This window comes from Mucilaginibacter paludis DSM 18603 (assembly GCF_000166195.2).
GTDB classification, from domain to species: Bacteria; Bacteroidota; Bacteroidia; order Sphingobacteriales; family Sphingobacteriaceae; genus Mucilaginibacter; species Mucilaginibacter paludis.
In genome coordinates this window covers 4761270-4818940 of sequence record NZ_CM001403.1, presented here as the reverse complement: position 1 = coordinate 4818940, position 57671 = coordinate 4761270, and the positions used below count along the sequence as shown (strand labels likewise).

43 protein-coding genes, 2 tRNA genes and 3 rRNA genes (2 of these 48 cut by a window edge) are annotated in these 57671 nt (G+C 43.0%); 24 read left to right on the top strand and 24 right to left on the bottom strand.

What is annotated here, in order from left to right; genetic code table 11:
- From MUCPA_RS20350 to MUCPA_RS20335, 4 genes are all read left to right on the top strand, one after another.
- Positions 1-63, top strand: partial view of an oligosaccharide flippase family protein gene (locus tag MUCPA_RS20350; RefSeq protein WP_008508972.1) — the end only. The gene continues 1293 nt to the left of window position 1, outside the view; only the last 63 of its 1356 coding nucleotides appear in the window; its start codon lies off the left edge, out of view; it ends in the stop codon at positions 61-63.
- 69 nt (positions 64-132) lie between these two features.
- Entirely contained in the window at positions 133-801 is a 669-nt protein-coding gene (locus tag MUCPA_RS20345; protein WP_008508971.1) for an HAD family hydrolase, read from the top strand.
- A gap of 66 nt (positions 802-867) precedes the next feature.
- The gene (locus MUCPA_RS20340) at positions 868-1113 is read left to right on the top strand and encodes a hypothetical protein (protein ID WP_008508970.1); all 246 of its coding nucleotides are present in this window, start codon (positions 868-870) and stop codon (positions 1111-1113) included.
- Positions 1114-1635: 522 nt separating this feature from the next.
- Positions 1636-2955 carry an IS110 family RNA-guided transposase gene (locus MUCPA_RS20335; RefSeq protein WP_008508969.1) on the top strand — a complete coding sequence of 440 codons (1320 nt, stop codon included), beginning with the start codon at positions 1636-1638 and terminating at the stop codon, positions 2953-2955.
- 698 nt (positions 2956-3653) lie between these two features.
- Here the strand turns inward: MUCPA_RS20335 and araA are convergent.
- The 5 genes from araA to MUCPA_RS20310 form a co-directional block, all read right to left on the bottom strand.
- Entirely contained in the window at positions 3654-5159 is a 1506-nt protein-coding gene (gene araA, locus MUCPA_RS20330) for an L-arabinose isomerase (protein ID WP_008508968.1), read from the bottom strand.
- Positions 5160-5198: 39 nt separating this feature from the next.
- Positions 5199-6635, bottom strand: coding sequence for a glycoside hydrolase family 27 protein (locus MUCPA_RS20325; RefSeq protein WP_157543951.1), 1437 nt, complete (start codon positions 6633-6635; stop codon positions 5199-5201).
- 22 nt (positions 6636-6657) lie between these two features.
- Positions 6658-7356, bottom strand: a complete 699-nt coding sequence (locus MUCPA_RS20320) for an L-ribulose-5-phosphate 4-epimerase (protein ID WP_008508966.1) — start codon at positions 7354-7356, stop codon at positions 6658-6660.
- A gap of 13 nt (positions 7357-7369) precedes the next feature.
- A complete protein-coding gene (locus tag MUCPA_RS20315; protein ID WP_008508965.1) occupies positions 7370-9049 on the bottom strand; it encodes a ribulokinase in 1680 nt (559 codons plus the stop codon).
- A 369-nt stretch (positions 9050-9418) separates the two neighbouring features.
- Positions 9419-10126 (bottom strand): NUDIX hydrolase, encoded by a 708-nt coding sequence (locus MUCPA_RS20310; protein ID WP_008508964.1) that lies wholly within the window; start codon positions 10124-10126, stop codon positions 9419-9421.
- Positions 10127-10330: 204 nt separating this feature from the next.
- Here MUCPA_RS20310 and MUCPA_RS20305 point away from each other — a divergent pair, with 204 nt between their 5' ends.
- The 7 genes from MUCPA_RS20305 (at position 10331) to MUCPA_RS20275 (ending at position 19024) form a co-directional block, all read left to right on the top strand.
- Complete coding sequence (locus MUCPA_RS20305) at positions 10331-11869, top strand: alpha-N-arabinofuranosidase (RefSeq protein WP_008508963.1); 1539 nt, start codon at positions 10331-10333, stop codon at positions 11867-11869.
- A gap of 42 nt (positions 11870-11911) precedes the next feature.
- The gene (locus MUCPA_RS20300) at positions 11912-13063 is read left to right on the top strand and encodes an aldose epimerase family protein (RefSeq protein ID WP_008508962.1); all 1152 of its coding nucleotides are present in this window, start codon (positions 11912-11914) and stop codon (positions 13061-13063) included.
- A 443-nt stretch (positions 13064-13506) separates the two neighbouring features.
- Positions 13507-14262 (top strand): DUF6348 family protein, encoded by a 756-nt coding sequence (locus tag MUCPA_RS20295; protein ID WP_008508961.1) that lies wholly within the window; start codon positions 13507-13509, stop codon positions 14260-14262.
- Positions 14263-14361: 99 nt separating this feature from the next.
- Positions 14362-15702: an amino acid permease gene (locus MUCPA_RS20290; protein WP_008508960.1), complete on the top strand. Its 1341-nt coding sequence runs from the start codon at positions 14362-14364 to the stop codon at positions 15700-15702.
- Positions 15703-15796: 94 nt separating this feature from the next.
- Entirely contained in the window at positions 15797-16408 is a 612-nt protein-coding gene (locus MUCPA_RS20285) for a hypothetical protein (RefSeq protein ID WP_157543950.1), read from the top strand.
- A gap of 82 nt (positions 16409-16490) precedes the next feature.
- Entirely contained in the window at positions 16491-18386 is a 1896-nt protein-coding gene (locus tag MUCPA_RS20280; RefSeq protein WP_008508958.1) for a DNA topoisomerase IV subunit B, read from the top strand.
- A 152-nt stretch (positions 18387-18538) separates the two neighbouring features.
- The gene (locus tag MUCPA_RS20275) at positions 18539-19024 is read left to right on the top strand and encodes a cytidine deaminase (protein WP_008508957.1); all 486 of its coding nucleotides are present in this window, start codon (positions 18539-18541) and stop codon (positions 19022-19024) included.
- A 59-nt stretch (positions 19025-19083) separates the two neighbouring features.
- On the opposite strand, the gene MUCPA_RS20270 is transcribed toward MUCPA_RS20275, so the two are convergent.
- On the bottom strand, positions 19084-19515 hold the full coding sequence (locus tag MUCPA_RS20270; protein WP_008508954.1) for a nuclear transport factor 2 family protein: 432 nt from the start codon (positions 19513-19515) through the stop codon (positions 19084-19086).
- 213 nt (positions 19516-19728) lie between these two features.
- On the opposite strand from MUCPA_RS20270, the gene MUCPA_RS20265 reads away from it, so the two are divergent.
- A complete protein-coding gene (locus MUCPA_RS20265) occupies positions 19729-20244 on the top strand; it encodes a YdeI/OmpD-associated family protein (protein ID WP_217220288.1) in 516 nt (171 codons plus the stop codon).
- Here the strand turns inward: MUCPA_RS20265 and MUCPA_RS20260 are convergent.
- Positions 20241-20948, bottom strand: coding sequence for a hypothetical protein (locus tag MUCPA_RS20260; RefSeq protein ID WP_157543949.1), 708 nt, complete (start codon positions 20946-20948; stop codon positions 20241-20243). The two genes, MUCPA_RS20265 and MUCPA_RS20260, sit on opposite strands and share 4 nt — an antisense overlap.
- Positions 20949-21283: 335 nt before the next feature.
- Between MUCPA_RS20260 and MUCPA_RS20255 the strand changes: the two genes are divergently transcribed.
- Positions 21284-22363, top strand: coding sequence for a pepsin/retropepsin-like aspartic protease family protein (locus MUCPA_RS20255; protein ID WP_040626191.1), 1080 nt, complete (start codon positions 21284-21286; stop codon positions 22361-22363).
- Positions 22364-22630: 267 nt separating this feature from the next.
- On the opposite strand, the gene MUCPA_RS20250 is transcribed toward MUCPA_RS20255, so the two are convergent.
- The 6 genes from MUCPA_RS20250 to MUCPA_RS20225 all read right to left on the bottom strand — a co-directional run bounded on the left by MUCPA_RS20250 (position 22631) and on the right by MUCPA_RS20225 (position 32654).
- On the bottom strand, positions 22631-23029 hold the full coding sequence (locus MUCPA_RS20250; protein WP_040626190.1) for a hypothetical protein: 399 nt from the start codon (positions 23027-23029) through the stop codon (positions 22631-22633).
- Between the two features lie 252 nt (positions 23030-23281).
- Positions 23282-23908, bottom strand: coding sequence for a hypothetical protein (locus MUCPA_RS20245; protein WP_040626188.1), 627 nt, complete (start codon positions 23906-23908; stop codon positions 23282-23284).
- A 647-nt stretch (positions 23909-24555) separates the two neighbouring features.
- Complete coding sequence (locus MUCPA_RS20240; protein ID WP_008508946.1) at positions 24556-25404, bottom strand: hypothetical protein; 849 nt, start codon at positions 25402-25404, stop codon at positions 24556-24558.
- 442 nt (positions 25405-25846) lie between these two features.
- Positions 25847-28021, bottom strand: a complete 2175-nt coding sequence (locus tag MUCPA_RS20235; RefSeq protein ID WP_008508945.1) for an OmpA family protein — start codon at positions 28019-28021, stop codon at positions 25847-25849.
- 8 nt (positions 28022-28029) lie between these two features.
- Positions 28030-28962, bottom strand: coding sequence for a PorP/SprF family type IX secretion system membrane protein (locus tag MUCPA_RS20230; RefSeq protein ID WP_008508944.1), 933 nt, complete (start codon positions 28960-28962; stop codon positions 28030-28032).
- 2 nt (positions 28963-28964) lie between these two features.
- Positions 28965-32654, bottom strand: a complete 3690-nt coding sequence (locus tag MUCPA_RS20225; RefSeq protein ID WP_008508943.1) for a CshA/CshB family fibrillar adhesin-related protein — start codon at positions 32652-32654, stop codon at positions 28965-28967.
- A gap of 443 nt (positions 32655-33097) precedes the next feature.
- Here MUCPA_RS20225 and MUCPA_RS20220 point away from each other — a divergent pair, with 443 nt between their 5' ends.
- Positions 33098-33730 (top strand): response regulator, encoded by a 633-nt coding sequence (locus tag MUCPA_RS20220; protein ID WP_008508942.1) that lies wholly within the window; start codon positions 33098-33100, stop codon positions 33728-33730.
- A 127-nt stretch (positions 33731-33857) separates the two neighbouring features.
- Here MUCPA_RS20220 and MUCPA_RS20215 read toward each other — a convergent pair whose 3' ends face one another.
- The 4 genes from MUCPA_RS20215 to MUCPA_RS20200 all read right to left on the bottom strand — a co-directional run bounded on the left by MUCPA_RS20215 (position 33858) and on the right by MUCPA_RS20200 (position 40571).
- On the bottom strand, positions 33858-35270 hold the full coding sequence (locus MUCPA_RS20215; protein WP_008508941.1) for an efflux transporter outer membrane subunit: 1413 nt from the start codon (positions 35268-35270) through the stop codon (positions 33858-33860).
- A gap of 68 nt (positions 35271-35338) precedes the next feature.
- A complete protein-coding gene (locus MUCPA_RS20210; protein ID WP_008508940.1) occupies positions 35339-38554 on the bottom strand; it encodes an efflux RND transporter permease subunit in 3216 nt (1071 codons plus the stop codon).
- Positions 38555-38578: 24 nt separating this feature from the next.
- Positions 38579-39721 (bottom strand): efflux RND transporter periplasmic adaptor subunit, encoded by a 1143-nt coding sequence (locus MUCPA_RS20205; protein WP_008508939.1) that lies wholly within the window; start codon positions 39719-39721, stop codon positions 38579-38581.
- Positions 39722-39968: 247 nt separating this feature from the next.
- A complete protein-coding gene (locus MUCPA_RS20200; protein ID WP_008508938.1) occupies positions 39969-40571 on the bottom strand; it encodes a TetR/AcrR family transcriptional regulator in 603 nt (200 codons plus the stop codon).
- A gap of 314 nt (positions 40572-40885) precedes the next feature.
- Here MUCPA_RS20200 and MUCPA_RS20195 point away from each other — a divergent pair, with 314 nt between their 5' ends.
- The 3 genes from MUCPA_RS20195 to MUCPA_RS20185 all read left to right on the top strand — a co-directional run bounded on the left by MUCPA_RS20195 (position 40886) and on the right by MUCPA_RS20185 (position 44874).
- On the top strand, positions 40886-41353 hold the full coding sequence (locus MUCPA_RS20195; RefSeq protein ID WP_008508937.1) for a (2Fe-2S)-binding protein: 468 nt from the start codon (positions 40886-40888) through the stop codon (positions 41351-41353).
- Positions 41350-43467, top strand: coding sequence for a xanthine dehydrogenase family protein molybdopterin-binding subunit (locus MUCPA_RS20190; protein WP_008508936.1), 2118 nt, complete (start codon positions 41350-41352; stop codon positions 43465-43467). The genes MUCPA_RS20195 and MUCPA_RS20190 overlap by 4 nt, the downstream gene beginning before the upstream one ends.
- 168 nt (positions 43468-43635) lie before the next feature.
- Positions 43636-44874, top strand: a complete 1239-nt coding sequence (locus MUCPA_RS20185; protein ID WP_008503844.1) for an IS4 family transposase — start codon at positions 43636-43638, stop codon at positions 44872-44874.
- Positions 44875-45139: 265 nt separating this feature from the next.
- On the opposite strand, the gene MUCPA_RS20180 is transcribed toward MUCPA_RS20185, so the two are convergent.
- Together MUCPA_RS20180 and MUCPA_RS20175 are read right to left on the bottom strand one after the other, a co-directional pair.
- Positions 45140-45523, bottom strand: a complete 384-nt coding sequence (locus MUCPA_RS20180) for a DUF3037 domain-containing protein (RefSeq protein WP_008508935.1) — start codon at positions 45521-45523, stop codon at positions 45140-45142.
- Positions 45501-46298 carry a HipA family kinase gene (locus tag MUCPA_RS20175; RefSeq protein WP_008508934.1) on the bottom strand — a complete coding sequence of 266 codons (798 nt, stop codon included), beginning with the start codon at positions 46296-46298 and terminating at the stop codon, positions 45501-45503. Before MUCPA_RS20175 ends, MUCPA_RS20180 begins: the two co-directional genes overlap by 23 nt.
- 163 nt (positions 46299-46461) lie before the next feature.
- Here MUCPA_RS20175 and MUCPA_RS20170 point away from each other — a divergent pair, with 163 nt between their 5' ends.
- From MUCPA_RS20170 to MUCPA_RS20160, 3 genes are all read left to right on the top strand, one after another.
- Positions 46462-46968, top strand: a complete 507-nt coding sequence (locus MUCPA_RS20170; RefSeq protein ID WP_008508933.1) for a GbsR/MarR family transcriptional regulator — start codon at positions 46462-46464, stop codon at positions 46966-46968.
- A 74-nt stretch (positions 46969-47042) separates the two neighbouring features.
- Positions 47043-47960, top strand: a complete 918-nt coding sequence (locus MUCPA_RS20165; RefSeq protein ID WP_008508932.1) for an SRPBCC family protein — start codon at positions 47043-47045, stop codon at positions 47958-47960.
- A gap of 37 nt (positions 47961-47997) precedes the next feature.
- Positions 47998-48384: a luciferase domain-containing protein gene (locus MUCPA_RS20160; RefSeq protein WP_008508931.1), complete on the top strand. Its 387-nt coding sequence runs from the start codon at positions 47998-48000 to the stop codon at positions 48382-48384.
- A gap of 111 nt (positions 48385-48495) precedes the next feature.
- On the opposite strand, the gene rrf is transcribed toward MUCPA_RS20160, so the two are convergent.
- From rrf to MUCPA_RS20135, 5 genes are all read right to left on the bottom strand, one after another.
- Positions 48496-48607, bottom strand: a 5S ribosomal RNA gene (rrf, locus tag MUCPA_RS20155).
- Positions 48608-48922: 315 nt separating this feature from the next.
- A 23S ribosomal RNA gene (locus tag MUCPA_RS20150) occupies positions 48923-51800 on the bottom strand.
- A gap of 266 nt (positions 51801-52066) precedes the next feature.
- Positions 52067-52140, bottom strand: a tRNA-Ala gene (locus MUCPA_RS20145).
- An 89-nt stretch (positions 52141-52229) separates the two neighbouring features.
- A tRNA-Ile gene (locus MUCPA_RS20140) sits at positions 52230-52304 on the bottom strand.
- Between the two features lie 250 nt (positions 52305-52554).
- Positions 52555-54077, bottom strand: a 16S ribosomal RNA gene (locus MUCPA_RS20135).
- The 16S, 23S and 5S rRNA genes sit together here with 2 tRNA genes alongside, the layout of an rRNA operon.
- A gap of 1344 nt (positions 54078-55421) precedes the next feature.
- On the opposite strand from MUCPA_RS20135, the gene MUCPA_RS20125 reads away from it, so the two are divergent.
- The 4 genes from MUCPA_RS20125 to purN form a co-directional block, all read left to right on the top strand.
- Entirely contained in the window at positions 55422-56342 is a 921-nt protein-coding gene (locus MUCPA_RS20125; RefSeq protein WP_008508930.1) for an outer membrane protein assembly factor BamD, read from the top strand.
- 12 nt (positions 56343-56354) lie between these two features.
- The gene (locus tag MUCPA_RS20120) at positions 56355-56687 is read left to right on the top strand and encodes a DNA-directed RNA polymerase subunit omega (protein ID WP_008508929.1); all 333 of its coding nucleotides are present in this window, start codon (positions 56355-56357) and stop codon (positions 56685-56687) included.
- Between the two features lie 195 nt (positions 56688-56882).
- Positions 56883-57401, top strand: coding sequence for a DUF5004 domain-containing protein (locus MUCPA_RS20115; RefSeq protein ID WP_008508928.1), 519 nt, complete (start codon positions 56883-56885; stop codon positions 57399-57401).
- Positions 57402-57473: 72 nt separating this feature from the next.
- Positions 57474-57671 carry the start of a phosphoribosylglycinamide formyltransferase gene (gene purN / locus MUCPA_RS20110; RefSeq protein ID WP_008508927.1) on the top strand. It continues 381 nt past the right edge of the window, so the window shows 198 of its 579 coding nt (coding positions 1-198); the start codon lies at positions 57474-57476; its stop codon lies beyond the right edge, outside the window.

Sequence of the window (57671 nt, the reverse complement as noted above, 5' to 3'; positions counted from 1 at the left end):
GAGTTACAATTGTTTGCCCGGCAAATGATGTTAAAATTTGGCCCTGCCGACAAGCGCGCTTAAACCCATTTTGCACAAATTACCCGGTGTTATAAAAAATTGGAATACTTTTGCAGCATATAAAAACGTGTTATGACATCTACTTACAAAGCATTTATTTTCGACTTAAATGGTACCATGATTAACGATATGGAGTACCATACCCGGGCGTGGCGATACCTTTTAAATAACGATTTGGGCGGAAATTTTTCCTGGGACGAAGTAAAACAACAGATGTATGGCAAAAACCCGGAAGTACTTGTTAGGATGTTTGGTGCTGAAAGATTTACGATGGATGAAATGGTTAAGCTATCGTACGAAAAAGAAAAACGTTATCAGCAAGAGTACCTGGATCAGTTGGCTCTTTTACCTGGTTTGCACGATTTTTTGGAAGCAGCCTATCAAAAAGGAATACCGATGGCTATCGGATCGGCAGCTATCCCTTTCAATATCGATTTTGTGTTGGACAATCTTAACATCAGGCATTATTTTAAAGCCATCGTAAGCGCGGATGATGTGGTGTTGAGCAAACCTCATCCCGAAACTTATCTGAAAGTGGCCGAGGCCCTGAATGTACCCGCCAAAGACTGTTTAGTGTTTGAAGATGTACCTAAGGGTGCAGAAGCCGCGCTGAATGCAGGGATGGATTCTGTGATCCTGACTACCACGCACCAACCGCAAGAATTTAAGGATATACCGAATGTACTACATACCGCCAATGACTTTACGGACGAGTTTATAAAGAAATTGGTTGAGGATTAGACGATCCACTTCAAAGCAACTTGTGCCCCTCCTTTAACCGGAATTTATTTTTAGTTATATTTGATAATGCAAACAACGTACCGGATAAAGGCGCAAGACATCAGCATGACTTTTCTTAAGTCGTTAAAGACGCTTTTTGCAGGCCAAGAAATCGAAATCATAGTAAAATCGTTAGAACCTGTAGAAAAAGACATACCTAACAGACAAAAGGGTATGCTTGAACTGATAAAAAGAAACCGTGAAAATGCACCCATCATATCCGCCGATGTAGACATGCGTAAATTGATTGATGAATCTCAATATCCAAGTTAAATTCATGATGGATTACGTTGATACAGATGTATTGATCCATTCTTTATTACGAGCGCCTCTATAAACACTCCAAGCCATAATTTGTAATGAAATAAAAGCCCACTTGCTTTGCTGATGAAAAACAAACCCGTAAATTACAGTTTACAATAACGTCTTTAAGTTATTGATTATCAATGTGGGTGTCATGCTGAGTATCCCACCGGGCGTCGCTCCGGAAAAAACAGGGATGACGTTTTTTCAATAAAGATAGTTATGCTGAAAAAGTTGCATTTTGCAAAAAAACAAGGCAAGCTACATAACCCGTTCACGCTTTGGCGCCGTTAAGAGCCCGCTGTTGAGTTTGGGACTGTCACTCTTTGAAAAAAACATTATCGGGAACTATTCTGACCGGAAGAGTTTACCATGCTTTTAAGCTTAAATATTCTTTAGAGTGACCGAGCTTGCCTAGTTTTTATAATTATAAGAACATGAGCAAAAATAGCAAAAAAAGAAGCGTGCCACCGCTGGGCAGACCGCAAAAAAATGGAACGGTTTGAATTGTTAAATCCTCATTCAGCAGGCATAGATATCGGCAGCATGCTGATGGTAGTATCTTATACCGACCGTGAAGGGATGATCAATTTGCGTGAATTTGACAGCTTTACAAGCAGTTTGTATGAGTTAGCGGAATTGCTGCAAAAAGAAGGCATTGAAAAGGTAGTCATGGAGGCAACCGGTCCTTATTGGGAATCACTTTACAACATTTTGGAAAAGCATGGCATGGAGATGTTCCTTGTCAATCCAAGTCATTACCGGAATGTATCGGCTCAGAAAACGGATATCAACGATGCACAGTGGCTGCATCAGTTGCTGGCCCATGGCCTGATACGCAATTCTCACATAGCGCCTGAACTTTACCGGGAGTTAAGGCAATATCTTCATGAAAGAGAAATATACCAAAACTATAAGAGCGATAGCCTTAACCGAATGCAGAAAACACTGACGTTGATGAATATTAAGTTTCAGCATTTAATCAGCGATGTGGAGGGAGTAGCAGGTATGAAGCTTTTACGGGCGATCAGTTCAGGAATATGCGATGGGCAAACCTTGCTGGCTCGCATTGATGTAACAAAATTAAAGGCCAGCCCGGAGGATCTGCTTAGCTCGCTACAGGGAGAATATAAGCAACATTATATTCATATTCTATCCATCACGCTTAAAAGCTATGATTTTTTTAAGGAGCAAATGCAGGTTTATGAAAGTCATATTGAACATACCCTAAAGGAGCTTCTTGCTTGTAAGGGCGAAGCGCCAACAGTTATCCAACAGAAAACAAAAAAGGTAAGAAAGAACCAGTACAGCTTTAATCTGAAAGATTATTTATTGGGAATTTTGGGAGTAGACCTTACCGAGGTAGAGGGTCTGGATGAAATAGGGCTTTTAACTATTCTTGCAGTAACGGGAACGAATATGAAAAAATGGCCTACGGCAGAACATTTTGTGAGTTGGTTAAATCTATCACCGAGGCCCAAAATATCGGGAGGCAAAATAATAGGGTATGAAAGACGTAACAACAATAATCCTGCAACACAAGCATTCCGGTTGGCGGCGCATTGTTTATGGCAAAGCAAAGGTCCGATGGGGCAGCAGTACAGAAGATTAGCATCGACAAAAGGGAGCAAAAAAGCGATCAAAGCTATCGCCCGCAAGCTGGCAGTGATTTTTTATCACATGGTACTTAATAAACAAGCATTTGATGCCACCCGGATACAGCCAGACATAGAACAGCAAAAGGCAAGAAAAATAGCACGTCTGCAAAAAGATGCAGCTAAACTCGGTATGATCGTTCAAAAAGAAGCCTGATGGTCAATAACTTACATAGACGTCATTATAAGCTTGTCGAAGCACGGTGCGGTGGCCTCTGCGAGCGCATGCCGTTATTATTTTGTCTTCATAGGCCAAATCTTATAATAACGTCTTTTTAAGCTATTGATTATCAATACCAATCCTCTCTCAATCATGTCATCCCGACGGGAGGAGGGATCTTTTAAAAGCGGCAAGTATGCATTATATGAGGTGCACTGATTATCAATGTGCAATCTTTGCTCCAATAATCAGTATTCTTTAATTTACAACATCGGCCCGCTCAGACGCCGCGGGAAGGGCTTTGTTCTTTTTGTCTTGACACAAAAAGAACCAAAAAAGTCAAGACTGCCCGATCCTTCCGCCCACGGGCCAGCTCCCGGCCCGGCGTGCAGTCAGGCTTTTGCGCACTTTTCTTTCTGCACCTAATAGTCTGCGAGGTCCAAAACGCCATCGCAATTTTTTGGCCGACCGAAATCGTTAAGATATTAAAATAGTAGTGAAATTTCTGCGAAAAATATCATCAGCAAAATCTTGGTTTAGCATATCAGTTACAAATCGAATTTTCAACAACCGTACAAAACGTTAGAGCCAGATAAGTTTTTAAGCTTCCTTTATAATTTTTGTCGATATGCCATACTTCATAAAAAAAGCCCTCTCTTTTCAGAAAGGGCTTTCTTGTGATAAGGTTTGGTTTTTTAAAACTGTTTATTGATTTGGTAATAAGCTTCGCTCCAGCGTAGCTCGTTTTTAAATTGGTGCAGGTTAGTATCCTTGCCAATTAAAACATATTCCATGTTAGCCATTTCGGCAAAATCCTGTAATTGCTCCGAGCTTAAATTCTGGCTGTATGAGGTATGGTGTGCTCCACCGGCCAATATCCATGCTGCGCAACCGGTTTTCATATCAGGCAGTGGTTTCCATAATACACGGGCTACCGGTAATTTAGGCAGCTCGTGCTCCGGCGCAACGGCTTCAACCTCGTTCACCAATAAACGGAAACGGTTACCCATGTCGATCAATGATGCATTGAGTGCCGGGCCGCCTGCTACGTTGAACACCAAACGTACCGGATCGGCTTTACCGCCAATACCTAATGGATGGATTTCGCAGTTAGGTTTGCCGGAAGCGATTGATTCGCAGATCTCAAGCATGTGCGATCCTAATACCATGGGGTTTGATGGATTGAAGTGGTAGGTATAATCTTCCATAAAGGAGTTACCACCTTCCAGGCCTGTTCCCATAACCTTCATGGCACGTACCAGGGCAGCAGTTTTCCAGTCGCCCTCGCCACCGAAACCATAACCCTGGCCCATTAAACGCTGTGATGCAATGCCCGGTAGTTGAACCATGCCGTGCAGATCCTCAAAGGTATCAGTGTAGCCTTTGTAGTTACCATCAACCAAAAAGGCTTTTAAACCCAGTTCAATTTTTGCAGCCTCACGGAGTGAAGTATATTGATCACCACCTTTGCGTAAGGAAGGCACTACGGCATATAATTCTTCGTATTCTTTAGTCAGCTGATCAATTTCAGCGTCTGATATGGCGTTGATCACTTTAACCAGGTCGCCTACGCCATAAGTATTTACCGAGTAGCCAAAGCGTAATTCAGCTTCAACTTTATCGCCATCGGTAACTGCAACATAACGCATGTTATCGCCAAAGCGTACAAACTTGGCACCTTGCCAGTCGTTCCAACCCGCCGCAACACGTGTCCAACCACCAATTTGGCTCAATACGCTTTCATCCTGCCAGTGGCCAACAACAACCTTGCGATTTAAACGCATGCGCGACATGATAAAACCGAACTCGCGGTCGCCATGGGCGCTTTGATTCAAGTTCATAAAATCCATATCGATAGAGCTCCAAGGAATATCGCTGTTGAACTGGGTATGCAGGTGCAATAACGGTTTTTGTAATATCTTTAAACCCCTGATCCACATTTTGGCAGGAGAAAAAGTATGCATCCAGGCCACTATACCAATACAGGCTTTAGTGGTGTTGGCTTCCTGGCAAATGCTGTAAATTTCTTCGGTTGATTTTACCGTCGGTTTAAAAACAACTCTAACCGGAATTTGCGACGCCCCGTCCAACGACTTAGCTATTTGCTGCGAATGCTCGGCAACTTGCCTTAATGTTGCTTCGCCATACAAATCCTGGCTACCGGTTACAAACCAAACTTCTAATTCTTTTAAGTTGATCATTTTAGTATTAATTATTTTTCACGATTATTTTCAGGGCGCTTATTTGGCAGATATACGGTACAGGCCCGTCCCATGTTTATTGATAGCCGGTGCAAATTCGCCGGTAAATTTTCCTAAATCCTTGTTACTCCATAAGTCGCGCACTTTACAGGCGGAGTTGAAGCCGAGTTCTTTTAACTGCACGGCAATTTTAACAGGCTCATCCCCATCGGCCGGGTTAAACAGGGCCACATATTTATCGCCTGTTTTGGCATCGTCGGCTACCCAGGCAATGCCGCTTGCGTTTCTAAACAGCTCTTTGTTGTTCGAGCTGTATTTTAACACGGCTAATACTTCCTTATTGTTTAATAATGACAGAGTAAAGGCATCATTATCGGGCAGGTTACCGCCAAACATCAAAGGCGAACGAAAGATAGTCCATAGGGTCATCAAAGTATATTGCTCGTCGTGCGTAAAGGCCGTCATCCTTGGGTTACCCCTTTCTGCCCTGATGCCAATTTTACCGATAGGCAACATATCGCCATCCGGCCAGGCACCGGGTGCCCGGTACGCGTTCCATCTTGCAAAAACATCAAAATGTTCTTGCAGCATTTTCCAGTTATCCCAAAAATCATCAACGGTACGCCACATATTGGCATGTTGCTGTACATGGGGGGCGCTGGCTAAGGGAGTTTCGCCGGGTGATGTACTGAGAACGATCTTGCGTCCGGTCAGGTCAATGGCCTTGCGGATCATCTCTACTTCTGCGGTATGGTAAGGCCTTGACAGATCATCAACCTTTACAAAATCCAGCCCCCAGGAGGCATAAAGCTTAAAAAGAGAGTTATAGTATTCTTGCGCACCATCCCTGCCGGCCACAACGGTATACATATCCTTTAGCCATTTACATTGTTTATCGGTACTGTAAATATCTTTGGCGGTTGCCTTACTCCCTAAAATAGGCAGGTTGCGCTTAACAGCCTCAACAGGGATACCGCGCATAATATGAATACCAAATTTTAAGCCCTTTGAATGGATATAATCTGCCAGCGGCTTAAAACCTTTACCACCCGCAGCGGATGGAAAACGGTTTACGGCAGGCTGAAAGCGGCCATATTGGTCGAGCACATAATCCGGATCGGTTTCATTATAGCCATGCGCCTTATCGTTACCTACATACCAGCGGATATCAACAATAATATACTCCCAGCCAGAGGCTTTAAGGTTTTTGGCCATATAATCGGCATTGGCTTTAACTTCGGCCTCAACTACGGTTGGCCCAAAGCAGTCCCAGCTGTTCCAGCCCATAGGCGGGGTAGCCGCCCATGAGTGAAAATCCTTCTGCTGGGCGTTGGTTGTAGCAAAAAGCAAAAACGACAACAAGAATGTCAGCCCAACTGCATAGCGTTTTTTGCGCGCCTTGCTCGCTTTTTTAACTTTAGGCAGGCAAGAATTATTTATCCGCACACCCCGGTCAACATACCTTTCATTTTTCATTTTGGTCATTATAGGGTGAAGTTTATTGCCCGTAGTAGCTGTCAATGCCGTGTTTACGGTCGTAATGTTTATTGATCAGTGCCTGTTTAAGTCTTGGAGCTTCCGGGTTAATCTGTTCGGTCAACAGCGCCATTTGGGCTATTGCCTCTAAAACAGCGCTGTTGTGCACTGCCTTGGCTGCAGTTTTACCCCAGGTAAAAGGTGCGTGGTTACCTACCAAAACCATTTCAACTTCTTTATAATCCATGCCTTTTTCGCGCAGACACTCGATGATCTGGTGTCCGGTTTGATACTCGTAATCGCCCTGTATCATCAGGTCGCTCATGGGTGGCGCGCAAGGGATATCAACGGTATTATAATCGGCATGTGTGGTGCCAAAAATCGGAATATCGCGCTGCGATTGCGCCCATGCTGTCGCATAAGTCGAATGTGTATGTACAATGCCACCAATACTATCCCAATGCTTGTATAAAACAGCATGGGTTTTGGTATCTGATGATGGCCTCAGGCTACCTTCAACAGTAACGCCGTTAAAATCAACAATCACCATTTTTTCGGGTGACAGATCTTCGTAAGGCACGCCACTTGGTTTAATAGCAAAAACGCCTAAATCACGGTCTACCGCGCTCACGTTGCCAAAGGTAAAAATCACCAGGTTAAGCTTTGGCAATTCCATATTAGCCTTGTAGGCCTCTTCCTGTATGTGCTGATATTTGCTCATCTTATAATTGTTTTTATTTAGCCAGAGTTTGTTGTTCTATAAAGCCACCCAGTTTATTATATTGCTGATAGCGCAAATTATAAACAGCTTCTAATTGTTTTTGCGGGAAGTATTCCATATCAAAGCCACCCCCCATGGCAGCCATCGCTTCTTCCACATTAGGGTAAATACCGGCTGCTGTAGCAGCAAACATGGCGGCACCCAAAGCGCAGGTATGCTCAAACTGATGGATGCGGATAGGCATGTTTAAAATATCGGCCATCATTTGCATAATGTATGGAGACTTTTTGGCTACGCCACCGATGCCTATCAATCCTTTTACCGGCACACCTTCGCTGTTAAAGCGGTCAACTATTTTTTTGGCTCCAAAGCAAGTTGCTTCGGCTAATGCTTTAAAAACGCGTGGCGCATCGCTGCCTAAGCCCAATCCGGTTATAGCGCCTTTCAGCTCCTGGTTGGCATCGGGTGTGCGGCGGCCGTTAAACCAGTCGATAGCCAGTTCGCTGTATTCTTCAATGGGCAATAAGGCGGCCTGGCGGCTTAGCTCGGGGATAATTTTACCAGCCATTTCATCCTTCAAGGCAGCAGCCGTTTGCGCGTCAATTAATGTTGATGTAGCCAGCAAGTTTTGCAATGGCCACTCCAGCAGGTTGCGGAACCAGGCGTAAGTATCGCCAAAGGCCGATTGGCCGGCTTCTAAACCCAGCATGCCGGGGATAACCGATCCATCCACCTGTCCGCAAATCCCTTTTACCAATTTGCCCTGGATATCGGCATTAGGTACAACCAAAATATCACAGGTTGAAGTTCCCATTACCTTACTTAGGTGGTAAGGTTCTATCTGCCCGCCTACTGCACCCATGTGGGCATCAAACGCGCCAACACCTATTACTACGTCGGTTGAAAGGCCTAAACGGTCAGCCCACTCTTTGCTTAAAGTGCCGGCAACCTCGTCCGAAGTATAGGTGTTTTTAAATAATCGTGAAGTGATCCCTTTTAACAAAGGATCTAAAGAGCTAAAAAACTCATCGGGTGGCAAACCGCCAAAATCGGCCGACCAAAGCGCTTTATGCCCGGCAGAACAACGGCCGCGTTTCATATCGGCAACCTTTGTACCGCCGGTTAATAAAAACGGTATCCAATCACAATGCTCAACCCAGCTATAGCAGGCTTTTCTTACTTGTTCATCTGTACGCAAAGTACGGAGCAACTTGGCCCAAAACCATTCGGACGAATAAATTCCGCCTACATATTGCAGGTAGTTAACATCGAATTTGGTAGCGTGCTCGTTAATTTCGGCAGCTTCTTTTATACCGGTATGGTCTTTCCACAACACAAACATGGCGTGTGGGTTATTTTCAAAACCGGGTAACAAAGCCAGGGGCGTACCGCTCTCATCAACCGCAACAGGCGTTGAGCCGGTAGTATCAACCGAGATGGCTTTGATATTGGCAGCTACAGATGTGCCTGCTTTTTTTATACAATCTTTAATGGTTTGCTCTAATCCTTCAACGTAATCCAACGGATGTTGCCTGAACTGGTTTTGCGGCGCATCGCAATACATTCCTTTTTGCCAGCGCGGGTAATAAAAAACAGACGCGGCCAGTTCGCGACCATTAGCTGCATCAACTATAACAGAACGTACGGAGTCGCTACCGTAATCAACACCGATAACAAATTGGTCATTATTCATACTTGTAAAACTGGTAAAATTGGTTTTCGTGTCTAATTAACACTTAATTTTTGAGAAACTAAAATTTTTATGGAATAATTTATTTTTGTGAACTCGAATTACTGAAGAAAGTTTAGTTTACATTAATCAAAATCGACAAACAAGATCCTTAACAGATAGATAAATAAGTATTTACAAAAGATTGATTTATTAAAATCAATCAGGTTAAGTAAAGACCTTAAGAACAGTATAACCAAGAGAGGAATGGCGGCAAAGTGTAAGGCGCAATGTACCAAACAACGGTTAGCAGAAGTTGGTCAGCAGCTTGCCGAACTTGGTATAGCTGGTAACGAATTCATGGGGAAAATAACTCTAAAGCAAAATCACAACCTACACAAACTGCAAATGGTCTGGGTTGGGTATCAGGTTTAAAAACGCGTGGAAATTGGCGTTATATTTCCTCTTATCCAACACATAATAAAACGCACCTTTTTTTGAGCTTAATTTATCTTTATCGGCCTGCTTAATCAATAATCCGGTTGAGAGTATCTTGCGACTAAAGTTTCGCTTATCAAATACGCTATCGTAAATACCTTCGTATAAACTTTGCAGTTGGGGTATGGTAAATTTTTCGGGCAGCAATTCAAATAATATGGGGTGCAGGGCGGCCTTATACCTCAATCTCTTCTTCGCCATTTCAACCATCTCGTTATGGTCAAATATCAGCTCAGGTATTTTGTTCATTTCAAACCATTCGGCATGATACTCCTGGCTCAATTGCTTCTCGTATTTGTGAATATCGATGAGGGCAAAATAGGTAATACTTACTGTCCGTTCAATAGGGTCGCGGTTAACCTCGCCAAAGGCCTGTAGTTGCTCCAGGTAAACACCCTCTAAACCGGTTAGTTTTTTTAATATGTTGTTGGCCGCTAAACTCAGGCTTTCGCCAGGTTCAACAAAGCCGCCCATCAGGCTCCATTTATTTTTTTCGGGTTCTATACCACGCTGTATCAGCAGCAATTTTAATTTTTCGCCGTCAAAGCCAAAAATGATACAATCAACAGCTACCAGGATACGTGTTTGGTGAGAATATTTCATTAATTTAATTGGTGTGTAACAGCGAAATTAACAATTATTAAAAGAATAATAAACAAACCAACTTGCTAAGTTAGCCTTACAGGATATGCCTTATTAAAATTAAGAAAAAAATAAATGTAAAACAGACGTTTATTAAAATTCTTCATACCTTAGATTGATTGAAAGCGATCTGTGCAATTCAATTATAAACCAATTTACACTTATATGAAGAAAATTATCCTGCTTTTTTTTCTGCTCGCTGTGCTTATTGACCAGGGATACAGCCAAGCAACACTTGCCATTACGGCCGATGATTCTAAGTTAACCATCAGCCGCCACATTTACGGTCAGTTTGCCGAACATCTCGGGCATTGTATTTACGGTGGTTTTTGGGTTGATCCTAATTTGCCTGTGGCTAAGCAAGACAGGATCAGGCTGGACATTGTAGAAGCGCTCAAGAAAATCAAAATTCCCAATTTAAGATGGCCCGGAGGTTGCTTTGCCGACGAATATCATTGGCGCGACGGTATTGGCGTAGCCAGCCAGCGCCCTAAAATGGTTAATACCAACTGGGGCGGCGTTACAGAAGATAACAGCTTTGGCACACACGAATTTTTAGAATTGTGCGGCCTGCTAAAATGCGAGCCCTATATTACCGGCAATGTAGGCAGCGGTACGGTGGATGAAATGTCGAAATGGGTGGAATATCTTAATTTTGATGGCGAAAGCCCAACTACCTCTTTACGAAAAACAAACGGCCATCCCGCTCCCTTTAAGGTGAACTTTTGGGGCGTAGGCAACGAGAGCTGGGGTTGTGGAGGCAACATGACCGCCGAATTTTACAGCGACCAGTTTAGAAGGTATGCCTCGTTTGCTAAAGACTATCCTGGTGCGCCGCTCAAAAAAATTGCAACCGGCCCAAGCGACGGCGATTACCACTGGATGGAAACCTGCATGAAGAATATTGGTACCCGCATGTGGGGTATCTCGTTACATAATTATACCATCCCGACAGGCAGTTGGTCGAAAAAAGGCTCGGCAACGAGCTTTAGTGATGATGAGTATTTTAAAACCTTGAAAAACTGCCTCCGGATGGAAGAGTTTGTAACCAAACATTCGGCCATTATGGATAAGTACGATGCCGCCAAAAAGGTAGCCTTGGTAGTTGACGAATGGGGAATATGGACCGATCCGGAACCAGGAACCAACCCCGGATTTTTATATCAGCAAAACAGCTTGCGCGATGCCTTGATAGCGGCCACCACCTTAAACATTTTTAACAACCACTGCGACCGTGTGAAAATGGCCAACCTGGCGCAAACCGTTAATGTTTTGCAGGCCCTGATATTAACCGACAAAGAAAAAATGTTACTCACACCAACCTACCATGTATTTGATTTATACAAGGTGCATCAGGATGCTAAATACCTCCATATCCAATTAAACTCGCCAGATTTTGAAAGCAATGGAGATAAAATACCGGCTATCAATGTGTCGGCTTCCATTGATTCCAACAAAGTAATTCATATTTCGTTGGTGAACCTGGATGCTCATAAAAACATCAGCATCCGTACCGGCCTTAAGGGTTTAAACTGGAAGACGGTTACCGGGCAGATTTTAAATTCAGAAAAAATAACCGACATCAATACTTTTCAGAACCCTGATAAGTTAAAACTGGCAAGCTTTACCGGCGCTAAAAAAGCTGGCGATGACCTGCTTGCAGAACTTCCGGCGCACTCGGTTGTTGTGTTAACATTAAAATAAATTGTATCATCGTATCAGCATTAATTAAAAACCTATATCTGTATGAAAAAAAGAATAATTTTGAATCGCTTATTAGTAGGTTCACTCATCGTAAGCACAATTTTCACATCCTGTATGCAAAAAACAAAAAATGAAAGCGAAAGCCCAAAGGCGGGGATCACCAAACAAGCCTGGGATAAAGTAGACAGCCAGGCCGTTGACCTTTATACACTGACCAACAAAAATGGTGTAGAAGTAAAAATCTCAAATTATGGCGGCAAAGTAACGTCGTGGATTACGCCTGATAAAAACGGCAAAAAATCTAACATCGTTTTAGGCTTTAACCATGCCAGCAGCTACACCAAGGATGTGCCGTTTTTTGGCGCGCTAATTGGCCGCTATGGAAACCGTATTGCCAAAGGTAAATTTAAATTAAACGGAACCGAATATACTTTAGCTACTAACGATGGACCTAACCATTTGCATGGCGGCAACAAAGGTTTTGATAAAGTAATTTGGACTGCTGAACCCATTACCGATACCATTCCGGCATTAACCTTAACTTACTTAAGCAAGGATGGCGAAGAAGGTTATCCCGGTAATTTAAAGGTAACCGTTAAATATACTTTAACCGATGCCGACGAGTTGAAGATAGACTACACAGCTACGACAGATAAGGCAACTCCTTTAAATTTAACCAACCACAGCTATTTTAATTTAAGCGACGATCATACTAAAACCATATTGGATGAAACCATCCAGATCAATGCCGACCATTACACCCCCGTTGACGCTACGCTGATCCCGACAGGTAAATTAGAGCCGGTAAAAGGTACTCCGTTTGATTTTACCAAGCCTGAGAAAATAGGAGCGCGCATTAATGAAGTTCCGGGCAAACCGGTTGGCTACGACCATAACTTTGTACTAAACAACAGCGACACCACGTTACACCAGGCTGCCGTAGTTTATGATGCAAGCAGTGGCCGCCAGTTGGAAGTATTAACTACACAACCAGCCATTCAATTTTATACCGGTAACTTTTTAGATGGTAAACTAAAAACCGACGATGGCAAGCCGATCAATCAACATACTGCTTTCTGTTTAGAAACTCAGCATTACCCTGATTCACCAAACCAGCCTGCTTTCCCGAACACGATTTTAAAACCGGGCGAAACTTTTAAAAGCACCACGATTTATAAGGTGTCTGTGAAATAAGTTTGTACACGAATTTTCACGAATTAAGGCGAATTTCACGAATGGCGTATCTATATATTAGGCACGCCATTTTTTATTTGACACGAATGGGATATGTTTATTTCACATGCCATTTTTTGATTATAAATGATAGATTCGATTATCTGTAAAAAGCAGCAATGGCGTTTGAAACTTGGTGATCTTCTCTGATGCACAGGCAAAAGCGGGCAAAGGCCAGACTGCACGCCGGGCCGGGCTTGGCCTGTGGGCAGAAGGATCGGGCAGTCTTGACTTTTTTGGTTCTTTTTGTGTCAAGACAAAAAGAACAAAGCCTTTCCCGCGGCGATTGAGCGGGCCGATGTTCTAAATTAATGGCTACTGATTGTTAACGCAAAAACAAGGTTGATAATCATTACCCGTAGGCATCATTATGGTAGTGCCTGTCTGAGTACAAACAAAATAAAATGAGTTTATTTAACTTCTTCAAAAAGAGCAAAATAATTATCAATCAGCCTGAAAAGCAAAACGCCACAACCTCAAGTGACAGAAATTTGAATGTGCTTGAAAGCTTTAAATCCAAGCTTACTGAAATAGGCTACCAAGTTGAATGGCACTCTCAATATTTAGCCCTTATGGTGAATTCAGATTTAGAAATTGGCGCAACGATTGTCGACGTTCCGGGCGCACATCCCAGTTTAATACAATTGATAATATCAGCATCGCATTATAAATATTTTCCAAATGGCATTATAGAATATGTTGTAGGAATAGCTACTTCGCTTCAAGACCGCATCAATGCAGCATTAGACAACTATATCAATTCAATATTTCTGACGATAATTGATGGCTTTTCTGATAGCCACAATCCGGAGTTGGATTTTATGACGATCGGCAATGGCAATGAAATATTATGGCATCCCAAATTAGGAAATTTAATGACTCAAGGACAATGGGGTGAACTTCCGTTGAACGAAATCTTTTTTAATCTTTTAAATGATAAGATCACACACCAACTAACTCTAAATAAAATAAACTGGTTAAAAATTTATATTTCCCAAAAAGCTAATGGAGAAATTATTGGGGAATGCCTTTTTAACAATGAGCCATGGGAAGCCGCTTTAAATACCATTACCAATTATGCCAGTGGCTGGGATATGATTGGAGAATTTAAGGGCCTTAAACAATTTATCGTGTTTAGGCGATGTGATGCTTATGATTAAAATTTGATTCTAACTGTCACTTGGATAAAACATACCTATTTACAACCTCTGCCAAATCAAATGAGAATTTCTTTCTATCTTATCACCTTATAAACAAAAATGACATCCTCAAAAAACAAATTAGGTTTATGGACCAGCACCTCCCTGGTTGTTGGCAATATGATAGGCGCGGGGGTATTTTTAATGCCGGCTGCCCTGGCCTCGTTCGGTAGTGTTAGTTTATTGGGTTGGGTATTTTCGGCAATCGGTTCGTTTTTTCTGGCCAGGGTTTTCGGTAACCTCAGTGTGTTACTGCCACAAAGCACCGGCGGACCTTATGCTTACACGCAACACGGGCTGGGTAATTTTGCAGGCTTTTTAGTAGCCTGGGGATATTGGATCGCTGTGGCCTGCGCCAATGCGGCTATCACCATTTCTTTTGTAAGCGCCTTGAGCACCTTCTTCCCATTATTGGCACATAGCGCTGTAGCGGCTGTACTTACTGGCCTATGCACCATCTGGTTTTTAACGTGGATCAATACGCTCGGGGTAGTTGCTTCGGGCAATGTGCAACTCGTTATCACCATTTTAAAACTGCTTCCCTTGCTAATTATTTCTTTAGGTGGTTTGTTTTTTATCCGGGTCAAAAACTTTCATCCTTTTAACAGCAGCGGCACCACGGTATTCGGCGCTATCACTGCTACCGCCACCATGACCATGTTTTCCTTCGTGGGTATTGAGAGTGCTACCATTCCGGCCGGCAGTGTAAACAATCCGGGCAAAACCATATCCCGGGCTACCATGCTGGGCCTGCTCATCGCTACGCTTGTATACGTTTTGGGGAGCATCAGCATTATGGGCATCATTCCGGCAAAAACATTACAGCATTCGCTCACGCCCTATGCCGATGCTGCAGTCATTATGTTTGGTGCCGACGCACGCTATTGGGTAAGCGCCGGGATAGCGATAGCTGCCTTTGGCGCTTTAAACGGCTGGACGTTGATACAGGGACAAGTGCCTTTCGCTATCGCGAAGGATCAATTATTCCCTGTCTTATTTACCCGCCAGAACAAAAAGGGTGTTCCGTATGCGGGGATGCTGATCAGTAGCACCATGGTATCCGTCTTCATGACAATGAATTATACCAAAGGCCTTGTGGAGCAATTCAAGTTTCTGTTGCTCCTATCTACGCTTTCGGTTCTCATTCCTTATTTATTTTCGTCTGCATCATATATTATCATCCGTATCGAGAAAAAGCATCACAGCACTGGCGGCTGGCTATCTGCCATTACATTAGGCACTTTAGCTTTTGCCTATTCGTTATGGGCCATAGCTGGCTCGGGCCAAAATGCTGTATATTGGGGTTTTATATTATTGATGGCTGGCATTCCTTTTTATGTTTGGGTATTGTATCAGAATAAAAAGCCGGGTAAAACATCAATAGGAACAATACAAGAGTAAAACACAAAGGTTATTTTCTGAAATATTATTTTTAAATTAACATAAACAACTTACCTTTAAGCATATCATACCTTATTTGATATTGATTAAAAAATTGAAGAAGCTAACAGGCATGCTACTTTACGTTGTTTTGATGGCATCACAGGTCGTAGCTCAATCAAAACCAACTTCAAGCCCGCAGTTATCGGGTTTTAGAGAGCTATTATCCAATATTAAAGCTACATTCACATTGCCCGAAGGATTTAAGGAAACAACACCACCGAATAATGAGAAGTTACCGTTTCAGTACGGGGTTGAAAATCCGGATGCTGATTGTGAAATATGGTTCCAGGTAAATTCCGTGAAAGCGGAGTGGCAGCGGCACGAAAGGGACAAGGCCGATGCGGTCAGGCAGTTAATTAACCCCGACTCCTTATACATTAAAACCGTGGAGGATGAAGCAGCGATAATGAGCAGCGAAAATAATTACATCGCCAGAAATATACCAACTTATATATTAGACCAATACAATGCCGACGAAGGCCGCTCCTATTTACTTGCCCTTACTGATTTACCCGCTACCAAACATTATCAATACGCGCTGCTCATCGCTTTAAATAAAAAACGTACTGGCAACATCATTATGGCCTGCCTTACCAACGAAAGAGGTCCCTACTTTTTTAAAACAATCAGTAAATTAAAGCGCTGCCTAAAATTTAGCGACTGATTTTTGGGCCCTTGATTATAAATTTAACACAATGTGGATTATTATTGATGCAATACCCCACTAACACGTTTATATTTGTACTATGGCCGAAAATGTGAATTACGATAATGATAGTATCCGGTCCTTAGACTGGAAGGAACATATACGCCTTCGCCCGGGGATGTATATTGGTAAACTGGGTGATGGCTCTGCTTATGACGATGGTATTTATGTATTGCTTAAAGAAATTGTAGATAACTCTATTGATGAGTTTGTGATGGGCGCGGGCAGGAGTATTGAGATCAACATGAGCGATCAAAAAGTTTCCGTTCGCGACTATGGCCGCGGCATCCCTTTGGGTAAGGTGATTGATTGCGTATCGAAAATTAATACAGGTGGTAAATATGATAGCAAGGCATTTCAAAAGTCGGTTGGTTTAAATGGTGTGGGTACCAAGGCTGTTAACGCCCTATCCAACTCGTTTACGGTACAATCCTATCGGGACGGGCGCACCAAGATAGCCGAATTTGCCAAAGGCGAACTGGTACGGGAAGAGCCCGAGAAAGAAACTACCCAACGAAACGGGACAGCCATTAACTTTCTGCCAGATGATACCATCTTCCGCCATTACCGTTTTATCCCAGAGTTTGTGGATAATATGATATGGAACTATGTTTATCTTAACTCTGGATTAACCATCAATTTTAACGGACAGAAATTTTTTTCGGAACGTGGCCTATACGATCTGCTGGTTAAAAACACAGATTCAAATGCTTTACGTTACCCGATAATCCATTTAAAAGGCGAAGACATTGAACTGGCCTTAACGCATGGCCAGGCTTATGGCGAGGAATATTATTCGTTTGTTAATGGGCAGCACACTACACAAGGGGGTACGCACCAAGCCGCTTTCCGTGAAGCTATAGGTAAAACCATCAAAGAATTTTTTGAAAAGGATAAAAAGGATTTTGAACCTGTTGACATCAGGGCCTCTATTGTGGGAGCAATAGCCATAAAAGTTCAGGAGCCCGTTTTCGAGTCGCAAACAAAAACAAAATTAGGATCGCAAAATATCGGCCCGGAAGGACCAACCGTCCGCACCTTTATAAACGACTTTGTAAAGCGCGAATTAGACAACTTTTTACACCGTAACCCTGCCACCGCCGATGCGCTCAAAGCGCGCATTATGCAATCGGAGCGCGAACGTAAAGATATTGCGGGCATTAAAAAACTTGCCAACGAGCGGGCCAAAAAAGCATCCCTGCACAATAAAAAATTACGAGATTGTAAGATACATTTCGACGATCAGCATGAGCGCCGCCAGGATACCACTTTGTTTATTACCGAGGGTGATTCGGCAAGCGGATCGATCACCAAATCGCGCGATGTAATGACCCAGGCTGTATTTAGCTTAAAAGGTAAACCATTGAACTGCTTTGGTTTAACCAAAAAAGTAGTATACGAAAACGAAGAGTTTAACCTGTTGCAACATGCACTGAATATTGAAGATGGTATCGACGGCATACGTTATAATAATATTGTGATAGCTACCGATGCCGATGTGGACGGCATGCACATCCGGCTACTGCTCATGACCTTCTTTTTACAATTTTTCCCAGACCTGGTTAAAGCAGGGCACGTATCCATATTGCAAACCCCCTTGTTCAGGGTGCGCAATAAAAAAGAAACTATTTATTGCTATAGCGATGAGGAACGCCGCAACGCCATAGAAAAACTGGGAAACAAACCCGAGATTACCCGCTTTAAAGGTTTGGGAGAAATATCGCCGGATGAGTTTGGCTTATTTATAGGTAAAGACATTCGCCTTGATCCTGTTTATTTAAAGGATGCCAACATTAAAGGTTTGCTTGAATATTTTATGGGCAAAAACACGCCCGACAGACAACAACATATTGTGAACAACCTGCGGATCGAAAAAGACGATGCGAGTATAAACCCTACCATTGAGGAATTAGTGCCGGTACCCGTTGCTGTTTAGGTACTGCAAAATTCTTTCTCTCCAGTGCTTGATTTCACAAAATTTGCAAATCAGCAAATAAATACTTACATTGTATCCCCCTGTTTTTTAGCAGGGGGATTTTTTATATATCAATAAATTCTTCCGTATTGGCGGGAAGGCAGGTAAGGCTTATGACGAATAAAGAAATAAAGATTTCATTTGAAGAATACTCAAAAATAGATGATTTAAACAGTGTAGATAAGGCCTTGTGCCTCGAGGCTATCAAGGCCCTCGATAATTCACATTCGCCCTATTCAAAATTTAAGGTTGGCGCTGCTTTGCGGCTGCAAAGTGGTAAAATAATTTACGGTAGCAACCAGGAGAATGTGGCGTACCCTTCCGGTCTTTGCGCCGAACGTGTGGCCCTGTTCCATTGGGGGGCAAATTATCCAAACGATCCTATTATCAGTATGGCCGTTACTGCTCATACCAACGATTTCCAGATACTGGCCCCTATAACACCCTGTGGCTCATGCCTGCAGGTGCTGGCAGAGTATGAGAAGAGCCAGGCCAAAACCATCGAGGTATTGTTATATTGCCAAAACGGAGCCATCTGGAAAACAACCGGCATACAAAACTTTTTGCCATTTCTGTTTTTTGAGGAGCGTTTAAAATAAAACGAGAGCGATGGGTCTGCCATCGCTCTCGTTTTGCATACTAATGCTTAGCTTCAGTATTATTTAAAAACCGAGTAGATACTTGTTATTTTCCAGCCATCTACAGTGTTGGCCAGGGTTAAGTAGTTAATACGGGTAAACTCTTTGTATTTCATTTCAACCTTGGCAACTGTCAGGTCGGGAGCACTTTCTGATGTAGAAACAGTTGTTTCGCAATCTTGCTCGATATTTTCCGATCCCTTAAATATTTCAAGCACCTGGTCTTTATTGTAAGTCAGCATACTTTTACCACGCACCATAGTAAATTTAACATTGCTGTCCATCACTTCACTTAATCCGCTATTTTTGCCATGTGCAATAGCATTTAAATAAGTAGTAACCGCGTAGTTTACAGAAATTTTTTCTTTTGGCGGATTAATTGATTTTGCATTTGCTGCGCCGAAAGACATTAGTATAACTAAACCTAAGATAATTGTTTTTAAAGTTTTCATAGTATTTAAAGTTTTAAATTGTTGTTGTTTTGTAGATAAGACGCAGCTAAAAAGATTACGTTACAAAGAATGTGACAAATTTGAAAGAATTAACAAAGCCTTAACACACTTCCACCTTTAGCTTAAATACTTGCAAAGAATGGCTTATTTATTTCATACCGTATTTGCCTTAGGCCTTATATGTTGTAATTTGTATGTATTATTAATTTGAGTATGATGATTGAACTCGATACCATCATTTTAAAGTTTGGCGACCAGGGCGAAAAAACTGGGTGGAGATATATTGATATCCCCTTCGATATTGCCGAACAACTGATGCCCGGGCAAAAAAAATCGTTCAGGGTTAAGGGTATGCTTGATGGTTATCCATTCAGGGGGCTTGCCTTAATGCCCATGGGGGATGGTAATTTTATTATGGCGCTTAAAGCGGATATCCGAAAAGCTATTCATAAAAAAGAAGGCGCGATGTTGCACGTACAAATTGAGGCAGATCATGATTATAAAGTAGAAATTCCGGATGATTTGATGGAATGCTTTGAGGATGATACCGAAGCCTTCGATTTTTTCAACAGTCTCGTCCGCTCTCATCGCGACTATTTTATTAAATGGATAGAAAGCGCTAAAACAGATGCCACAAGGGTTAAACGTATAGTTAATACCGTGAACGCCATGAATCGTAAAATGAGCTACTCCGAAATGATCAGGGCTCTGAAAAAGGAAAACAATTAAAAAGCAGAATAGTATACGGCTTTACGGTAAGCGTGCGGATTACCGAAACCATATTTTAAACCAAGGCTAAAATAGCTATAAAACTTAACTGATGCTCCGGCGGGATTATAGTAACCATCTAAGCCCTCGCCGAAGGCTGTATTAAACGAATAATTGATATCAAACCTAACCTGGGGTTCATCACGCCGGTTAAATATTTTAAACTCGTAACCCATTCTTAGGGGGATAAGCAAATTACTGCTCTTTACGTAGTAGGTAGAGTACGTTATCGAATTATTAATACCAATAAGATTTATATCGGTAATCTTATTGTACAAAATGCCAATGCCTGTGCCGAAATAAACATTTTTTAACCCATTTAAAAACTGGCTGTTTGAAAAATCCATTAACTCTCCCAACTGTACATCGGCATGCAACAGCAAGGCATTGTAACTGTTTAAGTATTGTTTGCTAAAGGTGTCGTTCATCGCATCTCCACCGGATAGCTGCCCTACCTGTCCCTCCATACTAACTGCGGTAAATGGAGTGATATGGTAATTAATATTGAAATTAAAGGCATTACTGCTTGTTAACGTCTCCTCGCCCGCATAAGCTACGGTAACACCATAACCTGCACCTATGCTAAACGGGTGATAAAAACTGGTTTGAGCATAAGCGAGCATACCAGATAGAACATACAGCGTGATCAGTAAATATTTTCTCAAGGTTGAAGAGCCCTATATTTTAATTAAATAAACTTAGCTCCAATCTTTCATACGCTCACATTAACCGGCTACAAATAACTGTATCCGCAATGTTTTCCCAAGTCATGAGCTGATTTCTTTCCAAAGATAATATCAATACCACAAATTTGAGCTGGCCTGTCATAAATAAGTTTCATCCTCTCCCAATTTTGCATTCTTACCTGTCATCAGTAACCCGCAATATTTCAATGTTCTATTTTAAAGATAAAATATTATGCCCGCTACATTGCTCCCACTTGTATTTTTGTTATATACTTGTATACCAGTTAATCGTAAACTTAATTTACTCCGGGAGGATGACTATAAAACATACCAATCAAATTTTGTTATTCTGTTCGCTGCTGTTCATCATCAGCATAGCAACATCGTGTAAAAAAGAAAAACAGCAACCGGCAAGCCTGGTAAAACTCGGTTTATATGAATATGCATCCGGCAGCAACAAAAGAATTTTTATACCTATTACGCAAATTGGTAACAAACCCGTAACCTATTATGGGATATTTGATACCGGCTCCACCGGGATGACAATAGATGCTACGGATATTTTACCCGCTTCGATGATTACCAGTAACGGGATCCAGTTTACGGGAGACTCTGTTAATATTAACGGCATTACGGTTACATCCCAACAAGCTACAATTTCTTATGGCGATTTGCTCAGTAGTACCAAAGAATATGGTTACCTGGCCTACGCCCCCGTAACCCTTGGCGATGCAAACGGCAAAATAACCACCAAGCGCATCCCCTTCTTTTTGTATTACAAAATTATTGACGAAACAGGAAAACAACTGGCGGCACACTCAAGCGATGTTTTTGGAGTGGGGCCGGGAGTAAGCTATGCCAATAAAGCCATCGCAAGTCCGTTAAGTTATTTCGACTTGCGAACGGGCACTACCAACGGCTTTAAACTGGCTACGTTAAACACCAGCGGCTTCAATAGCAACGGCACTTATGTGGCTGATTTATTGACCATAGGCCTTACCGGCGCCGATCTCAGTTCCGCAGGTTTTATTATTCATCCCCTCAGCAATCTTGGCTCTGGTGGTTATTCGCCCAATATTCCGGCTACCATAACCTACAACGGCAAAAGTATTTCGGCACAGGTATTATTCGATACGGGCACTCCTTCTATCACTATTATTGAAGATCGTACGGCTAACGCCCTCGGTAGTTTACCGGCTAATTCGGTGGTTACAGTTACCACCAATAAAGGCTTTACCTATCAATACACTACCAACAGTACCGGCAACTTAACCGCTGTACAAAACCCCAATAATTCCGGTGATACCAGGACGATTTTTAGCCTGGATTTTTTTATCAGCAACGAATATTTAACAGATTATTCCAATCATCAGATAGGGTTGAAGAATAACTGAAGCATGATAGTCAAATTAACATTATCAGGAATGGATGTCAACTTTTTGTAACCGTTTAGCTAAATACTTTTGACAATGTTGTACCATAACCACTATACCCTTAGGTTATTGTAATTCAGGCCTATATTGAACAGGTTGCCGAATGCGTCGGCCAGCTATGTTCGTTATAAGATTCAATAAGCTTACTGTAGTTTGGAAACTACTGGCATAGTCGGTTCGAGTCGGAGATATTCGAACAGCGGAACACTACGGATAACTGGGGGCAATTTAAAGAACAATTCCTTTCAACTTCACGAAAGCGTATTTAGCATTTTTAGATATCTGCAATGTTTTCGGCACAAATACGGTGACTTTATCGGGATGACTTTTAAGCGTATCATTTCGATAAAACACAACTTCAATATTGATAGTTGTGTCGAGCGCAAAATCAGAAACTTGAGCACATTCATTAAAAATATAGATTGTATCAAGGTTTGTTCGTTGTTTACAAACATACAAATCAAAATATTTAGAATTAACGTTACAATCAATCTGAGCCGGATAGGTTTTCAAAATTTGTACGCCAGTATATTCCCGACTCGTATCATAAGATGGCCTTTTCAACATACTAATATTAATAATTCTTGGTGTCATATCAGGCTTATTTTTACAATCTGCTAAAAGCATTATTGTTAGCCTCCTCTGGCGCGAGTATAACGGGCCGCCTGCGCGGGTGGCTACTCGTGACCATGATGATGCCTTTGGTTTACATTACCTCCGGTTCAACCAACAAGGCATCCATTAATCCTGGCACACCATAATATTTCCTTGCACTGCTGTGTACGTAATATTCCAGGCTCTCTACACGCGGGGCACGAGTAGCCTCTACGCTTTGGCCCAACCCGTCATACTCGCGCCAGTTGGGGGTATTGTTGTAGATTAATCAGCAGTTATATGTTTATTACCCGATGTATCGATCTTCATTGTAAAGACTTTTCCGACATCTGATAGCGGTACAGATAAACTATATTGTATTGACAGGATATTATTAGACAGCTTTACATTAGGCGACATTAGTACAGCATATTTCTTTAGTTCATCATCAAGCAACTTTTCAAAGTCTTCCTTTTTAATAAGCCCTTTAAATACCACCCTTGAGTTAATTGTTACTTCCAATGCTGATATAAAGTCATGTGTCTGGAATTTTGAAAGATTATATATTTTAAGATACCGTGCTGGTAAATTTATTTTATTATCATAAGTACAATAATGTCGAAGCTTAACAGTCATTTTATTATCTCTATTTATTAAAAAAGTAGTATCTACTTTAACTGTATCCTTATAGCTTTTACGCACATCATCTAATATACTTGAGATAGAAGGCGTGGGCCCATCATCGCCCTCATCGTGATGAGGATATTGCTTAACTTTTGCTTTTGGGGCGGTGTCTTTAACAACGACCGACCTATTATTAGCCGACTGGCCAGAGCAACTCATTATAAAAACACTAAGTGTAATTACTGAGAACATTGAACTTATTTTAACAATATTTTTTTTAGTCTGCATAACTTAAATAACTAAGGGTGAACTGTTCTTGTATTATCTTGTTGCATTACCGGATTGGGAGGAAGTGGTATATTAGATACTGGTGTAGCTGTGTGGGATTGAGCAGGTGCGGGCTTATCCGGGATAGTATCCCATTTATAATATCCATATACCTTAACATTCTTGGACGGCCCACCATCAGCCACGTTAAAACTATTAGTATTAGGGCCGTTACCACCTCCTCTGGCGCGAGTATGACGGGCCGCCCGTGCGGAATGCCTACTCGTGACCAGGATGCCTTTGGTTTACATTACCTCCGGTTCAACCAACAAGGTATCCATTAATCCTGGCACACCATAATATTTCCTTGCACTGCTGTGTACGTAATATTCCGGGCTCTCTACACGCGGGGCACGAGTAGCCCTTACGCTTTGGCCAAACCCGTCATACTCGCGCCAGTTGGGAGGTTTACAGCCTCCGCTTGCACAGCGACTGTGGTAGGCCTACTACCATCTTTTGTACAACATTTACTTACCTTTATACCAGGCTTGTAATTCACGGCACACCTCGCGCCAGTTGGGTGCATTCGAACAGCGGAACACTACGGATAGCTGGATGGTCAGGCCGCCTTATGCCAAATAACAAATATTTCGATAAACTATCTTTATTTATTGAGGACTAAAGAAAGTCGCCAACGGGATTTCTGTTATCATAGCGAGCTTTCCTTTACGCCCCAGTACATACAAATTACCATTTCTTATTTTTCTAAATTCCGGTGGACTTTCGGCAAATGTCTGTCCAAAAGTGTTTAAATAATCAAGTATTACTTTTTGCTGCAAAATCTTTCCTGTACTATCTGTAGTAAAGAAACCATCTTTCATATTATTACTATCAATTCTGCGCGAATAAAAAACAAATTTATCATTCCACATACCAATAAACTGCGACGTAGCCCAGGGGGATAAAGACGAAGGCGTCATAAAAGGCAGATTGTATTTATTTGGAACCTCTTTAATCTTATCACCAATCAAATCGTATAAATAGTAATGAACTGGAGATTTGCCGTAAGACTCTACAACTATGCCATCCGGCAAAAACCGAAACGAGTTTATATCTTCCTTATCCTTACTTTTATATTTTTTTAAAAGCTGACCATTTGAAGGATTTATAAGAGAAGTGGTATGAGGAATTTCTGAGTTATAAGAGTAAAGTGTGTCTCTCTTAAAAAACAGTTGACTACCTATTGTAATATTTTTACTAAATAAATGTTGGTATACTAATTTACTTCCAGAAAACTTTGCTAAGCAAATGGTAGAACTGCCACCCAAAAAGTAAAAATCGCCCTTATCATCGATTTCAAATCCGTCAATATAATAATCTTTTATTTCATTACCGATTGCGAACGGAACGCCTTTTTGATTGGATAGGGGTATTGAAATTTGTTTTTGCGGGAAATTTTGAGAAAAGGCCGCAAATAATTTGACCCAAATTATTAAAGTTATTACTATATATTTCATGTATCTCATTTTATTATAACTATTGTTTTCTATATACGGTAGGGATGGGTATCTATCGGTGTCTTTCATCAAAATAATAGGTTTCCAAATTATCTGATGCCCCCTCCTCTGGCGCGAGTATGACGGGCCGCCTGCGCGGGTGGCTACTCGTGACCATGATGATGCCTTTGGTTTACATTACCTCCGGTTCAACCAACAAGGTATCCATTAATCCTGGCACACCATAATATTTCCTTGCACTGCTGTGTACGTAATATTCCGGGCTCTCTACACGCGGGGCACGAGTAGCCTTTACGCTTTGGCCCAACCCGTCATACTCGCGCCAGTTGGGGGGGCGTCATACCAGCCCATGTCCTTTATCCTTGACCGGCTTTGGCATGCCTCACAAAATCTTCTTTCGGGCAGTTTATTTTATAACCAAAATATTGAAACTGAAAAACCTCTATTTCTTTTTCAAATTACGTTGCAACCAATCGCAATCCATATCCTGTAGCTCTTTGCCATTCTTTAATAAAACAAATTCGGTGCGGCGGTTTAGCTGGTGGTCGGCTTCGGTGCAGGGTACACCATCTGCGCATTTATTGGCTAACCGGCTTTTGCCGAAGTATTCCATCTGTATCCTGTTCTCGCTTACGCCATGAGCCAGCAAGTAAGCCCTGGCTGATAACGACCGGCGCTGAGATAGGCCAATATTATAATCTATAGAGGCGCGCGTATCACAGTGGCTGGCTACAATAACCTTTAAGCCCGGATAGCTATTCAGTAAATTAATTAAATGGTTCAAAGCGCCCTCGGCATCGGGTCGGATAAATGATTTATCCAGGTCGTAATATATTTTTCCGATTGAGAAGAGCTCGCGAAGCGAATCGCAAAGAATTTTCTTAGGCCCATCAAATTGCTGATCCTGGGCTTTTTTACTAATGCGCAACGTAATGGTTAAGGTAGTATCTGATACAATGCCCTTGGTAGTTACCGTACCTTCGTCGGTGCTGTATCCGTCCTTGGTGGCCGAAAGGCTGTAATCTGTTTCTTTGTTGAGGGATTTGCTGAATCCACCCTGTGCATTCGTTTTTAAGGATATGTTATTTTTTGATCTGATGGCTACGTAGCTATTAGGGATGGGTTGTCCGCTATCGGCATCAACTACCAAACCTTTTAAAGCGAGGTTGAAAGGCTGATAAGTAAACCCGTAAATATCATCGCTACCCCTCCGGTTGGAGCTAAAAAATCCGGAAGCACCGTCCTCACTCCTGATTAAGCCAAAATCATCAACCGAAGAGTTAACGGGTGCGCCCAAGTTAGCCGGCGAATTGATAGGGCGCGGCCCCTTTAGCGTTACCTTAAAAATATCCAACCCACCCAAACCGGGATGGCCGGTAGACGAGAAATACAAAATACTATCCTGATAAAGGGTAGGAAACATCTCGTTACCTTCGGTGTTGATAACAGGGCCCATGTTTTTAGGCCTGCTCCATTCACTTCTCGCGTTGCTACGGATGCAATAGTATAAATCGGTGCCGCCCTGCCCTGGCATATCTGATGAAAATATCAACAATGTACCCAAACTGTTTACCGTTGGGTGCCCTACCGAATATTGATCGTTATTATAAGTAAAAGCCTGAATGTCATTAAAATCCGAACCTTTAGCAATATAGATCTGGAGTTTGTTAATACCATCGTCGCTTTCGGCGTATTTGCCTTTTAAATAATTGTTCCGGGTAAACATCATCGAGCCATCAGGCAACATCGTAGCAGAACCCTCGTGGTATTTGGTATTGATTTTGCCGGGTACGGGCAGCACTTTAACAGTTTTCGAGAGGTAATCGCCAAGGGTATCTTTAAAAGTTTTGATACCGCCCAGCCCTATCATCCTGTTGTCGTTATTGGTGGTGTAAATACCACCTTCATTTTCTTTATCGCCCTTTTTTCCCGAAGCCTTTCGTCCCCTTCGTAAAATATCCATGAGGCTGTCCGGATCAACGGCTTTGATATCCGAAAGATTTTTTACATAGTACAGGTCAGAAAAAGGCGACTGATCCCATTGAAAAATCTTCCTGTTAAAACCCGGCCCCCCTTTACGGTTGCTGGCAAATACAAGCCCTTCCTTATAATACATGGGCGAATATTCTGACGATGCCGTACTAATGTTTGTATAATAAACCTTCCATTCCTCATTTTCCTCAAGTAAAGAGCCGATGTTGGGGTAAAATTTAATAAATGAAGACGCCATCTTGTTCTTATTCACAAGATTGAGATACTTTTCGTACCATAGCTCAGAGCTTTCATACTGTTTTTTATTGGCCAATACTTCGGCGTAGCGCAAGGCCCATTCTGGCCGTACCCTGGTGCCTGTGGTTAGTTTTCCGTACCAAAAAACCGCTTTATCATAATCTTTAACCTGCCTGTAGCTATCGGCCAGCATAGCCTGCGCTTCTTTGTTTTGCGGATTCGCTTTCAGCAAGGTTTCAAATGCCACAATAGCCGGCGCATATTTAAACGAGTTATAGTCACTTTCGCCGGCTTTAAATAAGCTGTTTGTTTTGCTATCATCCTGTGCAAATAATAAAACCCGCGCAAACATCAATAAAGCTAAGGTGAAGTATATTTTTTTTAGCATAACCATTTCTAAAAATAACGTGGAGATAATATTTTTCCCTGTGAGGAGCCGAATTCATAACGAAGCATAATTTCGTGACTGCCGGAGTTATATTGAACAAGCGGCGTAGTACTACGGTCATAGGCATACCCTATCCGGATCTGGTGCGAAACCTGTACTTCTACCATAGCCGAAATATCCGCTTCGGTGCGGTATTGCAATCCCAGCGCTATAACGTCCTTAAGCCATAAGGTGCCGTTAAAATCCGCTTCCAGCGGCGCGCCCTTAACCCCTTTTATTAAAACAGACGGTTTAAGGTTAAGATCCTCGTTGAGGGGAAATACATAACCGCTTGCCAAAAACAAGTGGATGGCCTGGCCTGCAAAAGCGTTATTGCCTTGTACACTTAAATCATTCAGCTTGTTGTTCAATAATTGAGGGGCCGATAGCCCAAGGTAAAATCTATCGGTGTTGTAATAGATACCCGTGCCAAAATTAAGCAGCGTTTTGTTGATATTATTAGCAAAGGCTAAGTCGCCGGAGCCGCCCGAGTTTAAGGTGACCGATGTAAAATCGGCCCGGTACTGGCTGGCACCTCCCTGCAAACCAAAAGCCAGGGTACCTTTATTTAAACGCAGGCGATAGGCATAACTTACAAAACCACCGGTAGTATTGGTGATACCTAACCTATCGTTAAAAACCTGGAAACCCAAGCCTATTTTTTTGGCCTCGATAGGAAAATCAATGGTAAAGGTGGCGGTTTTTGGCGCGCCCTCTATCCCCACCCACTGATCGCGGTACAGGGCCGTGGCCGAGGTAATATCACGGCTGCCGGCATAAGCAGGGTTAATTGCAAGCGTATTAAACATGTATTGCGAATACATGGCGTCTTGCTGAGCCCAAACAGACTTGCCCGTAAACGCTATTAATAATACAATTAATATTAATTTAATACTTTTCATAATTATCTTGTTATGGTAATAAAGCCGGCATATCGGCTGTTGTCGTCAAATTTCAAAATGTAGTAATAGGTACCTACCGGTACATCCGACCCGATATGTAAACCCTCAGTACATTTTCCGTCCCAGTCGTTTTTATAGTCGCCGTTCCGGTATACGCGGTTACCCCAGCGGTTGTATATTTCCAGGTTCATTTTTCGCGATCCGGCGCCTTCAATTACAAACTTATCATTAACGCCATCTCCGTTAGGCGAAAATCCACCCGGAATCAGCTGATCGGCTTTCTCCAATTTAACAGGCGTAGGCGTGTTAGGGCTTACATCGCCCGTTTTGTTTGGATCTGGTTTTACACCATCGGTTGATTGATCTGTTGTAACAATACCAAGTGGTGATGTGGCGCGGCCCACGGCGGTGTTAAAATAAGTAGTATTGCCAATTACCAAAGTCACGTTAACAACAACTTGCAGCTGCTCTACCTGCCCTTTGGCCAATGAGCTTGATGGCTGCAGCATTTCGATATTGGCACTACCATCATAACTGCTGTTTACAACCAGGCTTCCTAATGCTTTGATGCTTTTAACTTTAATATTTTCGCCGCGAAAGGTTTGGGTCAAATCGTCGGTAACGCTCAAACTATTTAAGGCCGAATTACCATAATTACCAACGGTTACTAAATAGGTAACATCGTACGAACCATTTGAAACCCGGTTTGCCGATACTAACGATTTTGCCACACCAATAACGGGTTTATCATTAATGATCACGTTAACGGTGGCTACATTGGATACATTGCCATTTTTATCTTTAACGGTATACAAAAACACATCGGTACCGCTGTAATCAGTTGCCGGGGTATAGAGTACCTTACCTGTAGCAGGATCTACCGATAGGGTACCATGGGCGGGTTGTTGGGTGATGGTAACCGTAGTTGGATCAATGTCAGAGGTACCCGCCACATCGTTCTGCAGGATATCAATGCTTACAGGCGTGTTGGTAGTGGTAATGGCCGAATCGTTTGTAGCGGTTGGCGGTTTATTAATTGCTACCGTTACGGTGATCGGATCGGATACTACCCCATTTTTGGTAATGGTATAAGTATAGGTATCGGTGCCGGTATAACCTGTGGCTGGTGTATAAGTAATGGTACCGTCGGCGTTCACCACAATGGTACCGTGAGCCGGTGGTGTACCCGCGGTTACCGTGGCGCCAACTCCGCTCGGGCCATCATTGCTGGTTACCGTAGTGGTTACCGGCGTATTAACGGGAGTAGTTACAGCATCGTTTACGCCAACCGGCTTAACGGTTAAGGTTACGGTTATCGGGTCGGACACGATACCGTCTGCTGTGGTTAAGGTATAGGTGTAGCTGTCTGTACCTACATAACCGCTTGCGGGCGTATAAGTAACCAAGCCGGTGCTGGCATCGGTAACAGCAACAGTACCATGTGTTGGCCCGGTTACAACGGCTACCGTTGTGCCGGTAGCGCTATTGCCATCATTGGTTTTTACCGGTGTGGCAACCGGTGTATTAATTGGGGTAACATCCTTATCGTTTACGCCAAACGGCTTAACAATGATAGACAGCAATGCCGGGGGGCTCGTAGCGCCGAAGTTATCATTAATTACGTACGATATGGGGGTAGCTTTTCCTGAAAAAGTAGCTGTGGGGGTAAAGGTTACCACTCCCGTAGTGCTATTTACAGTGTAAGTTCCCTGCCCCGGAATAGTTACCGAAGCTTTTTTGGCATTATCCGACGGATCTACCAGTTGTACGGTGGTTTTATTAATGGTACCATCCGGGTCGGTATCATTGGCCGTTACATCAACCGTAACCGGCTGACCGATGATAGTGCTGCCAGTGTCGTTTCCGGCTGCAGGCGTTTGCTCAATTCCGAAATTAACGCCGGTTATGTCCTGGCTTTTTCCTGAAGTGATCACCTGGATCTGTAAATTAGGTGTGCCTGCTTCTATACCTGTATTGGCTGCGTTATTGATGCCGTAGGTTTCGCCTGACGGCGCCCAGCCTGATGGCAGGTTAGCCGTTGTAACCGCACTAAGCGTGCCGCCAATGGCAACGTTGTTAACCGAAATAGCCAGCGTATAAGTACCATTGTTGTTGTTTGGCAACACATAAGTACCATCGGCTGCTACAGCTACTTTATTAACAATGGTATTGGTGTTATCTACCAGGTACGCGTATAAAGGCTGTGAGGAAACCGATTGTAAAGGCGTGCCGGAAATCCCTCCAACCGCGCCATCGCTATCATGGAAAACAGAACCCGAAATACTGAGGCCTAAAATATCTTTCAATTTATAATCTTCAGTTTCGCCATCACTGGCAAAGCCCGTACTTCTTTCATCAATAGTTGTAGACGGATCGTCGGCTAAAGTAGCGGTAGTGATGCGGAAGCGGGCATATAAGGGCCCCGACTTTATTTTGTTGATAAACGAAGCATTGGTATACAACAACGTAACCGTTTGCGTAGAAGCAGCCGGAACGGTAGCCGTCATTAACTCATCCGGCGAAAAAAATCCGTCGCGGTTAAAATCCAGCCAACCGTATATAGTTGCCGGCACACTTTTGGTATTAGTAACCGGGAAAGATATCACAACATCGTTTTGCTGGTTTACCTTAATATCCGGCAAAGCAGAAGGAGTTATGCTGCTCTCATCATTGGCTCCCGACAAATCGTCACCAGTAGCAGCAGTTCCAAATATCCCGTTACCATCGGGGTCAACATTATTACTTCCAATAAATACAGTGGGTTTTGGCGAAAGTGGGGTTGTAGTGCTATTGATAACGGCATAGGTACCGTCTGACGGAAAGTTATCTACTATTACAAACTTATCAATGTAATTTCCGGCTATACCATAACTTGTTGGTGCATCGCCCAAATCAAACGGCAAAACAAAACCCACAGCCAGGGCTGTAACCCCTGTACCCTTCATGGATACGTTTTTTAATTCGCGGGCACCGTGTGCAAACATAACCGCCTGTACCCCAAAATTGCCAGGGGCCAAATCAACATACAACTTAAATGCAGTTCCCGAATTTGATATATCCATTTTATAATGGTCATCACCGGCATTTCCGGCCCTCCTTTTGTTTAACAACTGCCATTTAATAGCATTAGGAGCTGTGCCGGATATATATTCGCTGGGTCCTGCACCGCTGGTAGGGCCTGAATCTATTGATTCGGCATCGGCAATCACCATACCCGGGTAAACCACATCCGTATATACGCCGTTAATGTTGATGGCTACCTTTACATCAATATCAAAAGTTACCGTACCACCGTTGGTTGTAGCCATCCCGCAATTTGGCACGCCTAAGGAGCCGCCAAATTCGGGCAAATTATTGCTTGAATACATAATATTCAAACCATCCCTCGCATATAAACCGGGGGTGTAAGCAATCATAGCCGGGTTAGGCCCCGAGAGGGTTTCGTTGCTGATTATTGCAGTGATGCGCACCGTTGGCGAAAACTGCCATACGTAGGTACCATTGATAATATGAGTGGCATCGGCACCAGCGGGGGCGCTTAACATCTTGGCAGGATCCCAGGTTAGCCAATAAACAGCTTTTGCCAGGCTATCGGCTGTACCCCCTATCGCGTATTGCGCAGAGGCCCGTGTAAAAACTCCGCTTAAAACAACAAATAATAAAATTATTTTGAATAGGTAATTTTTAGTCATAGTGTCTTTTATTTCAATCTATACAGCGCTCAAACTTAATATATAAGTATGTCGGAAACATTTTCAATATTTAATTACAGGTATAAAATCATTTCACATTCCGCAATAAGGTCAACGTTAAAGCATTTGTAAAATGAGTGAATTATTATTGTTAATACAATTACTAAAATGAGTAATAAAACACACCATTATACGGCAGATATCCCCTATGGGTTTAAAAACATCACCTTAAAAGACATACCTTAACTTAATGGCTAATTTATTAAATTACTATTTAAATAGACCAACAATACACATTAATAATCTATTCGAGTGATCGTCAAAAATGAATTTCAACAATTAATTCGCATCTTAGCAAACCAACAGAAATTCTGATTAATAGCTTACATTTAAACTATTTTTAGGCAGGATGGAAAATTGTTTTTTATAGATAGAGAGATGCAATGAAGGAAATTGGTTTAATTGAGGATAACAAAACCATACGCGACCTTTACTCCAGATACTTTAAAAGAACACAATCGTTTGATGTGGTATTTTCTGTTTCTGATATCGCGGATGCGATATCATTTAAAAAAAACCAGCCCCGGATTATCCTTTTAGATGTTAACCTGCCTTCAGGTTCAGGAATTGACGGCATCAAACTATTAGCAGATCATTTTCCTCAGAGCAAGATCGTTATCCTGTCGGCTATGGAAGATAGCAAATTAACAACACTCGCGGTACAAAATGGTGCGGTAGGGTATTTATTAAAAACCAGTAGCATGGCCTATATATGCGAGTCGCTGCTTCAGATAGATAACGGGGGAATGTCATTTTCGCCAGCCACCATCAGTCATTTAATCCAACCAAAAGAAGTTGTTGAACAGCAGATAACCGAGCTTACCAAAAGAGAGTTGGAACTGGTTGAATTATTAAGTGGCGGATTTGCCAATAAAATTGCGGCCGATAAATTAAATGTTACTTATTTTACCATTAACCAACATCTGAAAAATATATACAAAAAGCTGAACATCAACTCGAAACCAGAGTTAATATCATGGTTTCTGAACAGAAAAAACAGACCGTCATCCAAGTAAAACCATCCGGATCTCCGGCCTGGCGTAATTAGGTCAACAAAAAAAGGTCTTTCCCAAACCACCTTTCTTTCGAAATGCAGGCTTGAAAAAGACCATCATCAGATCAAATGATCTGAGCGCCGAAATATTATTGCCATCCGCCGCCTAAGGACCTGTATAACTCGGATACGGCGCTAAGCTCGTCTCTTTTGATAGATACCAGGTCAAGCTCGCTTTGCAATATATTGCTTTGGGCAGTAATTACTTCCAGGTAATTGGCCATGCCATTTTTAAACAGCATATTGGCATTGGTATTGGCTTGTTGCAAGGTATTTACGCGGTTAGCAGCTATATCCTGCTGTGTTTTTAGCTTTTCAATTTTAACTAAAGCATCGGATACTTCACCAACGGCATTTAGTACCGACTGCCTGAACTGGATAATGGTTTTCTCCCTTTCCACTTGAGCTACCCGGTATTGGGTGTTCAATTCTTTATGCTGAACTAAGGGCTGTACCACACTACCCGCAACTATACCAAACAAAGATGCCGGGATATTGAACCAGTTACTGGCCTGGAATGAATTAACGCCACCACTTGCAGTAATCCGCAAGGCCGGGTACATAGCTGCTTTGTTAATGCCAACGTTTGCATTAGCTATAATTAAAGCAAGCTCATAATTTTTGACATCGGGCCTGCGGCTTACCAGGGCCGAGGGTATGCCTGCGGATAAGTTATTAGGTATAGCGATTTGATCCAGGATAGAATTGCGTTCAATTTTACCTGGCAATTCGCCGGTTAAAATACGTAAGGCGTTCTCCTGGATGCTGATGTTCTGCTCAAAAGCAGGGATAAGTTTAGCCGCTGCCATTTGCTGGGCCTGGGCCTGTTCAATAGCAAGCGAGGTAACCTGACCGGCATCATATTGCAACCTGATAATGCGCAGGGTGCTATCATTCAACAATACATTTTTTTGCGCTATGGCCAACTGTGCATCCAGCATTAACAGGTTATAATAACCTTGCGACACACTGGCAACAAGCGTTGTTTGTACAGCTTTACGGGCTTCAACGGTTTGCAGGTAAGCAGCCAGCGCACTTTTTTGCTGATTACGGATCTTGCCCCAGATGTCGGCCTCCCATGACAGCGATAAATTGGCTGAATAATCCTCAATGTGTTTTGTACCTAAATTGTATTGGCTTAAACTCAAGCCGGTTAAACTATTGTCCGACGGACGGCTTGTGCTACCGGTAACATTCAGTGCAACTACCGGCACATAGTTCCATTTAACCTGCTTAAATAAAAGTTGAGATGCCTCGATATTTTTAACGGCAATCTGCATATCATAATTTTTCGCGATAGCACTGTCAATCAGTTTCTGAAGTGTGGCATCGGTAAAAAAGCTTTTCCATGCTACATCTGCTACGCTGCTGGTATCGCTTGTCACAGCCGCATTCCTGAAATGTTCAGGTAGTTGCGCCTGGGGTGTTTGGATATCTTTTGAAACTTTACAGGCGCTCAGAAAAAGAACTATCAAAGCCAGCCTGTTTACGTAATTTTTCATTTTGATTTATATTTTAGAAATACTGATCCTGCCTTGCAGCAGGATCGGTATCCGTATCGTTGATTTAATTAAGCGGAATATTCGTTTTCGGCTACCTTGACAGGACTTCCGTCATGATGCTCATGTGATTTACCGTTTAGCAATACAGGCACAGGGATTCCGGTTATGCGCTCCTGTAGGCCCTGGAAAATCACAAACAATACTGGGATAATAAATAAACCCAATACCACACCTGATACCATACCGCCTGCTGCTCCAATACTGATGGAGTGGTTACCTTGTGCTGATGGCCCGGTGGCAATACTCATGGGGAATAAACCGAAAACAAAAGCCAGCGATGTCATGATAATTGGGCGCAAACGTAATTTGGCAGCCTCAATAGCCGCGGCCACCAATGGTTGGCCGGCTTTACGCCGCTGCACGGCAAACTCCACAATCAGGATGGCATTTTTAGCCAGCAAACCGATGAGCATAATTAGGGCTACTTGTACATAAATGTTATTTTCTATACCGGTTAAACCCAATACTGCAAACACACCAAATAAACCTGTAGGTATGGAAAGTATTACAGCCAATGGCAGGATGTAACTTTCATACTGTGCCGACAATAAGAAATATACAAATATCAAACAAAGCATAAATATGACAGCTGACTGGCCACCCGAGGAAATCTCCTCGCGTGTTTGGCCGGCAAACTCATAGGCAAACCCCACAGGCAATTGCTCTTTCGCTGTTTCTTCTATCGCCTTAATGGCATCACCAGAGCTATAACCAGGTTTTGGGATAGCATTTACCTCAATAGAGTTAAACAAGTTATAACGCGAAGCGGTTTCTGAACCATAAACACGGGTTAACTTAACCAGGGTATTCACCGGTACGTTCTCGCCTGATTTGTTTTTAACAAACACCCTGTCAATTGTTGAAGGGTCTGTCCTGTCGGCAATATCAGCCTGAACAACTACACGATAGTATTTACCAAAGCGGTTAAAATCCGAGGCCTGGGCAGTACCAAAGTAAGCCTGCATTGTAGATAGAATATCTTTCACACTTACGCCCAACTGGTTAGCCTTTTCATCATCAACTTCTAATTGTAACTGAGGATAATCTGCCTTATAAGAAGTAAAGGCATAGGCAATTGCCGGTTTCTGCATCAGCTTGGCAATAAAGTTATTGGCCACACCGCTAAATTTATCGAGCCTGCCGTTGGTTTTATCCTGCAACATCACATCCAGAGCTTCTACGTTGCTAAAGCCGGGAACTGTTGGAAAACTAAATACAAAGAAAGTACCGCCCGGTATGGCTCCTAATTTCCCTCTAACTATATTTTGTATAGCATCTATATTTTTAACCTCGCCCCGCTCTTCGGTAGGTTTCAATAGCAGGAAGATTACACCGGCTGATGGGCTGCTGGATTGTGTAAGAAAGTTAAAGCCAGACAGCGCGGTAACAAATCGAGCTGATGGCAACGTTTTCAACTGATCTTCGGCCAGCTTAAAGGTTTTGTTAGTTCCGGCCAACGATGTACCTGATGGCGTACTAACAGCTATAGCCACAAAACCCTGATCCTCGGTAGGAATAAAACCTGTTTTGGTTCTGCTTACCATGTAAACCGTTACAACAATGATTAAAGCGAGGCCAGCCATACTGATCCATTTGTTACGGACAAGTACTTTCAAACCTCCAACATAACGGTTAGTCATGTAGTTGAACCCACCATTAAAGCCCGCGTAAAATTTCTCTACAAAACTTTGCTTAGGCGCCTCGTGCCCATGTTCGGTATGTTTATTTTTTAAAAATAAAGCGGCCAGAGCTGGACTTAAAGTTAACGCGTTAACAGCCGAAATAATAATGGCTATGGCCATGGTTAGCGCAAACTGTCTGTAAAATATGCCTGTTGAACCGGTCATGAAACTCACCGGTAAAAACACCGCCGCCATAACCAGCGTAATAGAAATGATGGCTCCCGTAATCTCGTGCATGGCCTGGGTAGTAGCTGCTTTAGGGCTTAGGCCCGGATTATGCTCCATTTTGGCATGAACCGCCTCTACAACTACAATGGCATCATCTACCACAATACCTATAGCCAATACCAATGCAAACAACGTTAAAAGGTTAACCGAGAAACCAAACAGGTTCATGAAGAAGAATGTACCTATAATAGCCACCGGAACGGCGATAGCGGGGATAAGGGTAGACCTGAAATCTTGCAGAAATATAAATACAACTATAAATACCAGTATAAAGGCCTCTACCAGTGTATGCTCCACCTGGTTGATTGACTCGTCGAGGTCGGTTTTTGTACGATAGAACTGATTGTATTTGATACCGACAGGAAAATCCTTCGATGCTTTTTCCATCAGCTTATCAATAGCGATCTGGATTTCATTGGCGTTTGAACCCGACAACTGTATGATACCGATAATGATACCATCGTGGCCGTTCAGGTTACTTACGCTGTTATAAGAATAAGCACCCAACTCTACACGGGCTACATCCTTTAAATGCAATACAGAACCGTCGGCGTTAGCACGGATAGCTATATTCTGATATTCTTCGGGTTTGGTAAGCTTACCTTTGTATTTAATTACATATTCAAATGCTTCGTTACTGCGCTCGCCAAATTTACCTGGCGCAGCCTCCAGGTTTTTGTCCTGAATAGCCGCCATTACTTCGGCAGGGGTTACTTTATGAGCTGCCATTTGGCCCGGATTAAGCCAAACACGCATGGAGTAATCTTTAATACCGCCAAATATACTGGCAGAACCTACACCCGGAATACGTTTAATTTCGGGAATGATATTGATCTGCGCATAGTTGGCCACAAAAGTTTGATCGTACTTTTTAGGATCCTCAGAGTAGAGCGCCATGGCACCAATAAAGCTGTTTTGCTGTTTGGTGGTAGTTATACCATATTGTAACACCTCAGCAGGCAATTGGCTCGAAGCCTGAGACACACGATTTTGAACGTTTACCGCTGCCTGATCGGGGTTGGTACCCTGTTTAAAGTAAACGGTGATGGCTAAAGTACCGTCATTACTGGCGGTAGATGTCATATAGGTCATATTTTCCACCCCGTTAATCGCTTCTTCCAACGAAGGCGTAACGGAACGTAAAATAGTCTCGGCATTGGCGCCTGGATAAACTGCAGATACCAACACTGCCGGAGGGGCAATATCAGGGAAGCGCTCTAAGGGTAATTTTGTTAAACCAAGTATACCAACTATCACCAGTAATATGGAGATAACAGTTGAGAGTACCGGTCTTTCTATAAATTTCTGAAACATGACTTTAAAGTTTAAGTGTATGTATTATTTTTTTACCACAGCGGCTACCTTATCGGCTGCTTTTTGAGGCTGGATCACCATACCTTCTTGTAGTTTATCTATGCCCTCTAACACAATCTGGTCGCCTGCCTTAATCCCCTCGTTATCCTTAACAAGGTAGTGGCCGTGTGTTTTACCAACAATGTATATGGGCTGCTTTTTAACTTTGCTGCTGTCGCCAACCGTAAACACAAATATTTTATCCTGCATTTCAATAGTTGCCGATTCAGGCACGATCAAGGCATCGCGGTGGTTAAGGCTCAACCTGATTTTGCCTGTATTGCCCGAGCGTAATAAGCCTTGAGTATTAGGGAAAGTCGCCCTTAAAGTAATGGCACCTGTATTTTTATCAAACTGACCGTCAATCATATCAATCTTACCTTGTTTGGCATATTGGCTATTATCGGCAAGCAAAAGCCCCACTGCGGGCAGGTGTTTTAGTTTATCTGTTAACGTTTCGCCTGGATATTGCTCTTTAAAGCTCACAAAATCCTTTTCGGCTAACGAGAAGTAAACGTGAACCGTATGAACGTCAGACAACAAGGTAAGCGCTTCAATATCTGCTGGGGTAACTAAACTTCCTTGTTTTTTTACCAGTCGGCCTATATAGCCGCTTACCGGCGCTTTAATGGTAGTATATCCCACATTGATCTGGGCGGTTGCAACATTGGCCTTAGCCTGCTCTATATTGGCTTTGGCAATTTGGTAAGCAGCCCTGGCTGTTTTTAACTGATACTCAGATACCACTTTGTTTTGCACCAGCGGCGTTAATTTTTGAATTTCAAGTTGCGAATTGATCAGTGCGCTTTCGGCAGCATGTTGCCCGGCCAAGGCGTTGTTCAATTGTGCGCGGTAAGGCTGATCGTTAATTTTAAACAGCGCCTCTCCGGCGTTAACGTAAGCACCTTCGTCAACAAACACCTTATCTAAAGAGCCGCTCACCTGCGGACGGATCTCCACATTGATGGCACCTTCAATAGAAGCCGGATATTCCTGGTAAGTAGTATCATTCCCGGCTAAAACGGTAGCTACCGGCAACGAAGGTGGTGGAGGTGCGGTTTGAGTTTGTGGTTTTGTTGAGCAACTGTATAGTGATAGTGCGATAACCGCTAAAAAGATAGTTTTCATAATAATTAATTTTGAATGATGATAGGATAATTGCCTTGCAGGCTGCTGAACTATTGTTGTGTTGTTGATTATTTACGCTAACGAAAAAGGTTTGAAGACTCAATTAACGGCGTTAAATTATTTAACATCGTTATTAAAATTCCATAAAGTTTGACTGTAATTTGCATGATATTAAAGATTGGTTTTAAAAACTTTTAGCTTAACGCTGTTAAATGTTTTAACGATGTTTTTATTTTGTTAAAAAAAGTTAGTCCTGCATGGACCGGATGATCCCGCCTATGGCATCCTTCAACACCTGGCGATTGATCTCTTCAGAATAACCTCCGTTTAAAATATTAATGGAAATTAACCCGTGTACAATAGACCAGAAAGTGTAATATTTGGTACATACAGCATCGGCATCCGGATTTTCGATATTCATCAACTCGAGTATCACCTCACTGAATAAAGTTGACGGCAATTTCGATTCCGGAAGATTTTTGACCAGGTCGCAACAACAATTCATTTGTACGCCAAACATCACCTGGTATAGTTCTTTATTAGCAAAAGCAAAATTCCAGTAGGCGAGCCACATGGCTTCCAACTGTTTAGCCGGTAAACGATGTTTGCTTTTTGCCTCTTGCAAATCCTTTGATAAAATCAAATATCCTTTGCGTGTAAGCTCCAGCAATATCGCGTCTTTGTTAGCAAAATATTCGTATATAATAGGCGCAGTATACTCAATCACATCTGCAATTTTCCGCATACTTAAAGCTTGCCATCCCTCTTCCTTAACAATTTGAAGTGAAGCATCCAGGATATTAACCCGTGTTTCATCTTTCAAACGTTGTATCCTGTCTTTACTTGCCATTTCACTTATTCACGATATTAAATCATTTAACACCGTTAAGCAAATGTACATAGTTAAACGGTTGATAGTATTCATCGCATTGTCAAATTCTGAAATGGAAAATTGTTAATGCATTGGCAATATTTCAAAGCTACTTATAGTAAAATGATAAATGTGCAAATGAGCGAACGTGATTTGCACATCTACATATTTCCATTTGCACATCCGCACATTTACTCATCTGCACATAGTCATTTGTAATATTTTAGCTATTAGCTTTTTATCCTTGATAAAGTATTATATTACTGATAAATTTGAGTATAAACCAAACCGGTATGCCTAACTATAAAATTTCTGTTAACAGCAAGTTAGTTTCTGTTGAGGCCGACGCTGATACACCATTGCTTTGGGTATTGCGCGATCATTTGAATTTAGTAGGCACCAAATTTGGATGCGGTATTGCCCAATGCGGTGCCTGTACAGTACACCTGGAAGGTGCCGCCATCCGGTCGTGCTCGTTTCCTATCGCAGCAGTAGGCACTAATAAGATTGTAACTATCGAAGGTTTAAGTGCCAACGGTACCCACCCGGTGCAGCAAGCCTGGGAAGAAATGGATGTTGCCCAATGCGGTTATTGCCAGTCGGGCCAGATTATGGCCGCAGCGGCATTATTAAAACGTACGCCAAACCCTACCGATAACGATATTGACGCCTCCATGACCAATATTTGCCGTTGCGGCACACATTACCGCATCCGCAAGGCGGTTCATCTGGCCGCTAAGAAAGGAGCAACACACCAATGATAGCAGCAGCCGTATCACGACGACACTTTTTAAAGATTACAACCATAGCCGGTGGGGGTATGATGCTCGGCTTTAATCTGCTAAGCCAAGCTGAAAACATCGAACATAACGACCTGGAAGCTGTATTTGCACCAAACGCTTATATCACCATTAATCATAAGGGTTTGGTTACCCTGATGGCGCCCAACCCAGAAATTGGCCAGGGTGTTAAAACCGCTTTGCCCATGATTTTGGCCGAAGAGCTCAACGTTAAATGGGATTCCGTGTATGTTGAAATGGCTCCCCTGGATAAAAAATACGGCTCACAGGTAGCAGGTGGAAGCGGTGCCATCCGCAGCAGGTTTATGCCCATCAGGCAGGCCGGTGCAACCGCCCGGGTGATGCTGATTAGCGCGGCAGCCGGCCAATGGGCGGTACCCGAAGGTGAATGCTATGCCGAAGACGGCTTTGTGGTGCACAAGCCCAGTGGAAAGAAATTAGGTTATGGCGAGTTAGCTGCAAAAGCCGCAACGCTGCCCGTACCCACCGATGTTAAATTAAAAGACCCTAAAGATTTTAAGATCATTGGTACAAGGGTACATAATATCGACAATAAAAAGATCATTACCGGGCAACCGCTTTATGGTATGGATACCCGCCGCGAGGGCATGCTTTTCGCGATGGTATCCCGCCCACCCGCTTTCGGTAAAACATTAAAATCTTTTGATGATACCGAAACCCGTAAAGTAACGGGAGTAAAAAACGTTGTGCAGGCCCATGGCGTAGTAGCTGTGCTGGCAACATCAACCTGGGCCGCAAAAAAAGGACGCGACGTGCTGAAGGTGATCTGGGAAGATACCGGCAAACTGGAAAGCAGTACCGACCACGACATTGCTTTTAAGGACATGATAGCCCAAAAAAGTGAAGCCCCATCCCGCAACGACGGTGATGTTGAAGCCATTTTGGGTAGCGGCGCTAAAGTAGTAGAGGCCATTTATGAGTGCCCCGCTTTATCGCATGCCCCCATGGAGCCCATTAATTTTTTTGCCGATGTACGGGATGGCAAAGCCGAATTGTATGGCCCTACTCAGGTGCCGGCCAATATGTGCGCCGAAGTAGCCAAAGCACTAAATATTCCGGAAGCTAATGTTACTTTGGGTATGCCACGCCAGGGCGGTGGTTTTGGCCGCAAGTTAAGGCCCGATAATGGTGTAGAAGCAGCTTTAATTTCCGCAGCGGCCAAATGCCCGGTGCAAATGTTCTGGACGAGGGAAGATGATATACAAGGCGACTTTTATCGCGCCCCGGCGATGTATAAATACAAGGCAGTTATTGGAGCCGATAATACCATCAGCGCCTGGCATGTTACTTCGGCGGCTTTAAACGGCCGGGCTTCGGTACCGGATGGCTTCCCGGCGGCGGCCATCACGCATTTCCGTCATGATAACCATAGCGTTAAAACAGATATACAAATGGGTCCGTGGCGTGCTCCCACCAGCAATGTGGCCGCTTTTGCCGACGAAACCTTTTTGGATGAACTGGCCCACGAGATGAAAAAAGATCCGATTGCTTTGCGACTGGAACTTTTAGATAAAGCCAAAAATAGCCCCGTTGGCACGGTAAAATACAACATCGAAAAATTTAAAAGTGTAATTAACCTGGTGAGCCAAATGAGCAACTGGGGTAAAAATACCAAGCCCAATGTATACTACGGCTTCGCCTCCTACTTCTCTTTCAATAGTTATGCGGCGCATGTTGCAGAGGTAACTAAAACCAAGGATGGGTTAAGGGTAACCAAAGTATTTTCGGCAATCAACTGCGGCAGGGTGGTGAACTTGAGCGGTGCCGAAAACCAGGTTGAAGGCGCCATTATTGATGGTTTGAGCCACGCCCTGTTCAGCAAAATCACTTTTGACCAGGGTGCTGTAATGCAGAAGAATTTTCATACCTATAAATTTTTAAGGATGAAGGATGCGCCGTTGGAGGTGATTGTGAAATTCGTACCATCTGAAGATGCACCGACAGGATTGGGCGAACCCGGACTGCCGCCGATTGCACCGGCTGTGGGGAATGCTATTTTTGCCGCTACAGGGAAGCGGTATCGTAAGTTGCCTTTTGAACTGGGGAAAGTATAGTTTGGAGGTTATATTGATTAGTGCATAGCAGGTGTGTTCGACGCACGAAGAAAGGACACACCCCTCCGCCCCTCTCGAGAGCATAGCCGTCAACTTTAGAAAAAAAAGGGATAAAATTTTTTTAGAGCAAGAATCGGAACTGCAAAATTGCAGTCATTATTCGAGCGAATGAGTTCGGAACTATTTGAACCAACGGTGTTAGATGGCCTGGCCCGTAAAACAGAGGCTATACAACGCAAACGAAAAGTGGGAGGCAAGGAACTATTGGATATGGCGTTATTTGATGGAGATCAATCGTTTAACGGCATGAGTATGCAGTTAATGCGGAGGGATGGGCTTGATATTTCGAAGCAGGCATTGCATCAAAGACATCACAGCAATATGACAAAGTTTGTACAAGCCGTTTTTGAGCAATTAATAGCAGTTGAGTTACCGCAAGAGCAAACACAGGGCTTGGAGATCCGTATCAAAGATTCTACCCGTTTCGCGTTGCCGGAAGTTATTGCAGAGACATTCCCCGGAACAAAAGGAAGTGGGATGAAAGCGGGAGCATCTGTACAATTTGAATTTGAAATCAAAAGTGGTAAAAGCGATATCAAAGTAACTCCGGCCAACGCAAATGACCAGGGTGAGAGTCATCTGGACAAGGCATCAATTCAGCCGGGGGTATTATATATGAGAGATCTGGGTTACACTCACTTGAGTTATATGAACAATATTAACAAAGTCAAAGCTTTCTTTATTAATAAATTATGTCCGAAAACAACGATTTATCTATTAAAGGACGACCAATACCAAAAGTTAGAGTTGTCGAAACTACAAGGCATAACCGGCGTATTTGATCAACAGGTATATATCGGAGCTGATAAGATGCCGGTAAGGATAATAATAGAACCGGTAAGTGAAGAGCTCAAGGCAAGGCGGATAGCCAATACTGAAAAGTACAATAAAAAGAAAGGCAGTACCACCAGTAAGGGATTCAAAGAGCGGGCAGGGTTTAACTTTATTGTTACCAACCTGGTGAGCGAAAAATATAGCGCTGAATTGATCCAAAAGTTATATCACCTGCGATGGCAGATAGAATTGGTTTTTAAAGCATGGAAGTCGTTTTTAAAGATACACACGTTCCCCAAAGGAAGTTCGGATCGTATAACCAGTATATTATACAGTAAGTTGATCTGGGCAGTTTTGAGTTGGAAAATATGCATGGCTATCGGTAAGATAGGTCAAATTAGTGTTTTAAAGGTGCATCGACTAATCGCTTCTACGAAAGAAGAATTGCGAGCGCAGCTTTTAGGGATATGCTCAAAGTGGTTAGCTCTGTTGGAGAAATTAAACTTAAAGCACCTTTCAAAAGAGCACAGAAAACATAGGTTAAAAATAGAAGAAATTGTAATAAGTATTTGATTATTAGATATTTAAATACTATATTTAGATAGTTAAACAAAAATAAGAAAGGCGGGGTCATCTAAACCTCCCCGCCTTAAAAAACGAAAAATATGAGAGTAAAAATACATAGGTTTGCCCATGCGGGCAAACCGCGCCTAAAAATTAAATAACTGAAAATCAACAATATATGAGTACAGCTACTTAAATTGACGGCTATGCTCTCGAGAGGGGAGTCGCACATTCCCATGACTTTTCACTATTCAGTTCCTTTATTATCAACCACTTAAACCACCAATTGATTAAACAACCGATTCAATGTTTTAAGTGCATCGTTACATAGGCCGGGGTGAACTTTGGATGCTTGTACGATAGTGCTCCGGGTGGCGGTAAGCCAGCGGAAACGGGATGCTATATCTAATGTCGCAATTGGGCCGCCTTCTTTGTCGCCATTGCATATCTGTTCAAAGGCACACAGGTTTTTCTCCAGTTGCTCAATATCCAGTTTGGACGAAAACGCAGCCAGCTTATCCTCGTCAATCAAAATCATGGCTTGCAGAAACTTTTGCTTAGGGCAGTACAATACCACCCCAACATTTAAAAACTCTTCACGTTCCATCCTCGGCACAACGCGAATGGTGGCGTACTCAAATACGTGACTCTCTTGCATGTTGTGCTTCTTTTATAAAAATATCCGACGATGCCATTCTCGTCAACAAAAATTGAATATATATTTCGCGCAGTTCTTCCGCCGTTTCTGATTCTGAATCTTTAATAAGCCACTCTTCTGGAACTATCCCAACAATCCCTTTTATCAACTCCGGGGTAAGGATTGCCTTAAACTCCCGATCAACGGTTTCCAATTCGCTGGCTAAAGGTAATAATACATGATCCTTTACCTGTACAAAGGGGCGTTTGGCCTGCTCTTCCCAGTTTTGCCAGGAATGATGGAAGTATAAGGCGGCACCATGATCAATCAGCCACAGCTCCTTATGCCAGATCAGCATATTGGTGTTGCGCGGTGTGCGGTCAACATTGGTGAGCAAGCAGTCCAGCCACACAATTTGCGAAGCCAATTTGGCATCCAGGGTGGTAACCGCCGGATCAAAAGTAATAGCGCCCGAAAGAAAATGAATAGCCAGGTTGAGCCCTACGCTGGCTTTGAGCAAATCCTGAATTTCCTCATCAGGTTCGGTGCGACCGAAAGCGGCATCCAGGTTGGCAAATACAATCTCGGGAATCTTTAAACCTAAAGCCCGGGCAATTTCGCCACCAATCAATTCCGCAATAAGCGCTTTAACGCCCTGGCCTGCGCCGCGGAATTTGAGTACATATAAAAACTCGTCGTCGGCCTCGGCAATGGCAGGCAAAGAGCCCCCTTCGCGCAGTGGTGTTACGTACCGTATCACATTAACGGTGCGGAGTTGAGGCAGCTGATCATCCATAGTTTTAATTTAATACTTCTCTCCAGCTCTATTCAAAAAGCAGGGACGAAAACAAAGGCCAAATTTATAATAATTCGGGATGGAAACCGTACATTCTAAAAACAGGATACACAATAAACTTTCAGTATTTTTTGAAAGTTAAAATATATAATTACATTTGTATATGGAATTGGCAGAAGCAAAACTAAAATTTATTGAAGCATGGGGCAAGTTAGGTTCGGAGTGGGGCATTAACCGTACCATGGCACAGGTTCATGCTTTGTTATTAATTACCCCCGATCCCTTAACAACCGAAGAAATTATGGAAAGCCTCAGTATATCCAGGGGCAATGCCAACATGACCCTACGCGATCTGATAGGCTGGGGATTGGTTGAAAAACATCATAAGGCAGGCGAACGCAAGGAATATTTTTATGCGGATAAAAACACCTGGAATATTGCCAGGCAGGTAGCCAAAGAGCGCCGCAAAAGGGAATTAGAGCCAGTGCTCAAATTGCTTGACGAACTAACTCAAGTTGAAGGAGATGAAAAGGATCCGGCCTTTAAAACCTTCAATAAATCGGTAACAGATATTAATAAACTGGCGAAGAATGTAGACAAAACCTTCGAGACCATGTTGAAAGCTGAAGAAAGCTGGTTTTGGGGATCTCTATTCAAAATCTTTAAATAGATTTTGATTTATCTATATATTTCAATTCTTTCTGAAATTTTAATTTATTATAAAATAATTCTAAACAAAACCTTATGGATAACCGGTTTTTATCAGCTAAACAAATGGGATTTATTGTTCCGAACGCGATGGCATTTACGCTAATTGGTTTGAGCAAACTATTCTTTAATGATCATAGTGGTGCTACGGTACTGGCTTACTCAGAATTTATTATCATCCCGCTCTTAATGGGGATTTTAAGCGCCTATTATTGGCGCAACCTGGATTTAAGGGGCAAAACCTTATCCTGGTATTCCTGTGTCAACAGTTTTTATGCTATTGTGCTCAGCACTGTTTTTCTGGGCGAAGGCATGATCTGCCTGATTATCGTTTCGCCACTCATCTTCGGGTTTGTGATAACAGGCGCGTTTTTGGGTAAGGAGATGTTTAAAAGGAGGAACCAAAATTTAAATATCAGTATCATCACGCTACTGACCTTCATCTTTATTGCTGATTCCAGATCCAAACATGAATATAGCAACATGGTATCCGACAGTTTGATTGTAAATGCCACGCCAGACAAAATCTGGAAAAATGTGGTGGCGTTTGAGCCGATCAGGCAAAAAAACAATTATTGGTTGTTCCAAATCGGCATGCCGAGCCCCATGGCTACTACTGTAACCGGTTACTATCAGGGAGCGGGCCGTAAGTGTATATTTAGCAACGGCTATGTTTTTGGCGAAAAGATTGTTACCTATAACCCCGGTAAAGATTTAACTTTTGATATTGTAAACCAGCCACGCGATCCGGAGATTATGGGTCATATTGATATTCTGCGGGGCCAATTTTTATTGCACGACAATGGGAATGGCACTACTACCTTAATTGGCAACAGTTGGTATAAACTTTACGTTTTCCCGGTTTGGTATTACGATGTATGGGCCCAGAGCATTACACGCAATGTACATCTGCGTGTAATGGAGCACATCAAACAACTAAGCGAAGCAAAATAATACCATGTTTAAATTTGTTGTAAAATATTCAGGACCGATGAAAAAAGTACCGCTGCTACCGCACGTATTTGACAGCCTGCTGAAACTATGGACGATGGTTACCAATCCAAATCTTGCAGACCAGTTAGACGATATTGAAGCGGAAGTTTTAAGCTGGCACGGCACCAGCAGCTGTATGCACAGGTATGGAGGAATCCAGTTTAACTATAATGGCAAAGAGATAGGCCATATCCATAGCAACGGCCTCCTGGACATCCTGTTCACCAGGGAAATTAAATGCCAGCTGATGAATGAGGGCATGGTAAACCAGCATCATGTTTTCACCAGGTCGGGTTGGATCAGCTTCTATATTAAAAAGAATGAGGATGTTGCTTACGCGATAGAATTGCTGAGGAGAAGCGGGAGGATAGAAGCGAGAGGTTAGAGGCGGAAGCAAGAAGTTAGAAGCATGAGTTTAGCTGCGAGAAGCAAGAGAAGAGAAAAAGCATATTACATAAAAAAACCCCACTAACAAAGTTAGCGAGGTTAATTTAAGATTGGGCACCGACCTACTCTCCCACGTTTTACCGCAGTACCATCGGCTCTGGCGGGCTTGACTTCTCTGTTCGGAATGGGAAGAGGTAGACACCGCCGATATAGGCACCTGAATTTCTTGTAGATTTCAGTATTGAGATCTGAGATTTGAGACTCTTTTCTGCTTGATACCGTCATCTGATATTTTATTTGTTTTAAGAATGATGTTACCTGATTGATCTACCTTTCCTCGACTTTCGTCTCAGATCTCATAGCTATCAGCTCACATCTCCTGTAAACAATGACATATTATTGAAAGAAGTAAGTTCCAGAGAAAACAACAGCTTTGTGTTGAGTGAACAGAATCAGGAGTTAAGAGTCAGGAAGCACGACCGAAGTCTTGTTTCTTTTTTCTTGCTTCTTTCCTCTGCTCACCGTTATTACCTGCTATGAGAAAGCTTCGGGTTATTAGTATTACTTGGCTATGATGTCACCACCTTTACACCGGTAACCTATCAACGTAGTAGTCTGCTACGACCCTCTATGGAAGTCTCATCTTGTGGCTAGTTTCGCACTTAGATGCTTTCAGCGCTTATCTATTCCGAACGTAGCTACTCTGCAGTACAGCTGGCGCCATAACAGATTCACTAGAGGTTCGTCCAACCCGGTCCTCTCGTACTAAGGTCAGCCCCACTCAAACTTCCAACGCCCACAACAGATAGGGACCGAACTGTCTCGCGACGTTCTGAACCCAGCTCGCGTGCCACTTTAATGAGCGAACAGCTCAACCCTTGGGACCTTCTCCAGCCCCAGGATGTGACGAGCCGACATCGAGGTGCCAAACCTCCCCGTCGATATGAGCTCTTGGGGGAGATCAGCCTGTTATCCCCAGCGTACCTTTTATCCTTTGAGCGATGGCCCTTCCATGCAGAACCACCGGATCACTATATCCGTCTTTCGACCCAGCTCGACTTGTCTGTCTCACTGTCAAGCAAGCTTATGCTATTGCACTCCACGTACGGTTACCAAGCGTACTGAGCTTACCTTTGAAAGCCTCCGTTACCTTTTTGGAGGCGACCACCCCAGTCAAACTACCCGCCAAACAATGTCCTCGACATTATCGAGTTAGACACCAAATACAGAAAGGGTGGTATTTCAACGTTGACTAACTGACTCCTAGCGAAGCCAGATCACAGTCTCCCACCTATCCTACACATCCTGTACCCGATATCAATGTTAAGCTATAGTGAAGGTGCATGGGGTCTTTCCGTCCCGTTGCGGGTAACCGGCGTCTTCACCGATACCACAATTTCACCGAGCTCATGGCTGAGACAGCGCCCAGATCGTTACACCATTCGTGCAGGTCGGAACTTACCCGACAAGGAATTTCGCTACCTTAGGACCGTTATAGTTACGGCCGCCGTTTACTGGGGCTTCAATTCAATGCTTCGCCTTGCGACTAACATCCCCTTTTAACCTTCCAGCACCGGGCAGGTGTCAGGCCTTATACTTCATCTTTCGATTTTGCAAAGCCATGTGTTTTTGTTAAACAGTCGCCTGGGCCTTTTCACTGCGGCTGACATTACTGCCAGCGCCCCTTCTCCCGAAGTTACAGGGCCATTTTGCCGAGTTCCTTAGCCATGATTCACTCGAGCACCTTAGGATTCTCTCCTCGACTACCTGTGTCGGTTTACGGTACGGGTTTTTATAACCTGAAGCTTAGCGGGTTTTCTTGGAAGTCTGGTTACCTGCTCTATCTGCTTACCCGAAGGCTCGCAGTACTATTGGGTTTCAGCAAAGCTTGCGGACTTACCTACATGCTCTATACCTACGCCTTTTAACGATCTATTCCGTCAGATCGCGGCAGTTTCACTACTCCGTCACCGCATCGCAGTTACAAAAAGTACAGGATTATTAACCTGTTATCCATCGGCTACGCCCTTCGGCTTCACCTTAGGCCCCGACTAACCCTGATCCGATTAGCGTTGATCAGGAAACCTTAGTCTTTCGGTGGGCGGGTTTCTCTCCCGCCTTATCGTTACTTATGCCTACATTTGCTTTTCTAAAACCTCCACAGTAACTTACGTATCTGCTTCACCGGTGTTAGAATGCTCCCCTACCAGATGCATTGCTGCAAATCCATAGCTTCGGTATACCACTTGATGCCCGTTTATTATCCATGCCCGATCGCTCGACTAGTGAGCTGTTACGCACTCTTTAAATGAATGGCTGCTTCCAAGCCAACATCCTAGCTGTCTGTGCAATCGGACCTCGTTAGTTCAACTTAGTGGTAATTTAGGGACCTTAGCTGATGGTCTGGGTTCTTTCCCTCTCGGCCCTGGACCTTAGCACCCAGAGCCTCACTCCAGCGTATATTATATAGCATTCGGAGTTTATCTGGATTTGGTAGGATTTGACTCCCCCGCACCCAATTAGTAGCTCTACCTCTATATAACTCAACCGCCAGGCTGTTCCTAAAAACATTTCGGGGAGTACGAGCTATTTCCCAGTTTGATTAGCCTTTCACCCCTACCCACAGATCATCCGGAAACTTTTCAACGTTTATCGGTTCGGTCCTCCAGTACCTGTTACGGCACCTTCAACCTGTCCATGGGTAGATCACAAGGTTTCGCGTCTACCCCCTCTGACTGCACGCCCTATTCAGACTCGCTTTCGCTTCGGCTGCGTGGCTGAACCACTTAACCTTGCCAGAGAGGAGTAACTCGTAGGCTCATTATGCAAAAGGCACGCCGTCACAGCTTGCGCTGCTCCGACCGCTTGTAAGTACACGGTTTCAGGTTCTATTTCACTCCCCTGTTCGGGGTTCTTTTCACCTTTCCCTCACGGTACTGGTTCACTATCGGTCTCTCAGGAGTATTTAGCCTTACCGGATGGTGCCGGCAAATTCCCACAAGGCGTCTCCGACCTCGCGGTACTCAGGATTCCACTATCCTAACCTAACTTACACTTACGCAGCTCTCATGCTCTATGGCCAGGTTTCCCACCCTGTTCAGTTTCATTCAGTTATTCATGTTGTGGTCCTATAACCCCAGGTATGCCGTAACATACCTGGTTTGGGCTTCTTCCCTTTCGCTCGCCACTACTCAGGAAATCACTATTGTTTTCTCTTCCTCTGCTTACTTAGATGTTTCAGTTCAGCAGGTTTGCGCATATTATGCATCCATTCTTCAAATGGATAGGTTTCCCCATTCGGAAATCCGCGGATTAATTCATATTTGCTAATCCCCGCGGCTTATCGCAGCTTATCACGTCCTTCATCGCCTCTGAGAGCCAAGGCATCCCCCGTGTACCCTTTCTTACTTTCTTCTACTATACCGCCTTTTGCTCGGTATGTATGCTTTTTTGATGGTTGCCTGTTTATTAGTATGGAGTAGTGCGTATTGAGTATTGAGATTTAAACCCCTTTCCTCTTTATTTACTATTTCCGTACTTCTAAAGCCTGACAACGTCTCTACTGTTGTTTTCTCTTTAATTTACTTCTTCCAATATGTCAAAGAACTTTTACCCCGGTCTTCCGTTGCGGATCGCCTTTTTCAATATCCTTACCTTGTTAGGTAAACTGGTGGGTATCGTGGAGAATAACGGATTCGAACCGTTGACCCCCTGCGTGCAAGGCAGGTGCTCTAGCCAGCTGAGCTAATCCCCCTTAAGACAGCTTTTAAGCTTGAAGTTTCTGGCCCGAAGCTTTTTGTTCTTGCTTCTTGCCTCTTACTTCCTGCTTCTTGCTTCACCTTGTAGTCCGGAGCAGATTTGAACTGCTGACCCCTACATTATCAGTGTAGTGCTCTAACCAAACTGAGCTACCGGACTTTTTAGTCTGCAGTCCTGAGTAATTAGTCTTGAGTCGGCTTGTTCTCCGTTAGCTGTTTTGCTAACTGCTAACTTCTGACTTGCGACTGATGACTTCAGACTTTCTTGAACTGCCAACTCTTGTTTCCTGTACCTATTATTAGTTACAGCCACTGATTGGCTTGTCTTTTGGGTGTTTTTTTATAAAAAGAAAGAAACATGTGCGTAGCGGTCTTTTGTGGTGATCGTCGAGCTTGTGTATCTGCTCCAGAAAGGAGGTATTCCAGCCGCACCTTCCGGTACGGCTACCTTGTTACGACTTAGCCCCAGTTACCGACTTTACCCTAGGACGCTCCTTGCGGTTACGCACTTCAGGTACTTCCAGCTTCCATGGCTTGACGGGCGGTGTGTACAAGGCCCGGGAACGTATTCACCGCGTCATTGCTGATACGCGATTACTAGCGAATCCAACTTCACGGGGTCGAGTTGCAGACCCCGATCCGAACTGTGATCAGCTTTTGGAGATTGGCATCCTGTTGCCAGGTAGCGGCCCTCTGTACTGACCATTGTAGCACGTGTGTAGCCCCGGACGTAAGGGCCATGATGACTTGACGTCGTCCCCTCCTTCCTCTCTACTTGCGTAGGCAGTCTGTTTAGAGTCCCCACCTTGACGTGCTGGCAACTAAACATAGGGGTTGCGCTCGTTGCGGGACTTAACCCAACACCTCACGGCACGAGCTGACGACAGCCATGCAGCACCTAGTTTCGTGTCCCGAAGGACTGATCCGTCTCTGAATCATTCACTAACTTTCAAGCCCGGGTAAGGTTCCTCGCGTATCATCGAATTAAACCACATGCTCCTCCGCTTGTGCGGGCCCCCGTCAATTCCTTTGAGTTTCACCCTTGCGGGCGTACTCCCCAGGTGGAACACTTAACGCTTTCGCTTAGACGCTAACTGTATATCGCTAACATCGAGTGTTCATCGTTTAGGGCGTGGACTACCAGGGTATCTAATCCTGTTTGATCCCCACGCTTTCGTGCCTCAGCGTCAATCGAACCATAGTAAGCTGCCTTCGCAATTGGTGTTCTGTGACATATCTATGCATTTCACCGCTACTTGTCACATTCCGCCTACCTCTAGTTCATTCAAGCTCTTCAGTATCAAAGGCACTGCGATAGTTAAGCTACCGTCTTTCACCCCTGACTTAAAAAGCCGCCTACGCACCCTTTAAACCCAATAAATCCGGATAACGCTTGGATCCTCCGTATTACCGCGGCTGCTGGCACGGAGTTAGCCGATCCTTATTCTCAGAGTACATTCAACCTGGTATACATACCAGGGTTTATTCCCCTGCAAAAGCAGTTTACAACCCGTAGGGCCGTCTTCCTGCACGCGGCATGGCTGGTTCAGGCTTCCGCCCATTGACCAATATTCCTTACTGCTGCCTCCCGTAGGAGTCTGGTCCGTGTCTCAGTACCAGTGTGGGGGGTCATCCTCTCAGATCCCCTAGACATCGTCGCCTTGGTGGGCCGTTACCCGCACCAACTAGCTAATGTCCCGCATGCCCATCTTATCCCTATAAATATTTGATTATTAAACAATGCTGTTCAATAATGTTATGCGGTCTTAATCTCTCTTTCGAGAGGCTATCCCCCTGGATAAGGTAGGTTACATACGTGTTACGCACCCGTGCGCCACTCTCAAGGAAAGCAAGCTCTCCTATCCCGTCCGACTTGCATGTATTAGGCCTGCCGCTAGCGTTCATCCTGAGCCAGGATCAAACTCTCCATTGTAAATTTTAAGTTTTTAAATCTCTGACCCTACTTTATTATTTGTAGAATCTGTGTTATATATCTTTATACAGATACTCTCTTCTTCTCACGGTTCGAATCTCCCTTAGGTGATTCTCCCCGCTACGCTACATGTTACTTCTTTTTAAAGAACTTGATCGGATCCGCCTCACGCTTTTCCTTTTATATTTTTCACCGGTTGCCCGGCTCAAATCTTCTTGTTTTGTTAGTCCTGGAATCGCTCCAGGAACCTTTTCCTTTTCAGGATTTTTTGCCCCTTTCTTTTGGGACTGCAAAGGTAGCAAACCTTTTATTCTTTCAAAGAAAAATGTTTTATTTTTTTCTTTCGCTTTTCCCTCTTTTCTTAGCTTTTTCTTTTCGGATTCAGCCTCGTTTGCGGGTTACAAAGGTAGTAATCTTTTTAACTTTCTGAAATTTTATTTGAAAGTATTTTTTGATTACCCGTTTTGATCTTATCTTCTTCTTTTCTCACTCTCTCCATCAAAACCCTTTTTCAATTCAGGCTAAATTATGCCTTAATTTACTCGTATTCACCTTTTTAAGAACTTCCCGCTTCTTCGTTTGCGGGTTGCAAAGGTACGAGCTTTTTCTACTTAAGCAACCTGCTTCGCGTTTATTTTTACTTATTTATCCTAATACCCTGATAATCATCAAGTATAATTATCAAGCCGCGTAGCAATGTCTTATTAACCCCTGCTGATTGCCACTTAAGCGTTGCCCCACTTAGCCAAATACTGCTGATACAACACCGGTATTGGGTTATAACTGGATAAACAAGCTCGCATCGGCCTCGTTTTTATCATAGACACTATATATATGTACCCACCGCCAGATTTTTAATGACTGATTGAAGGCATAATTACCTTGGACCAATAATATTAAGGGCTATTAATTGCGCGAAAGCTGCAAAACCGGCCACCCGTTATACCAACTAAGCACCAGAGGCATGCCGGTTATTGGATATTTGTAATTTGATGAACTGTTTCGCGTTAGCGATAGTAGCGGAAATCCCGGAGCGGAGCGAGGAATTGCAGCGGAGAGCGCGGCCCGTCCGGAGGCGGGAACGCCCAATACTTAACCCCCAAATTAATCAAGCTCTTTGAAATACTAATTACCTCATATTAATTAGTACGATGATGAGCAACTTACAGCCCGGATGTTAAATGGATTTGTTACAGAACTGCACACACCTTATATATAGTATAAAGGCAGATGGTTAAAATATGTTAAAAAGTAAAACTGAAAAAGGTAATGTAAAATAACAGCTTTATATTGCACCGAAATAAAATAATTGACTGATTTACATTATTGATATATCTTTGCAGGATGTTTAAAAAACAACGGGCCCTTACCGGGAGTTTACTATTAGTGCTTGTTATTGCCCTGGCGGGCTGTAAAAGCAAATTTGAACGGCTTAAAGCCAGTAACGACAATGCCAAAAAATACCATGAGGGTATTAAATACTACAACAAAAAAGACTATACCCGGGCGCTCGACCTGTTTGAGGACCTGGTACAGCGCTACAGAGGTACTACAGAAGCTGAAGATTTATACTACTATTATGCCTATACCAACTATAAGCTGAAGGACTATACCTCGGCAAGGTATCACTTTAAAACATTTGCTGACAGTTACCCTAACAGCAGCCGTACAGAGGAGTGCCGTTTTATGTCGGCTTATTGTTATTACCTGGATTCGCCTAATTTTTCGCTGGATCAGGAAAACACACAGAAAGCGATTGACGCGATGCAGCTGTTTATTAACCTTTACCCCAAAAGCGACCGCGCACCGGAGGCAGGCAAACTGATTCAAAATCTACGCGACAAGCTGGAAGAAAAATCGTATGCTAACGCGAAGTTATATTTAACTATAGGCGACTATCAATCGGCAGTTATTGCGTTTGGAAATTCATTACGTGACTATCCTGACATTAAATATGCTGAAGAAATGGAGTTTTTAACCATCAAGGCACAATATTTGTACGCTAAAAACAGCTACGAAATTAAGCAACAGGAGCGTTATGAATCGGCGATTGCGTTTCACGACCAATTTGTAGAGAAATATCCTAACAGCAAGTATTTAAAAGATGCCGAGCTATTAAAAAAGAACTCGCAACAAGGTATACTGGAAAGTAAACGTATATTAGCAGAAGCCGCAACCAACGAAAGGCTTTATAAAAAAATACAGGAAGAGAAAAACAGATCTCTACCTCAGGCGCAAAGAGACACAAGTTTAGTAAAAAAGTAAAATCCCAATAAAATGACGAATGTAATTAAGCCAACTGTGGCAAGCAGTACGATAACCCGCGATTTACGTGAGTTGGATGTACAAACTGATAATATTTACGAATCGATCGTAATTATGTCAAAAAGGGCTAACCAAATTTCCAATAACGTAAAGGAAGAATTACACCAAAAACTTTCGGAATTTGCTTCATCAAATGACAACCTTGAAGAGGTATTTGAAAACCGTGAACAAATTGAAATATCAAAGCATTACGAAAGAATGCCTAAAGCAACTTTAGTTGCTGTGCAGGAGTTTTTAGAAAACAAAGTTTACTACCGTAACCCGGCAAAGGAACAACAACTATAAAAATAAAGTCCCTCTGCAAAACAGAGGGGCTTTTTTGCTTATTTATCCCACGATTTAGCACACAAGCGGCCTTTCATTTATGCCCTGCGCTAAAACTTTTTATTATAACTAATGCATCCGGCGCACATCAAACGCCTGAATGAAATATTTGGTTAAGCTCCCCGTTATTACCACAGGTTTTCTTAATTTTGATGTGTGTATTTATTTATCAAATATAAGTTTTCATTTTTAGCATGTATTGGCCTGGCCTGCATTGCCTTGCTGATTAACTCGTGCAAGAAGGACAACTCTGATACTGTTCATTATTTTTTAGTTGGCGAAAAATGGCAACTGGCATCGGTACAACGCCAAACATTTGTAGGCGATACACTGAAAAAAACCGATACTTTAAATACGGCCTGCGACAGCATTCAAAAGTTCCAGTTTAACAGCGATAATACCTGTACCTACGAAAACTATCATTGCATTCCCCAAATCAACACCGGCACTTGGCAGTTGGTATCTGATGATTTGGTACTGCAAACTAATTTAACGGTAAAAGACACATTGAACGGAGCCATTGTAACAAATGCTAAGGCTTTTGCTTACGCGCAGATCATCAACCTGGGCCAGTATTCGTTTGTGGTGCAAACCGGCGATGTTAGCTCCTATTACACATCAAAAACACGCAGGGTAATTACAAGATATGGTTTTATTCATCCAACAAATAATTAAAAGATGAATTTGCGTACCTTACAACAGCTTCAGAATTTTATATTTGAAAAAGTATCTTAAATAAAATATTTCTTGAAAAAACGCATCGCTATTTTTGCCTCCGGTTCTGGGTCAAATGCTCAAAAAATTATGGAGCACTTTAAACACAGTGATAGTGCCGAAGTTGTTATTGTTTTAACCAACAACCCAGAGGCTTACGTTTTACAACGAGCCGACAACTTTGAGATCCCATCACATACGTTTGACAGGCATGAGTTTTATGAAACAGAA

Excerpts from the sequence above, each read along its gene's own strand:
- MUCPA_RS20245 (WP_040626188.1), bottom strand. The coding sequence starts at position 23,908 with ATGCAGACTAAAAAAAATATTGTTAAAATAAGTTCAATGTTCTCAGTA.
- MUCPA_RS20320 (WP_008508966.1), bottom strand. The coding sequence starts at position 7,356 with ATGAGCAAATATCAGCACATACAGGAAGAGGCCTACAAGGCTAATATG.
- MUCPA_RS20185 (WP_008503844.1), top strand. The coding sequence starts at position 43,636 with ATGAGTTCGGAACTATTTGAACCAACGGTGTTAGATGGCCTGGCCCGT.
- MUCPA_RS20195 (WP_008508937.1), top strand. The coding sequence starts at position 40,886 with ATGCCTAACTATAAAATTTCTGTTAACAGCAAGTTAGTTTCTGTTGAG.
- MUCPA_RS20205 (WP_008508939.1), bottom strand. The coding sequence starts at position 39,721 with ATGAAAACTATCTTTTTAGCGGTTATCGCACTATCACTATACAGTTGC.
- MUCPA_RS20305 (WP_008508963.1), top strand. The coding sequence starts at position 10,331 with ATGAAGAAAATTATCCTGCTTTTTTTTCTGCTCGCTGTGCTTATTGAC.
- MUCPA_RS20295 (WP_008508961.1), top strand. The coding sequence starts at position 13,507 with ATGAGTTTATTTAACTTCTTCAAAAAGAGCAAAATAATTATCAATCAG.
- MUCPA_RS20310 (WP_008508964.1), bottom strand. The coding sequence starts at position 10,126 with ATGAAATATTCTCACCAAACACGTATCCTGGTAGCTGTTGATTGTATC.
- MUCPA_RS20200 (WP_008508938.1), bottom strand. The coding sequence starts at position 40,571 with ATGGCAAGTAAAGACAGGATACAACGTTTGAAAGATGAAACACGGGTT.
- MUCPA_RS20275 (WP_008508957.1), top strand. The coding sequence starts at position 18,539 with ATGACGAATAAAGAAATAAAGATTTCATTTGAAGAATACTCAAAAATA.
- MUCPA_RS20170 (WP_008508933.1), top strand. The coding sequence starts at position 46,462 with ATGGAATTGGCAGAAGCAAAACTAAAATTTATTGAAGCATGGGGCAAG.
- MUCPA_RS20235 (WP_008508945.1), bottom strand. The coding sequence starts at position 28,021 with ATGCTAAAAAAAATATACTTCACCTTAGCTTTATTGATGTTTGCGCGG.
- MUCPA_RS20340 (WP_008508970.1), top strand. The coding sequence starts at position 868 with ATGCAAACAACGTACCGGATAAAGGCGCAAGACATCAGCATGACTTTT.
- araA (WP_008508968.1), bottom strand. The coding sequence starts at position 5,159 with ATGATCAACTTAAAAGAATTAGAAGTTTGGTTTGTAACCGGTAGCCAG.
- MUCPA_RS20125 (WP_008508930.1), top strand. The coding sequence starts at position 55,422 with ATGTTTAAAAAACAACGGGCCCTTACCGGGAGTTTACTATTAGTGCTT.
- MUCPA_RS20300 (WP_008508962.1), top strand. The coding sequence starts at position 11,912 with ATGAAAAAAAGAATAATTTTGAATCGCTTATTAGTAGGTTCACTCATC.
- MUCPA_RS20280 (WP_008508958.1), top strand. The coding sequence starts at position 16,491 with ATGGCCGAAAATGTGAATTACGATAATGATAGTATCCGGTCCTTAGAC.
- MUCPA_RS20290 (WP_008508960.1), top strand. The coding sequence starts at position 14,362 with ATGACATCCTCAAAAAACAAATTAGGTTTATGGACCAGCACCTCCCTG.
- MUCPA_RS20190 (WP_008508936.1), top strand. The coding sequence starts at position 41,350 with ATGATAGCAGCAGCCGTATCACGACGACACTTTTTAAAGATTACAACC.
- MUCPA_RS20210 (WP_008508940.1), bottom strand. The coding sequence starts at position 38,554 with ATGTTTCAGAAATTTATAGAAAGACCGGTACTCTCAACTGTTATCTCC.
- MUCPA_RS20315 (WP_008508965.1), bottom strand. The coding sequence starts at position 9,049 with ATGAATAATGACCAATTTGTTATCGGTGTTGATTACGGTAGCGACTCC.
- MUCPA_RS20220 (WP_008508942.1), top strand. The coding sequence starts at position 33,098 with ATGAAGGAAATTGGTTTAATTGAGGATAACAAAACCATACGCGACCTT.
- MUCPA_RS20345 (WP_008508971.1), top strand. The coding sequence starts at position 133 with ATGACATCTACTTACAAAGCATTTATTTTCGACTTAAATGGTACCATG.
- MUCPA_RS20265 (WP_217220288.1), top strand. The coding sequence starts at position 19,729 with ATGATGATTGAACTCGATACCATCATTTTAAAGTTTGGCGACCAGGGC.
- MUCPA_RS20325 (WP_157543951.1), bottom strand. The coding sequence starts at position 6,635 with ATGAAAAATGAAAGGTATGTTGACCGGGGTGTGCGGATAAATAATTCT.
- MUCPA_RS20215 (WP_008508941.1), bottom strand. The coding sequence starts at position 35,270 with ATGAAAAATTACGTAAACAGGCTGGCTTTGATAGTTCTTTTTCTGAGC.
- MUCPA_RS20255 (WP_040626191.1), top strand. The coding sequence starts at position 21,284 with ATGACTATAAAACATACCAATCAAATTTTGTTATTCTGTTCGCTGCTG.
- MUCPA_RS20250 (WP_040626190.1), bottom strand. The coding sequence starts at position 23,029 with ATGCTTTTAGCAGATTGTAAAAATAAGCCTGATATGACACCAAGAATT.
- MUCPA_RS20165 (WP_008508932.1), top strand. The coding sequence starts at position 47,043 with ATGGATAACCGGTTTTTATCAGCTAAACAAATGGGATTTATTGTTCCG.
- MUCPA_RS20270 (WP_008508954.1), bottom strand. The coding sequence starts at position 19,515 with ATGAAAACTTTAAAAACAATTATCTTAGGTTTAGTTATACTAATGTCT.
- MUCPA_RS20225 (WP_008508943.1), bottom strand. The coding sequence starts at position 32,654 with ATGACTAAAAATTACCTATTCAAAATAATTTTATTATTTGTTGTTTTA.
- MUCPA_RS20120 (WP_008508929.1), top strand. The coding sequence starts at position 56,355 with ATGACGAATGTAATTAAGCCAACTGTGGCAAGCAGTACGATAACCCGC.
- MUCPA_RS20230 (WP_008508944.1), bottom strand. The coding sequence starts at position 28,962 with ATGAAAAGTATTAAATTAATATTAATTGTATTATTAATAGCGTTTACG.
- MUCPA_RS20335 (WP_008508969.1), top strand. The coding sequence starts at position 1,636 with ATGGAACGGTTTGAATTGTTAAATCCTCATTCAGCAGGCATAGATATC.
- MUCPA_RS20175 (WP_008508934.1), bottom strand. The coding sequence starts at position 46,298 with ATGGATGATCAGCTGCCTCAACTCCGCACCGTTAATGTGATACGGTAC.
- MUCPA_RS20160 (WP_008508931.1), top strand. The coding sequence starts at position 47,998 with ATGAAAAAAGTACCGCTGCTACCGCACGTATTTGACAGCCTGCTGAAA.
- MUCPA_RS20240 (WP_008508946.1), bottom strand. The coding sequence starts at position 25,404 with ATGAAATATATAGTAATAACTTTAATAATTTGGGTCAAATTATTTGCG.
- MUCPA_RS20180 (WP_008508935.1), bottom strand. The coding sequence starts at position 45,523 with ATGCAAGAGAGTCACGTATTTGAGTACGCCACCATTCGCGTTGTGCCG.